The sequence below is a fragment of the Luteibacter jiangsuensis genome (assembly GCF_011742555.1).
Lineage (GTDB): Bacteria > Pseudomonadota > Gammaproteobacteria > Xanthomonadales > Rhodanobacteraceae > Luteibacter > Luteibacter jiangsuensis.
In genome coordinates this window covers 342,447-398,920 of record NZ_JAAQQR010000004.1, presented here as the reverse complement: position 1 = coordinate 398,920, position 56,474 = coordinate 342,447, and the positions used below count along the sequence as shown (strand labels likewise).

Below are 56,474 nucleotides of genomic sequence, written 5' to 3'. Positions count from 1 at the left end.
AACGACGGCGTCATTCCGCCCGGTTACGACATGTACGTGCGCCAGCGGCGCTACAACATCGGGGGCACGTTCGAAACTTCGAACAACGCCTATTACGTCGAGGACAACTGGAACATCACGCCGGACTTCCTGCTGAATGTCGGTCTGCGCAGCGACTCCTTCGACAACAAGACGGCCGAGGGCAAGAGCTACATCAAGGTGGACAACATGATCGCGCCGCGGCTCGGGTTCTCCTGGGACCTGAACGGCGACGGCAGGACGAAGATCTTCGGCAACCTGGGCCGCTACTACCTGCCGGTCGCCAACGTGATCAACATCAAGCAGGCTGGCGGCCTGCTGGACGAGCGCACCTTCTATACCTTCGAGGGCTACCAGTACCTGGAGCGCAACGGGTCGCAATACGCGGTGCCCATCCTGGGCCAGCAGATCGGGGCGGTGGACACCTCGCAGGGCAACGGCACCGTGGGCGATCTGCGGGCCGAAGTGGACAAGCACATGGATCCCGTCTACCAGGACGAGGCCATCCTCGGCTTCCAGCAGATGATCGACGACAAGTGGTCGTGGGGCGTCAGCGGCACCTACCGCAAGCTGCACGATGCCATCGACGACATGGAGATCAGCGCCACGCCGCAGTGCGGCGGCGACGGCTACATCGGTTACGTCATGGGCAACCCCGGCCGCAACGTCACGGTGTACGGCGACACCAACTGCGACGGGACACCCGACGGTTACATCACCATCGACACCGCCAAACAAGGCTGGGCGCTCTACGACGCCTCGGGCAACTACCTCGGCCAGCGCGGCTGGAAGAAGCCGCGCCGCACCTTCGGGTCGCTGGAATTCCAGGTGGACCGCGCGTGGGACGAGAAGTGGATGTTCAACGCCTCGTACGTGCTCTCGTGGAGCCGCGGCAACGCGGAAGGCCCGGTCAACTCGGATACGAACTTCGACGATACCGGCCGCACGGAGAACTTCGACGATCCGTGGGTGAACCTGTCGGGCGGTTACCTGCCCAACGATCACCGCCACCAGTTCAAACTGCGCGGCACCTATGCGATCAACAGCCAGTGGCAGGTGGGTGCGGACGTGACCGCGCTCTCGGGCAGCCCCATCACCGCCTATGGCGTGGGCAACCCGTTCGACAAGACCTCGTACCACAGCTATTTCATCTGCGTGGAGAACTGCGCCGATCCGGTGTCCGAGAACCGCGTATACGTCGAATCGTCGCGCGGCGCGAAGCGCACGCCGTGGACCTTCAACCTCAATGCCAGCATCACCTACCTGCTGCCCCTGGACGAGAAGAACAATCTGCGCGTGAAGTTCGCTATTTACAACCTGCTTAACCAGCAGCGCACCACCGGCGTGGACCAGGACCTGCAGACATCCATCGGCAGCTACAGCAACACCTACCTGCAACCGATCCGCTTCCAGCCGCCGCGTTTCGGGCAGTTGACCGTGTCCATCGATTTCTGATGAGGAAGCACGCGTTGGCCGCGGTCCTGCTCTTCTGCGCCACGGCGCAGGGGCAGGACCATCTCCTCACCCTCGACACGCATGTGGATATCCCGCTGTCGTACATGCAGGATCCGAAGTTCGATGCGGGCAAGGACGGGCCACTCAAGGTCGACCTTCCCAAGATGCGCCGCGGCGGGCTCGATGCGGCCTTCTTCGTGATCTACGTGGAACAGGCGGCGCTGACGCCCGCGGGATATGCGAAGGCAGTGGCGCAGGCGGCGCGGAAGTACGACGCCATCGACCTGATGCTGAAGCGTTACCCGGACCAGATCCGGTTGGCCCTCACGCCAGACGACGTGACGGCGAACAAGGCGGCGGGCCGCCTTTCCGCGATGATCGGCATCGAGAACAGCTATTCCCTCGGGCACGACCTCAAGCGTCTGGATGCCGCTTATGCGCGAGGTGCCCGCTACGTGGGTCTGGCGCACGTTGGCAACAACGATCTCTGCGGTAGCTCGCTACCCAGTAAGGATCTGGGCGACAAGCCGGACAGCAACCTCGGCCTGAGCGAGTTCGGCCGGCAGGTGGTCCGCCGGGCGAACGCACTGGGCATGATGGTGGATGTATCGCACGCGTCGGACGCGTGCGTGCGCGACGTGCTGGCGCTGTCCACGGCCCCGATCATCGCCTCTCACTCGTCGGCGCGGGCCGTCACCGACCACCCGCGCAATCTGCCGGACGACCTGTTGCGGGCTATCGCGGCGAAGGGCGGCGTGATCCAGGCCGTGGCGTACAAGGAGTTCCTGAAGAAGGACCAGGCACGCGAAGCCGCTGAGAAAGCATTGCAGGTGCGCGTCGCGCGAGACGCGGGCGACAAGGCGTACGACAGCGAGAAACACGATTATCTTCCGGCCTACGTCGAGGGCATGAAGGCCATCCAGCGCGAGCATCCCCTCGCAACGCTGGACGACTTCCTCGACCATATACAGCACATGGTGAAAGTGGCCGGCGTCGATCACGTCGGCATCGCTTCCGACTTCGACGGTGGCGGCGAGATCACCGGATGGATGGACGCGTCCGAGACGCGCAACGTCACGGCCGGTCTGAAAGGCCGCGGGTTCTCCGACGCCGACATTGCCAAGATCTGGGGCGGCAACCTGCTGCGCGTATGGGCCGCCGACGAGGCTGCGGCCACAGCGTCGCTCGACTCGCTGGTGGACGAGGCCATCGCGCGTTACGACATCCCCGGTATCGCGGTGGGTGTGATCGCGGACGGAAAGGTGGCGTATACGCGAACGGCCGGCGAGCTGGCGGCAGGGTCGGGGCGCAAGGTCGACAGCCGCACGCTGTTCAAGATCGCCTCGAACAGCAAGGCCATGACGACGGCGCTGCTCGCGCGCCTCGTCGCCGAGGGAAAGTTGCACTGGGACGATCCGGTCACGCGCTACCTGCCGGACTTCCGCATGAACGATCCGTGGGTCACGCGGGAGATGCAGGTGCGCGATCTCCTGATACACAACAGTGGCTTGCGCGAAGGTGCGGGCGATCTGATGCTCTGGCCCGAACCGAACCGCTTCACGCGCAAGGACATCCTGGCGGGGCTCGCTTACCTGAAACCGGCGCACAGCTTCCGCTCGCGCTATGCGTACGACAACCTCCTGTACGTGGTGGCGGGCGAGGTGGCTGCCGCGGCCGGCGGAGCGCCCTACGAAACACTGCTCCGCCGCGAGGTCTTCGTGCCACTGGGCCTCGGCCGTTGCCAGATCGGCACATGGTCGCGCGACGGCGTGGGCAACGTGGCCCAGCCGCATCGTCATGGCGATCGGGGCAATGTCGTGACAAATGCCGACCCCGCGACGATTCCGGATATCACATCCGCGGCGGCCGGTGGCGTACGCTGCGACCTCGACGACATGTTGCGCTGGGTGTCCAACTGGCTCGCGCCGGATGCGTCCCAAGTCGCGTGGCTGGATGCGAAGCAGCGCGAGCCGTTGTGGTCGATCCAGAACCCGATGCCGGTCGGGCAGCGCCGCAAGGCGTGGAACGATACGCACCTTTACGGATACGGCTATGGCTGGCGCCTCGCGGACGTGGACGGCCACTGGAGCGTGACGCATACCGGGACCTTGTCGGGCATGTATTCCACGGTGAGCCTCCTTCCGGAGGCACGGAGCGGCTTCGTCATCATGATGAACGGTGGCGGCGAGGACGCGCGCGACACGCTCGCCGAAGCGATCCTGAAGCGGTTCACGACGCCCGGAGAGAAGCACACCGTGGGCGAATATGCCGATCGCATCGCGGCGGAAGCGGCGGCCCCCGGCGCCTCTCGGGCACCGGATACCTCCTCGCGCACCACCGCATCGGCGACCGAGGCGAAAGGCTTCCTCGGCGTATGGCGCGATCCATGGTTCGGCGAGGTGAGCATCTGTCCCGCAAAGGGCGGTGTCGCTTTCAAGGCGGCGCGTTCTCCGGCGATGAGCGGTAAGCTGGAACGCGTGGGGGGCCGTTACCTTGTCCAATGGAACGACGAGCGCATGGACGCCGAGCCCTGGCTCGACATGGACGCCCCGGACCGTCTCCGTCTGAGCAAGGTCGATCCCGATGCCGATTTCAGCAACGACTATGAAGATCTGGATTTCGCTCGCGTTCGTGCTTGTCCTTGATGCCGCCGCGGCCGATGCACCGCCGCGTATTTCGCCGGCCCGCACGCCCGCACAGGCGGGTCTGACCGACATCCGCACACTCGTGCCTGATATCGCCGAATCCATCCACTATGCCGGGAGCGACAATTTCACCGGCGCGCCGGTGGACGGCTATCGGGCCCCGAAGTGCTTCCTGCGCACGGCGGCCGCCGAAGCCCTGGCCCGGGTGGAGCATGGCCTGCGCAGCGAGGGTTACAGGCTGAAGATCTGGGATTGTTACCGGCCGGCGCGGGCCGTCGCGAACTTCGTGCGCTGGGCCGGCGATCTCGCGGACACGCGAACGAAGGCCGCGCACTATCCGAACCTGGGGAAAGATAAACTGCTGGGTGAATACATCGCGCCCGTGTCCGGTCACAGCCGCGGGGCGACCGTCGATCTGACGCTCATGCGTTGCGACGACAAGGGCTGTACGGCGCTCGACATGGGTACGGCGTTCGATTTCTTCGATCCTCGCGCCCACACCGACTTTCCGGGGATCGACGCGACCCAACGTGCGAATCGCCAGCGCCTGCTGCGTGCCATGGCAAAGGAAGGGTTCGTGAATTACCCGCAGGAATGGTGGCACTACTCGCTGCCTTCCGCGGCTGCCGATACCCTTTTCGACGTGCCCGTGGAATGAGCATGCGCCGGCATAGCCGGCTCCCACAGCGAGCTTCGCCCCACGTTGCTTTATCATGGACGTTCCCCGCGACCGCACGGATCCCCCATGTCCACGTTCCGCTTCGCCCTGGCCCAGTTCGACTTCCCCGTGGGTGCCGCCGCCGCCAATGCCCGGCGGGTGCAGGCGCTGGCCGAGGAAGCGCGCGACCGCCTCGGCGCCTCGCTTATTGCCTTTCCCGAACTCACGCTGTCGGGCTATCCGCCCGAAGACCTGTTGCAGCGGCCCAGTTTCCTGGAGGCATGCGCAAAGGAGCTCGCGGCCCTGGCACCGCGCATCGAGGGCATCTCGGCGGTGGTGGGACATCCGGATACCCGCGGCGAAGTGTTCAATGCCGCGACGCTCATTCGCGAGGGCAGGGTGGAGTGGACGTATCACAAGCAGGCCCTGCCCAATTACACCGTGTTCGACGAGAAGCGCTACTTCCAGCATGGCGAGTCGACGCGTGTCTTCGTCATCGAGGGTGTTCGCGTGGGCATGCTCATCTGCGAAGACATCTGGGAAGCCGAGCCGGCTGCCCGTGCCGCGGAAGCGGGGGCCGAACTGATCCTCGTGATCAACGCCTCGCCGTACGACCGGCGACAGGCCGCCACACGCGAGGAACTGCTGCGCCGCCGCGCCACCGAGAACGGTGTGCCCATCGCGTACGTGAACCTTGTCGGGGGACAGGACGACTTGCTCTTCGACGGCCATTCCCTGCTGGTGCAAGCCAACGGCGAGATCGCCGCGCGCGCGCCGTCGTTCGAAGAGATGCTTCTCGCGGTGGAATACGACACGGCCACGCGTCGCCTCTCCGCCATCGACTGGCCCGAAGCGGATACGCGCTCGCCTGAAGCGATCATGTATGCGGGCCTGGTTCGCGGCGTACGTGACTACATCGGCAAGAACGGGTTCTCAGGCGTATTGCTGGGTCTGTCGGGCGGTATCGATTCGGCGCTGACCCTGGCCATCGCTGTCGACGCCCTGGGCAAGGACAAGGTCACGGCGGTGATGATGCCCACCGAATACACCTCCGACCTGTCCCTTCGCGAAGCGAAGGCGCAGGCCGAGCAACTCGGTGTCGAGTATCACGTGTTGCCCATCGAGGGGATCTACGGGGCGTTCACCGATGCGCTGTCGCCCGTGTTCGCGGGCACTCAGCCCGACATCACCGAGGAAAACCTGCAGTCGCGCACGCGCGGCGTGTTGCTGATGGCCATGTCGAACAAGACCGGCAAGCTGTTGCTCTCCACCGGTAACAAGAGCGAAATGGCCGTGGGCTACGCCACGCTTTACGGCGACATGTGTGGCGCCTATGCGCCGCTGAAGGACGTTTACAAGACGACCGTCTATGCGCTGTCGCGCTGGCGGGCGGCCATCGATGGCGCGATTCCCATGGCGGTGATCGATCGCCCGCCGTCCGCCGAACTGCGGCACGAACAGACCGATCAGGATTCCCTGCCGCCCTACGACGACCTCGACGCCATCCTCGAACTGTTCATCGAGGGTGAGGCCTCGGCGGAAGACATCATCGCGGCCGGTCACGACGACGCCACGGTGCGGCGTGTGATCCGCATGGTGTACGTGAACGAGTTCAAGCGCCGCCAGGCGGCCCCCGGCCCGCGGGTGACCACGAAGGCCTTCGGCCGCGAGCGGCGCTATCCCATCACCTCCGGCTGGAGGTGATGGGAGTGAACAGTGAACAGTGAACAGTGAACAGTGAACAGTGAACAGTGAACAGTGAACAGTGAACAGTGAACAGTGAACCGGAGCGGCTCTTCTTACTGTTCACAGGCCGCGCAGCGGCCGACTCACAGCCCGCAAGGCGGGCGACTCACACCCGCAAGGCGGGCGACTCACACCCGCAAGGCGGGCGACTCACAGCCCCGCAAAGCGGGGCGACTCACGCACTCAATGATGCCCCGAGAACGGAATGGCCTTGCGCCAGATCGAGGGGTGATGCGGCCACTCCGGGTCCGTGAGATACGGATGGTCCGGGTAGTTCAGGGCCAGCACCTGACGGGTCTGGTCGGCCAGCGGCTTGCGGTCGAGCGCAAGGTAGCTGCGGGTGAGGATGGCCAGCGCATCGGCCGTCTGCGGCGACTGCTGGTAATGTTCGATGACGTACTGCGCGCGATCGGCCGAGGCGATGTACGACTTCGTGCGCAGGTAATACTCCGCCACGTTGATCTCGAACTGCGCCAGCTGGTTGCGCAGGAAGATCATGCGCTGGCGGGCGTCCGTAGCGTAGGCGCTGTTCGGATAACGGCGCGTCAGCTGGCTGAAGTCGTCGAACGCCGTGAGGTTGAAGCCCTGGTCGCGGCGCGTGGAGGCGCTGTCGCTACGGGACAGGTAGCGCTCGATGAAGCCGGCCGTGCGGTCGAAATTGATCAGACCGCGCAGGTAATAGGCATAATCGGCATGCTTATGGGTCGGAAACGTCTTGATGAAGCGGTTGATCGTCGAGTACGCGTCGTCCGGCTTGTTGTCTTTGTACTGCGCGTAAGCCAGTTCGATCTGGGATTGTTCGTTGATTTCGCCCGACGGGAAACGCGCGATAAGGCGCTCGTAGGCCTTCTCGGCCGCCGCATAGTCGGAGTGCTCCAGCGACTCGTGGGCATTGGCATAGAGCCGGTCGATCGGCATCGTGTCGATCGTCTCCTTCTTGCTGCGGAACATCGAGCAGGCGCTCATCGACAAGGCGAGGACGAGCAGAATGGTGATCTTGGTTGCACGCATTGAGAGAGTTCGGATGCTTGAGCGAAAGGGCATGATAGCCGAAACCGGCCTTGGGCCGGGCGGGGCGGTATGACGACGGTCAGACACGAGGCCACCGTGCCGGTGGCGGCGGCGGGTCGGCGGTTCGACCAGTCCCTGGCGGAGATGTTCCCCGAATACTCCCGATCCCGCTTAACGGGCTGGATCAAGGAGGGCAAGGTGCTGCTGGACGGCGCCCGGGTGGCGCCGCGGCACCTCGTCCGCGGCGGGGAGCAGGTGGCCCTCGAGGCCGAGCTGGAGACGGAGGTGGATGCCCAGCCCGAAGACATCGCGCTGGACATCCGCTACGAAGACGACGACCTCATGGTGATCGACAAGCCCGTCGGGCTGGTCGTGCACCCCGGGGCGGGCAATCCGGCGGGCACGCTGCTGAACGCCCTGTTGCACCACAGCCCGGCACTGGCCGAATTGCCCCGCGGCGGCATCGTCCACCGCCTGGACAAGGACACCGCGGGCCTGATGGTCGTGGCCAAGAGCATGGCGGCCCACACGGCGCTGGTGGCCATGCTGGCCCGCCACGACGTGCACAGGCAGTACGAGGCGGTGGTCCTGGGCACGATGGTGGCCGGGGGCACCGTGGACCAGCCGATCGGCCGCCACCAGCACGACCGCCTGAAGCAGGGCGTGCGCGACGTGGAGGATGGCGGCAAGGAGGCGGTCACCCATTACCGGGTGCGCGAACGCTTCCGCGCCCACAGCGTCATCCAGTGCAACCTGGAAACCGGCCGCACTCACCAGATCCGCGTGCACATGGCCCATCTGGGGCATCCCCTGGTCGGCGACCAGCTCTACGGCAACGGCCTGCGCCTTCCGCGCGGCGCCAGCCAGGAGCTGATCGACGCCCTCCGCGGTTTCCGCCGCCAGGCGCTGCATGCGGAGAAACTGGCTTTTGAGCACCCGATCACCGGGGAGTACCTCGAATTCGACTCCCCGCGTCCGGCCGACCAGGAAGCGCTGATCGAGGCGCTGCGGGCGGACACGGCGTTGCACCCGATCGAGGACTGAGCATGGACCAGGCATGGATCGTTCCGGACTGGGAGGCTCCGGCCACCGTGGGCGCCGCGGTGTCGACGCGCCATGGTCCGGGCGTGTCGCTTCCGCCTTACGACCGCCTGAACCTGGGACTGCGCTCGGGCGATGATCCGGCGCGGGTGACGGAGAACCGCGCGGCGCTGGCGACAGGCCTGCGCCTCCCCGCCGCGCCGCTCTGGTTGCGGCAGGTGCACGGCACCGACGTCGCGGACGCGGCCTCGGTGCCAGGCTCCGACGATGAGCCGGTGGCGGATGCCGCGATCGCGCGTGGCCCTGGCCGGGTGCTGGCGATCCTCACCGCCGACTGCCTTCCGGTGCTGTTCGCCAGCGACGACGGCCAGACGATCGGTGCGGCGCACGCCGGATGGCGCGGCCTCGCGGCCGGCGTGCTGGAGAACACGGTGGCCCGGATGGGGGTGCCGCCCGATTCGCTGTTCGCCTGGTTGGGGCCGGCGATCGGCGGTCCGTCGTACGAGGTGGGCGCCGAAGTGCGCGCGGCTTTCGTCGAACGCGACCCGGCGGCGGAGGCCGCCTTCACCCCCACCCGCCCGGGCCATTGGACCTGCGACCTCTATACCCTGGCACGACGCAGGCTGGCAGCCGCGGGCGTCGAGCGGATATCGGGCGGCGGGTTCGATACCTTCCGCGACCCGCGTTTCTATTCGTACCGCCGCGAGGGCGCCGCCAGCGGGCGCTTCGCCTCGCTGATCTGGACCCGGGCAGACTAAGAGCTGAGAGTCACCGGCGACGGCACGTAGATCTCGGGTTTGACCTTGGGCGGTTCGGTGAGCGCATGCAGGAATGCGTTGCGCCAGGTGGTGATGTCGTTGCGTTCCAGGACGTCCATCATCGACTGCCAGCGCATCCGGCGTTCCTTCAGCGGCATCTCGAGCGCTCGCTTGAGCGCCTCCGACACTTCGTCGAGGTCGGACGGATTCACCAGCAGCGCCGCGTCCAGTTCCTGCGCCGCGCCTGCGAAGCGCGACAGCACCAGCACACCCGGATCCTGTGGGTCCTGGCAGGCCACGTATTCCTTGGCGACGAGGTTCATGCCGTCCCGGAGCGGCGTGACCAGACCCACTTTTGCCACGCGGAAATAGCCGGCCAGCACCTTGTGCGCGAACGACTTGTTCACGTAGCGGATGGGCACCCAGTCCGGTTCCGCGTACTGGCCATTGATATGGCCCGCGCTGCGTTCCAGCTCGCGGCGCAGCGAGCGGTATTCCGGCACGTCGGAGCGCGACGGCGGTGCGATCTGCAGGAGCGACACGCGGCCGCGCATCTCCTTGTGGTCTCGCAGCAGTCGTGCGAAGCCCTCGAAGCGCTCCGGCAGGCCCTTGGAGTAGTCCAGGCGGTCGACGCCGATGATCAGGGCGCGGTCGTCAATGGACGCCTTCAGTTTCGCGACCGCGCCGCTGTCTTCCGCGCGGTGTGCGAGTTCCACCGCCTCTGCGGTGTCGATGCTGATGGGGAATACACCGGCACGGAAGATGCGACCGTTCGCGGCGCGAATGCGGCCGCCGGTGCGCATGGCGGCGCCCAGTTCGTGCAGGAAATAATCTTCGAGGGCGCGCAGGTCTCGCTGGGTGTGCACGCCGACGAGGTCGTACGAAGCCAGCGGCTCCAGTATCTCCCGGTGGCGGGGCAGCGTGATCAGCAGGCCCGCCGCGGGCAGCGGCGTGTGCAGGAAGAAGCCGATGCGGTTTTCCACGCCCAGCTCGCGCAGCATCGCGGCGAGCGGGATCAGGTGGTAATCGTGCACCCAGACGATATCGTCCTTGCGGAGGAGTTTCGCCACGCGCTTCGCGAACGCGCGATTGACCCGCAGGTAGCCCTCCAGGTGGTCGCGGCGGTAGTCCACGAGGTCGCCGCGATAGTGGAACAGCGGCCACAGGGCGCGATTGGCGAAGCCGCTGTAGTAGTCGTCATGGTCCGCCTTGGACATGTCGATCGTGGCGTAGCTGATGTTTCCTTCCTGGACCTCGTGCAGTTCCTTGCCGGTCTCGGCGGCGATGTTGCCGCTCCATCCGAACCACAGGCCGCCCATTTCCTGCAGCGCCGCGTTCATCGCGGACGCCAGTCCACCGGTCTGCGTCTGCTTGGGCAGCGCAACGCGGTTCGATATGACGACTAGTCGACTCATTGTCTCCCTGCGGCTCCTTGCGTCAATGCGGCTTTCACGGAATCCAGCCAAGCATGGACATCGCCTGGGCTAGACAATGTGAACACGGCCGATGACGGTGTTCTTGCACCCACGCGTACCGATGCCCCGCCGCGATCGTTCACCAGCGAGAAGGCGTGTTCGTCGGTGAGGTCGTCGCCCAGGTACACCGGACTCCGTCCCCGAAAGGGCGGGGTGTCGAGGAAGGCTGCCACCGCCACGCCCTTGTCCATGCCGCGGGGCTTGAACTCGTAGACGTAGCTGCCCGGCTGAAGTTCGAAGCCGGGGAAGCGGGCGGCGATGGCGGGAGCCAGGTGCTCCAGCTCGCCGAGGTATTCGGGGTGTTCGCGGCAGTGCAGGGCGACGGACCAGCTCTTGTCTTCGACACGGACCCCCGGCATGGCCAACGCGGCGCTGTGCACTTCGTCGCGCAGGCGGGCAAGTTCCGCGGCGTCGACCGGCACCGTGACGGTTCGTCCGTCCGTCTCGCGGCGTTCGAGCCCATGCTGCCCCGCGGCGGCCCAGCGGGGGCGGCCGAAAATGTCGTCCAGGCTTGCGATGGCTCGCCCACTGACCAGGGCGAGGGCGCCATCCAGCGTTTCGTGGAGGGCATCCAGGGTGTCGAGCATGCCTTCGGGCACCACCACGCCTTCGGGGTCGTCGGCGAAGGCAAGCAGGGTGCCGTCGGCATCCAGGAACAAGGCGGTGCCAGGTGTCACGAGATGAGCGGGCGGACGCGGCAAATGGTCGCTGGTGACTGTCACGGTGGCTCCAGGTTCGGCGATCCCCTCAGGATGCAACGCGGGCCGTGAAAAATCCGCTGCATGCGAGCACAGTTGCCGTTGAAGCCTCGCGGGGGAACCCGCATTTGTGTGGCCAGAGGCGGTCGCGGGGAGGGCCCGGGGCGCGCCATACCTTCGGAGACAATACGATGCGAATGGACAGACTCACGTCGCGATTCCAGCAGGCCTTGGCAGACGCTCAGTCGCTGGCCGTCGGCCGCGACCACAATATCCTCGAGCCGACGCACCTCCTGGTCGCGCTCCTCGACCAGCAGGGCGGCTCCACCGCGCCGCTGCTCACGCAGGCACAGGTGAACGTGCCTGCACTGCGCCAGCGCCTGGGGGAGATCCTCGAGCGCATGCCGCGGGTGAGCGGGCAGGAAGGAAACATCAGCGTCGGCAACGATCTGAACCGCCTGCTCAATCTCACCGACAAGCTGGCCCAGCAACGCGGCGACCAGTTCATCGCCAGCGAGCTGTTCGTGCTGGCAGCGCTGGAAGATCGCGGGGAGGCCGGCGGCGCGCTGAAGGCCGCCGGTGCCACCAAGGCGAACCTCGAAGCCGCCATCGAGAAGCTGCGCGGCGGCGAGAAGGTGCAATCGGAAAACGCGGAAGACCAGCGTCAGGCGCTCGAGAAGTACACCATCGACCTCACCGAGCGGGCCGAGAGCGGCAAGCTGGACCCGGTGATCGGCCGCGACGAGGAAATCCGGCGCACGATTCAGGTCCTGCAGCGCAGAACGAAGAACAACCCCGTGCTGATCGGCGAACCCGGCGTGGGCAAGACGGCCATCGTGGAGGGTCTGGCGCAGCGCATCGTCAACGGCGAGGTGCCCGAGGGCCTGCGGGACAAGCGCGTGCTGTCGCTCGACATGGGCGCGCTGATCGCCGGCGCCAAGTTCCGCGGTGAATTCGAAGAGCGCCTGAAGGGCGTGTTGAACGACCTGTCGAAGCAGGAAGGACAGGTGATCCTGTTCATCGACGAGCTGCATACGATGGTCGGCGCGGGCAAGGCCGATGGCGCCATGGACGCCGGCAACATGTTGAAGCCCGCGCTGGCGCGCGGCGAACTCCATTGCATTGGCGCGACCACGCTCGACGAATACCGCAAGTACGTGGAGAAAGACGCCGCCCTGGAGCGCCGCTTCCAGAAGGTGTACGTGGGCGAGCCGAGCGTGGAAGACACCATTGCGATCCTGCGCGGTTTGAAGGAGCGCTACGCGGTGCACCACGGCGTGGAAATCACCGACCCCGCCATCGTCGCGGCCGCGACGCTGTCGGCACGCTACATTCCGGATCGGCAGCTTCCCGACAAGGCCATCGATCTGATGGACGAAGCGGCCTCGCGCATCCGTATGGAAATCGATTCCAAGCCGGAGGAACTGGATCGTCTGGAGCGCCGGCTCATCCAGCTCAAGATCCAGCGCGAGATGCTGAAGAAGGAGCAGGACGACGAGTCGAAGCAGCGCCTCGCCAACCTGGAGGCCGATATCGAGAAACTCGACCGGGAATTCTCCGACCTCAACGAGGTGTGGAAGTCGGAGAAGGCCACGCTGCAGGGCGCCACCAAGATCAAGGAGCAGATCGAGCAGGCTCGCCTCGAACTGGAGGCTGCGCAGCGCCGGCAGGACTATGGCGCGATGAGCGAGATCCAGTACGGCCGCCTCCCGGCGCTGGAGGCGCAGCTTGCCGCGGCGCAGAAGGCCGAGAAGCAGGACTTCACGCTGTTGCAGGATCGCGTCACGGCCGAGGAAATCGCCGAGGTGGTGGCCCGCTGGACGGGCATTCCCGTAGCGAAGATGCTCGAGGGCGAGCGTGAGAAGCTGCTGCACATGGAAGAGGCGCTGCATGCGCGCGTGGTGGGGCAGGAGGAAGCGGTGCGCGCGGTGTCGGATGCGATCCGGCGCGCGCGGGCGGGGCTGTCCGATCCCAATCGTCCCTATGGCTCGTTCCTGTTCCTCGGGCCGACCGGCGTCGGCAAGACGGAGCTGTGCAAGGCTCTGGCCGACTTCCTGTTCGACACGCAGGACGCCATGGTGCGCATCGACATGAGCGAGTTCATGGAGAAGCACTCCGTGAGCCGGCTGGTCGGCGCGCCCCCTGGCTACGTGGGTTACGAAGAGGGCGGTTATCTCACGGAAGCGGTGCGCCGCCGCCCGTACAGCGTGATCCTGCTCGACGAGGTGGAGAAGGCGCATCCGGATGTCTTCAACATCCTGCTCCAGGTGCTCGACGACGGCCGCCTCACCGACGGCCAGGGCCGTACGGTCGACTTCCGCAACACCGTCATCGTCATGACGTCGAACCTCGGCTCGAATCTCATCCAGGAACAGGCCGGCGACAGCGAGGCCGACTACCTGCAGATGAAAGCCTCGGTGCTGGGCGTGGTGCAGGCGCACTTCCGTCCGGAGTTCATCAACCGTCTCGACGACCTCGTGGTGTTCCGTCCGCTGGACAAGAAGCAGATTCGTGCCATCGCGCGCATCCAGCTCGATTATCTGGCCCGGCGGCTCGCCGACCGTCAGCTGTCGCTGGACATTTCGGATGCCGCGCTCGACCTGCTGGGCAGCGTGGGTTTCGACCCCGTGTACGGTGCGCGACCGCTGAAGCGTGCGATCCAGCAGCAGCTGGAAAACCCGCTGGCCCAGCGCATCCTGCAAGGGGCGTTCTCGCCCGGGCAGACGGTGCGCGTGGACTCCGACGGGAGCCGCCTCGCCTTTACGGCGGCGTGAGTCGGCGGCTTGCGCCGCCTGTAAGTCGGCCGCTGCGCGGCCTGGGAACCGTCAGCTCACTCTTCGGTTGACGGTTCCCAGCGTGCGCGGCACGCGACTCACAGGCCGCGTAGCGGCCGACTTACGCGATAATGCGACAGATAGGACCTTGAGGTACCCCAATGCCCATCTACGAATTCCAGTGCCAGGCCTGCGGCCACCGTTTCGACCGCCTGCAGAAGATGTCCGACCCCGATCCGACCACCTGCCCGAGCTGTGGCGAACCCCGCGTGGGCCGGATGCTGAGCGCGCCCCAGTTCCGCCTCGCCGGCAGTGGCTGGTACGAGACGGACTTCAAGAAGGAAGGCGACAAGAAGCGGAATCTGGCCGAGGGTTCGTCCGGCGCACCGGCTCCCGCGCCGGCACCTGCGGCGACGCCGGCGCCCGCGACGTCAACGCCTTCCTCGTCCTCCGGGTCGCCGTCTACCTAAGGCGGCGATCTCGCTCGGGCCTACAAGGGTCTGCGGCGTACGCCGACGCGACGTACGGCGGCTGTCCCGGTACCTTTTGACGTCATCCTCGGAGGTCGTCATGAAGGGAATCGCTGGTTTCGCATTCGTCGTCACTGTCGGCGGGGCGTTGTCGTTCACGTCACCGCAGGCACAGGCCGGTTGGGGCCCGTCGACAGTCAATTGTTACAGCGACGGCGGCCGCCGTTCGTATTGTCCGGTTCCGTGGCGCGAAGCACGACTTGCCCGGCAGGACTCCCGCGCACCGTGCGTCCGTGGCCAGTCATGGGGCCTCGATCGTGGCGGTATCTGGGTGGACGATGGCTGCCGCGGCCTCTTCGAGGATGCCGCCGGCTATGACGACCGCTCATATCGCGTCGATCATTACCATCACGGCGGCCACGACGAAAGCTGGCGTCGCTACGACGACCGGCCGCGCTGGACGTCGGACTATCCGCCGCATCCCATCCGTCCACAGCCGTCCATCCGTCCTGCTCGTCCGGCCGCGGCCGCTCGGGGTGGCGACGGCCGGATCGTGTCCTGCGACAGCAATGACAACAAGCGCGTGTTTTGCCGCTGGCCGATCGGGCAGGGGGCGAGGCTGGTAGAGCAGACCTCCCGCAGTGATTGTGTCGAGGGGCACAGCTACGGTTTCGCGGCCGATGGCATCTGGGCCGCGAAGGGGTGCCGGGGGAAGTTCAACATCGGTTACTGAAGCCGCTGACAACTTCCTGCGATCCGTTCAAACATTGTTGCGTTTTCCTCGGATAACTTTCGACCACACACATCGGAGGGACGGGGACATGAAAACGATCCTGGGACTGGCGGCAACGGTGGCACTCGGTGCGGCGGCTTTCGCGGCACCGCACGTGGCGCACGCCCAGCGCGGCGGCGACACGGTCAATTGCTACAGCGACAACGGACGCCGCTCGTATTGCCGGGTCCCTTGGCGCGATGCCCGCCTGGTCCGCCAGGATTCGAAGACGGACTGCATCCGCGGCCGCACCTGGGACATCGATCGCGGCGGCCTCTGGGTCGACGACGGATGCCGCGGCATCTTCCAGGAGGCGCGGGGCTGGGGCGGTGGCGGCCGGCCGGGCTGGGACGATCATGACGGCCGCCCGGGTTGGGGCGGCGGCCCCGGCGGCGGTGGGCGCATCGTGTCCTGCGACAGCAACGACAACAAGCGCGTGTTCTGCCGCTGGCCGATCGGGCGCGGCGCCCGGTTGGTCGAGCAGACCTCGCGGAACAACTGCGAGGAAGGCTACAGCTACGGCTTTACCCGGGACGGCATCTGGGCCGATCGCGGCTGCCGCGGCAAGTTCGATATCGGCCGCTGAGCGGCCGTTCCGGCTCTGGAAGGCACCCCGGCTCGTGGTACGATCCGGGGTCTTTTCCCCAGAGTTTCCAGCGCATGCGCACCCATCTTTGCGGACTCATCGACGAGTCGCTGATCGGCCAGGACGTCACCCTCTGCGGGTGGGTCAATACCCTTCGCCTCCAGAGCCATGTGGCCTTCGTCGACCTTCGCGACCACGAAGGCGTGGCCCAGGTGGTGATCGAGCGTGAAAACGCGCCGGCTTTCGCCGTTGCCGGCGAGCTCGGTTATGAATTCGTGGTGCGCGTCACCGGGCAGATCCGCAAGCGTCTCTCGGCGAACGACAAGCTGAAGACCGGCACGGTCGAGCTGCTGGCGGAGAAGGTGGAGATCCTCAACGCGGCACGCGATCTTCCGTTCGCGCTGCACGAATCGCCGAACGAGGACCTGCGGATGACCTACCGCTACCTCGACCTGCGCCGCCCGGAGATGCAGAAGATGATGCGCACGCGCACCGCGCTGGTGCGCGAGCTGCGCCGCTACCTGGACGCCGCGGGGTTCCAGGACATCGAAACCCCGATCCTCACAAAGGCCACGCCCGAGGGTGCCCGCGACTACCTCGTGCCGAGCCGCGTGCATCCGGGCCAGTTCTATGCCTTGCCGCAGTCGCCGCAGCTGTTCAAGCAGATCCTGATGATGGCCGGTTTCGACCGCTACTATCAGATCGCCCGCTGCTTCCGCGACGAAGACCTGCGCGCCGACCGCCAGCCGGAATTCACCCAGCTCGACCTCGAGTTTGCCTTCGTCGAGGAGCGCGACGTCCAGGACTTCGTGGAAAACCTCATCCGCCACGTGTTCCGCGAAGTGCGCCAGGTGGAACTGGATGCCGTGTTCCCGCGCATGACCTACGAGGAAGCCATGCGCCGCTTCGGCTCCGACAAGCCCGACCTGCGCATCCCGCTGGAACTGGTGGACATCGCCGAGGCGGTCAAGCACGTGGAGTTCAAGGTGTTCTCCGGTCCTGCGAACGATCCGGCCGGGCGCGTGGCCGCCTTGCGCGTGCCGGGCGCCGCCGACCTCTCCCGCAAGGACATCGACGGCCTTACGGAATACGCCGCCAAGTACGGTGCCAAGGGTCTCGCCTGGCTGAAGGTGGACGACCTGGCCAAGGGCCGCGACGGCATCAACTCGCCGGTGGCGAAGTTCCTCGACGACGCCGCGCTGGATCAGGTGTTGAAGCTCACCGGCGCCGCCAGCGGCGACATCGTGTTCTTTGGCGCGGGCGGCTGGAAAACGGTCACCGATTTCATGGGCGCGCTGCGCATCAAGCTGGGCCGCGACCGGGGCATGGTCGAGAACAGCTGGAAGCCGCTGTGGGTCACCGACTTCCCGATGTTCGAATATGACGAGGAAGAAAAGCGCTTCGTCGCGCTGCATCATCCGTTCACGGCGCCGAAGGTCGACGACATTGCCGACCTGCGCGCGAATGCTGCAGTGGCCGTCAGCCGCGGTTACGACATGGTGCTCAACGGTAACGAGATCGGCGGCGGATCCATCCGTATCCATCGTCCCGAGATGCAGAGCGCGGTCTTCGACCTGCTCGGCATCGGCGAGGAAGAGGCCGAGGCGAAGTTCGGCTTCCTGTTGAAGGCGCTGCGTCTCGGGGCGCCTCCGCACGGCGGCCTGGCCTTTGGCATCGACCGCATCGCCGCGCTGATGGCCGGCACCGAATCCATTCGCGACGTCATCGCCTTCCCGAAGACCACCAGCGCGCAGGACCTCATGACCGACGCGCCGTCGCAGGTTTCCGAGCCGCAGCTGAAAGAGCTGCACGTTCGCGTGGCGGCCGCGGAGCCGGCGAAGGCTTGATCCGGATGCCGCGATGAACGCCTCCCAGGCCCACGTCCTGCTGCTGCACGGGCTGTGGATGCGCGGGTTCGCCATGGCCATGCTGCATCGACGCCTTCGCGAGGAGGGGTTCGAGGTGCACCAGTTCGAGTACATGAGCGTGGCCGCGCCGCCGGAACAGGCGATCGCGCGGCTGCGCAAGCGTATCCGCGCGCTGGGGCCGGGCCCGGTTCACGTGGTGGGACACAGCCTGGGCGGCATCCTGGCCCTGCTGGCCTGCCGCGACGACGACCTGCCGGACGGGCGCATCGTCTGTCTCGGCTCGCCGCTCAACGGCAGCGGCGCGGCCCGCGGCCTTACCCATCGCTGGGGCGGAGACATGCTGCTGGGGCGTTCGAAGGAACTGCTCGAACATGGCCTGGACCGCTGGGACGGCCGCCGCGAGGTGGGCGTGATTGCCGGACGGCAGCCCGTGGGCCTCGGATCGCTGGTCGGCGACGTGGGCAGCGAGCATGACGGCTCGGTCGGCGTGGAGGAAACGCGCCTCCCGGGTCTCACGGCGCATTGCGTCCTGGAAACGAGTCACACCGGCATGCTGGTCTCGGCCGATGTGGCCCGCCAGGTGGCGTTTTTCCTGCGCGAAGGCCGCTTTGATACCTCTCCTTAGCGCCCTGTGGGAGCCGGCTACGCCGGCGATTCCGCGGTAGCGGGCAATCTTGCCGCAAGGGTCCATCGCCGCTGAAGCGGCTCCCACAGCGGCATGATGCCGCGTGGTCGCAGCATGTCTCGCCGCCATGGCGGCTCCCTACAGTAGCCCCGCTTCCGCTAGAATCGCGCCCCTGTCCGTCCGGTAGATCCAGGAATCGAACATGGGTAGAGGCCCGTCCATCGAAGGTCGCAAGAACGCCGAAGACGCCAAGCGCGCCAAGGTGTTCACGAAGCTGATCCGCGAAATCACCATCGCCACCCGTGGCGGCGTGCCCGACCCCAACGGCAACCCGCGCCTGCGCGCCGCCGTCGACAAGGCCCTGGCCGCCAATATGACGAAGGACACCATCGAGCGCGCCATCAAGCGCGGTTCGGGTGCCGACGGCGGCGCGGACATGCACGAAATCCGCTATGAAGGCTACGGCCCGGCGGGCACCGCGCTGATCATCGACTGCGTCACCGACAACCAGACCCGCACGGTGGCCGACGTGCGCGCCGCGCTCAACAAGCTCGGCGGAAACATGGGCACCACCAACTCGGTGGCCTTCCAGTTCACCCGCGTGGGCCAGGTGGTGGTCCACACCGGTGGCGACGCCGATGTGGAGGCGAAGCTCGAGGAAGCCGCCATCGAGAACAACGCGGAAGACATCGTGATCGAGAACGGCGTCGGCACCGTGTTGCTCGCCCCCGATCCGATCGCGGTGGAAGCCATGCGCAAGGCGCTGGCCGCCGCCGGCTTCGACGTCGACGGCTCCGACGTGGTCATGCGCCCGAACGGGCCGCTGGTCACGCCCACCGGCGAGGCGCTCGAGCAGTTCGAAAAACTGCTGGACCGCCTGAATTCGCTCGACGACGTGGACGAGGTCTACCACAACGCCGTCCTGCCGGCCCACGACGAGGGCTGACGCCCCGTCGCACCATGATCCGCATCCTCGGTATCGATCCGGGCAGCCAGCGTACCGGCGTCGGTGTGATCGACGTGGCGGACAACGGCGCGGTGAGCCACGTGTGGCACGGCGCACTGCTCGTTTCGGGCGAGGCCAGCTTTCCGCTGCGCCTGAAACGCATCTTTGACGAACTGTGCGGGATCATCGGCGAGCACGGTCCGGCGGAAGCCGCGATCGAGCGCGTGTTCATGGCACGCAACGCGGACTCGGCCCTGAAACTGGGGCAGGCGCGCGGGGCGGCCGTGTGTGCCGTGGTCAGTCAGGGAATCGTCGTGCACGAATACGCCGCGACCGAGGTGAAACAGGCAGTGGTCGGTACCGGCCGTGCCGACAAGACCCAGGTCCAGCACATGATCGGGATGATCCTCGGTATCAAGGGTCCGCTGCAGGCGGATGCCGCCGACGCGCTGGCGATCGCGATCGCCCATGCGCACACCCGTTCCAGCATCGAACGCGTGGGTATCCCGCGCACCGCATGGAGACGCCGCCGATGATCGGCCGCCTGCGTGGCACCCTCATAAGCAAGCAGCCCCCGTCGCTCCTCATCGAGGTGGGCGGCGTGGGATACGACGTCGACGCACCCATGTCGACCATCTACGACCTTCCCGCCACGGGCAAGGAAGTGATCCTCCTCACCCATTACGCGGTGAAGGAAGACGGCGTGGCCCTCTATGGCTTCCTGCGCGAGGCGGAGCGGGCGATGTTCCGCAATCTGCTCAAGGTGAGCGGCATCGGCGCGAAGATCGCGCTGGCCGTGTTGTCCGGCGTCGCCACCGACGAACTGTCGCGGCTGGTGCACGCGGGCGACGTGGTGGCGCTCACCAAGATCCCGGGCATCGGCAAGAAGACTGCGGAGCGCATGGTGGTGGAATTGCGCGATCGTGTGGATGCCGTGGGCGTACGCCTGCCCGTCGGCACGATGGGCGAGGCGGCACCGGTGGATCCGGTGAGCGAAGCCACCGTGGCCCTGCAACAACTCGGTTACAAGCCCGTGGAAGCTTCGCGGCTGGTACAGAAGGCCGCGGCGGAAGGGGATTCCGCCGAAGCCATCATCCGCAAGGCGCTGCGCGCAGCGCTCGGAGGTTGAAAGTGAAAATGGAAAACTCCGCCGAAGACTTACAGCACGCGCACGGTCGTCGCCTGGGCGCGCTCGCGCTAGGCGCCATCGGCGTCGTCTTCGGCGATATCGGCACGAGCCCGCTATACACCATGAAGGAAACGCTGGGCACGCACGGCATGACGCCGCATCCGGCGGCGGTGCTGGGCGTGCTGTCGCTGATCTTCTGGTCACTGATCATGGTGGTGTCGTTGAAATACGTCACCTTCGTGATGCGCGCGGACAACAAGGGTGAAGGCGGCATCATGGCGCTCATGGCGCTCGCGCAGCGCAGCGTCAGCGGCTCGCCGCGGGCGCGCTGGGTGCTGGCGGCGATCGGCATCTTCGGCGCCTCGCTGTTCTATGGCGACGGCGTGATCACGCCGGCCATCTCGGTCCTCTCCGCGGTGGAAGGTCTGGAAGTTGCCGCGCCGCAACTCGACACCTACGTGCTGCCGATCTGTCTGGTCATCATTTTCGTGTTGTTCGCCGTGCAACGGCATGGCACGAACATCGTCGGCAAGGCGTTCGCGCCGGTGATGGTCCTGTGGTTCCTCGTGCTGGCCTTCCTCGGCCTGCGCCAGCTCGTGGCGCATCCTCAGGTGCTGGCTGCCTTGAACCCCTGGTATGCGGTGAGCTTCTTTCGCGAGCACGGCAAGCTGTCGTTCATCGCACTGGGCGGTGTGGTGCTGGCGCTCACCGGTGCCGAGGCGCTGTACGCGGACATGGGCCATTTCGGAAAGCGTCCGATCCGGCTGGCCTGGTTCGGATTCGTGCTGCCGGCCCTGCTGATCAACTACTTCGGCCAGGGCGCACTGCTTCTGCACGACCGCAGCGCCATCGAGAATCCGTTCTATCACATGGTGCCGGAAGAGTGGCTCTACCCGATGGTGGCGCTGGCGACGATGGCGGCGATCATCGCTTCGCAGGCCGTCATCTCAGGGGCGTTCTCGATGACCCGCGAGGCCATGTCCCTGGGCTATTCGCCCCGCATGGCGGTGGTGCACACCTCGCACGAAATGTCAGGGCAGATCTTCGTCCCGTGGGTGAACAGGCTGCTGCTGGTGCTGGTGTTCCTCGCCGTGCTGGGCTTCCGTTCCTCGAACAATCTCGGCGCGGCCTACGGCATCGCCGTGACCGGCACCATGACGATGACGACGCTGCTGGCCCTGGTGGTCGCTCGCCTGCGCTGGCACTGGCACTGGTCCGCGGTGATCACCGTGGGCGTGATTTTCCTCATCACCGATCTGGCGTTCTTCGGCGCCAATGCACTGAAGATCGCCCATGGCGGCTGGTTCCCGCTGGTCCTGGGCGTGATCATCTTCACGGTGATGACCACCTGGCGCCGGGGCAGGGACCTCGTGGTGCGCGAGATCAAGCAGTCGGGCCTGGCGCTGGAACCGTTCGTCGCGAACATCGCGGACCATCCGCCGCTCATCGTTCCGGGCACGGCGGTGTTCCTCACCGCGAACCAGAACGCCGTGCCGCACGCAATGTTGCACAACCTGAAGCACAACAAGGTGCTGCACGAGCGCAATGTGCTGCTGACGGTGGAAATGCTGGAGACGCCGGTCGCGGAGAGCGACGAGCGCATGGAAGTGATCGATTACGGCAGCGGCTTCTACGGCCTGCAGCTGCGATACGGCTTCGCCGAGGATCCAAACATCCCGAACTCGCTCTCGCGTGCGGGTGCACTGGGCCTGGACTTCGACATGATGGACACGACCTTCTTCCTGTCGCGCGAAACCATCGTCGCCGACGTCCGCCGCCCGGGCATGGCCCTGTGGCGCGACAAGCTGTTCGCCTTCCTTGCGCGTAATGCGATGCCGGCGACGGCGTTCTTCCAGATCCCGGGCAACCGGCTGATCGAACTGGGCGCCCAGGTCGAGATTTGAGGTGGGGTGCGTGAGTCGGCCACTTCGTGGCCTGTAAGTCGCGGGCTTCGCCCGGCTGTGAACCGTAAGCTTACGCCTCGACTCACGGTTCACAGGCCGCGCAGCGGCCGACTCGCAGGTCGCGCAAGCGACCGACTTACGAACCGCACAGGTCGCGCAGCGACCGACTCACAGCGCATAATGCGGCCCATGTCCGAACACCGCATCATTTCCTCCGCTGCCGCCATGGACGACGAGGCGCTGGAGGCCAGCATCCGGCCGAAGCGGCTGGCCGAGTATCTCGGCCAGCAGGCGGTTCGCGAGCAGATGGCCATCTATATCGAAGCGGCGCGTCGTCGGGGCGGGGCGCTGGACCATACGCTCATCTTCGGGCCGCCCGGCCTGGGCAAGACCACGCTTTCGCATGTGATTGCGAACGAACTGGGGGTGAGCGTGCGGTCCACGTCCGGACCGGTGCTGGAGCGGGCGGGCGACCTCGCGGCGCTGCTCACCAATCTCGAGGCCAACGACGTCCTTTTCGTGGACGAGATCCATCGCCTGTCCCCGGTGGTCGAGGAAGTGCTCTATCCGGCGATGGAGGACTTCCAGATCGACATCATGATCGGCGAAGGCCCCGCGGCGCGCTCCATCAAGCTCGATCTTCCGCCTTTCACGCTGATCGGGGCGACGACACGCGCGGGCCTGCTCACCGGGCCGCTGCGCGACCGCTTCGGCATCATCCAGCGCCTGGAGTTCTACAGCATCGAGGAACTCACGGCGATCGTCCGTCGCGCGGCGCGCATCTTCGGCATCGAATGCGAATTCGAGGGCGCGGTGGAAATCGCCCGCCGTTCCCGCGGCACGCCGCGCATCGCCAATCGCCTGCTGCGCCGGGTTCGCGATTTCGCGGAGGTGCGCGGCGACGGCCGCATCACGCACGAGTTGGCCCGTGCGGCCACCGACATGCTGAAAGTGGACGCCGAAGGCTTCGACGACCTCGACCGCCGCCTGCTCGGCATCATCATCGAGAACTTCGACGGGGGGCCGGTGGGCGTGGAATCGCTGGCCGCAGCGCTCAGCGAAGATCGCGGCACCCTGGAAGACGTGGTGGAGCCGTACCTGATTCAGCAGGGCTACCTGATCCGAACGGCGCGAGGCCGCATGGCTTCGGCCAAGGCCTGGCGGCACCTGGGGCTGACCCCGCCGCCACGCCAGGCAGCCACGCCCGACCTCTTTTCGGACGGGGCATGAGCGTTTTCAGCTGGCCTGTCCGTATCTACTGGGAAGACACCGACGCCGGTGGCGTCGTCTACCACGCGAATTACATCCGTTTCATGGAACGGGCGCGGACGGAATGGCTGCGCGCCCAGGGCATCGACCAGCTTTCGCTGCGTGAGTCGACCTCGCTGGGCTTCGTCGTCCGCGACATGCACCTCGACTTCCACCGCCCGGCCCGTCTGGATGATGAACTTAAAGTCACGGTGAGCGTCAAAGAACGCCGTTCAGCCAGTATGCTGTTCGGTCAGGAGATTGTGCGGGGGGATGCGGCACTGGTACGCGCGCAGGTGCGCGTGGCGTGCGTCAACCTCGACACGATGCGCCCGGCGCAGATCCCGGCGGGTCTGTTTGCCAACGAATTCCCCATTACCTGATAGCCAGATACCCGGCGGAGAGCCCTCAAGCGATGAACGGTGGACTGAACATTTTCAAGCTGGTGTCGGAAGCGAGCCTGCCCGTACAACTGGTGATGCTCCTCTTGCTGGTGTTCTCGTTCCTCTCCTGGGTGATCATCATCCGTAAATACAGCCAGCTGAAGACGGCGCACGATAACGCCGAAGCCTTCGAAGACCGCTTCTGGTCCGGCGCCGACCTTGCCGCCCTGTTCCGCGAGGTGGGCAATCGCGAGGGGCAGCACGGCATCGAGAACGTCTTCGAGGCGGGCTTCCGCGAGTTTGCCCGCCAGCGCCAGCGCCGCGTCACCGACGCCAACCGGGTCATCGAGGGCTCGGAGCGCGCCATGCGCGTGGCCGGCACGCGCGAGATCGGCAAGCTGGAGCAGAACCTGGAGTTCCTGGCCAATGTCGGTTCGATCAGCCCCTACGTGGGTCTCTTCGGCACCGTCTGGGGCATCATGGGCGCCTTCCAGGGCCTGGGCGAAATGAAGGACGTCACCATCTCGGTCGTCGCGCCGCACATTTCCGAGGCGCTGATCGCCACCGCCATGGGCCTGTTCGCCGCCATTCCGGCTGTCTGGGCATACAACCGCTACGCCAACAAGGTCGAGCGCATCGCGTCGCGCTACGAGGTGTTCCAGGAAGAGTTCTCCTCCGTACTGCAGCGCCAGATCCATACCGACGACGCGGCCTGAGCGGGAGCGTACGCCATGCGCACTACCTACCGCAGGCACAAGCGGAAGCTGAAATCCGAGATCAACGTCGTGCCGTACATCGACGTGATGCTCGTGCTGCTGATCATCTTCATGGTCACTACGCCGATGATGAACCTCGGCGTGGACATCCAGCTGCCGCAGACCAACGCCAAGTCGCTGCAGGACAAAAAGGACCCGATCGTGGTGTCCGTCGACGAGGCAGGCCAGATCTACCTCACGGCGAACGGCGCGAAGCGCGAGCCGGTCAGCGAGGACGAATTCCGCAAGAAGATCACCGCTTTCCATGACGCCAACCCGGAACTCCAGGTCCTGGTCGCGGGCGACCAGCGCGTGGGCTACGGCAAGGTCTATTCGATCCTCCCGATCCTGCAGGAGGCCGGTGTCTCCAAGATCGGCCTGATGAGCCAGCCCCAGTCGGCGCAGAATGGAAAACCGTAACGGCACGCCCCGCGCGGTCGTCCTCGCCGCGCTCCTGCACATCGGCATCGTGGCCTTCCTGGGCCTCGCGGTCATTCCGTGCTCGGATTACGAGAAATGGGCCGAGGCGATCGGCCTGCCGGCCGAGTGGAATCCGTTGAAGTGCCCGGCGCCCCTCGAACTGCCCGGCCAGATCATCGAGGCGACCCTGGTCGGCCCCACCGGCAGCCCGCCGCCGAAGGCGACGAAGGCCAAGCCGGTGCCCGATACCACGCCGCCGCCCCCGGTGGTGCCGACGCCGACGCCGCCGCAGGAGAAGCCCAAGGTAGAAACCCTCCCGCCGCCGCCGAAGCAGCCCGACCTGAAGGACCAGGAGAAGGTGGTGGATGACGCCGTGCAGAAGGCTGAGGACGCCAAGCGCCTGCAGGAAGAGAAGCAGCGCCAGCGCCAGGCCGAGCTCGACGCCGAGCAGGAGCAGAAGAAGAAAGAGAAACAGAAGGAAATCGACGACATCTTCAAGCAGCTTGACGCGGCGAAGGCCCAGACGAAGAAGGCCGACACCACCAAGAAGCAGGCCGAGCAGCAACTTAAGGACCTGCAGAACGCCAAGGACGATGGCCTGCCGGACCTGCCGCCGGCCGATCAGCGGCAGTCGGGCACGAATGGCCGTGACACGGGCAAGCTGGGCCAGTACCTGGCCGCCATCCAGAACGCGGTCACGCAGAACTGGCTCCGTCCGGACAGCATGCCGCCCACTTCCTGCGTGGTGCACATCGTGCAGGTGCCGGGTGGGCAGGTGCTCAGTGCCAAGGTGGACTCCAGCTGCCCGTACGACGCCGCCGGACGCGCCTCGGTGGAGAACGCCGTGCTGCGCGCCCAGCCGCTGCCTTACCAGGGCTTCGAGGACGTCTTCCAGCGCAACCTAACGTTCACGTTCAGGCCGCAATGATGTAGCGCCCTTGTCCCGCCCCGGCCAGGTGCCAGGGCGGGGCAGGGCGGTTCAGATTCGGGTCACTCAGCACGTGGCCGTCGCGTTAACATTTCGCCGCTGTCCCACTATCCAGGTCGCAATGAATCCGCCCATGCGCAGAACGCTTTCACGTCTCGTCCTCCTCCTGGCCGCGCTGGCCGCCCTCGTGGCCGGTCCGGCCGCCGCCCAGTCGCTCAACGTGGAAATCGTCGGCGGGCTGAAAACGGCCATTCCCATCGCCGTCGTGCCTTTCGCCCAGGCCGGGGGCGCGCCGCTGCCGACCGATGTCGCCGACGTCATCCGCGCGGATTTCAACCGTTCGGGCAAGTTCCGCTCGCTGGACAAGAACGACATCGTCGAAACCCCGTCCCAGGGCTCGGACGTCAAGTTCGCCACGTGGCGCCTGCTCAAGCAGGACTACCTGACCATCGGCCGCATCAGCGACGCCGGTGGCGGCATGCTCAAGGTCGAGTACGAACTGTGGGACGTGAACCGCCAGCAGAGCCTGCTCGCGCAGTCGTTCACCGCCCCCGCGGGCGACCTCCGCGGCGTGGCGCACCAGATCGCCGACCAGATCTACGAAAAAATCACCGGTGTGCGCGGCGCCTTCTGGACCCGTATCGCCTACATCACCGCGGTCGGCGTGGGCAACAACACCACCTATTCCCTGATCGTGGCCGACTCGGACGGTTACAACCCGCAGGTCGTGGCGCGGTCGCGCGAGTCGCTGCTCGGCCCCGCCTGGTCGCCGGACGGTAGCAAGATCGCGTATGTCTCCTTCGAGAGCGGCAACTCGCAGGTCTACGTGCAGAACATCTCCACGGGCTCGCGCAGCCTGATCGCATCGCACCCGCGTGGCATCAACAGCGCCCCCGCGTGGTCGCCGGACGGCAGCAAGCTGGCCGTCAGCCTCTCGTACGTGGGCAATCCCGAGATCTTCGTCATCGACGTGGCCAGCCGGACGGAAACCCGACTGACCAACAACTTCGCCATCGACACCGAGCCTACCTTCACCCCGGACGGCCAGAGCATCATCTTCACCTCCGACCGCTCCGGCAAACCGCAGCTCTACCAGATGTCGGCCTCGGGCGGCGCAGCCCAGCGGCTCACCTTCCAGGGCGGCTTCAACGCAAGCGCCTCGGTGAGCTACGACGGCAAGCAGATTGCGATGGTGCAGGGCAACGGGAACGTGTATCGTATCGCCATCATGGACCGTAGTCTGGGTGGCCAGGTGCGTTTCGTTTCCCCGGGTAATGTGGACGATTCGCCCAGCTTCGCGCCCAATGCCAGCATGCTGCTCTATGCGGCATCGCAGGGTACGCGCGGCGTCCTGTATGCGGTTTCAGCCGATGGCCTCGTGCGTCAGCGTCTCGTCCTGTCCGACGGCGACGTGCGTGAGCCGTCTTGGGGACCCTATCGACAGCGCTGATGGCGCGCCCTGCCGGGCGGCGACATCGGCAACGTCCAGGGAAGGGCGCGGCGTGGCCGCGCCTTTTCCGCGGTCCAAAGGTTTTCCGGCGGGCGCCCAAGGGCAACCGTCGGAGCGAAGACGCCGGGTGCGGGACAGCGCCCCGTCGGCGTAGATGTAAGTAGAAAAACAGCCGGACAACCGGCGGTGCCTGTCCCGAAACCGAAAACCGACTGTCGGAACTCAACTGTTGAAGGAACGTCCCATGAATAAGACCGTTACCGTCACCCTGGCTGCCCTGCTCTGCGTTGGCGCCGCCGCGTGCTCGAAGAAGAACACCAAGCCGGCTCCCCTGCCGGAACAGCAGCCGGTCGCTCAGACCCAGGCCCCGACCAGCGACGGCAAGTACCAGCCGTCCGATCTCGACACCGACGCTTGCCTGCGTCAGCGCGTCGTGTACTTCGACTTCGACAAGAACGACGTCAAGCCGGAGTTCCAGCAGATCATCGCTTGCCACGCCAAGTACCTGCAGGACCGTCCGCAGTCGGCCATGACCCTCGAGGGTAACACCGACGAGCGCGGCACCCGCGAGTACAACCTGGGCCTCGGCGAGCGCCGTGGCAACGCCGTCTCCAGCGCCCTTCAGGCCGCTGGCGGTTCGGCTGGCCAGATCAACGTGACCAGCTACGGCAAGGAGAAGCCGACCTGCCGTGAGCACAACGAAGACTGCTGGGCCAAGAACCGTCGCGTCGAGATCGTGTACACCGCGAAGTAAGTAATGAAGAAGACTCTGGCTACCAGCATCACGGCCAGGCTTGGCGTGGCGGGCGCGATTGCGTCCGCCACGCTTTTTGCGTTGCCTGCCGCCGCCCAGGACACCCGCCTCAGCCTCGCCGACCGTGTGTCGCGGCTGGAGCAGCAGTCGCAGCAGCAGGCCGGCACCACCTCGCTGGTGAACCAGGTCAACGATCTGCAGCAGCAGCTGGCACAGCTGCAGGGTCAGATCGAGGAACTTCAGCACCAGAACCAGCAACTTCAGGATTCCCAGAAGGCACAGTACGCGGACCTCGATTCGCGGCTGGGCCGTATCGAGAAGGGTGGGGCGTCGCAGGGCCAGTCGCCTGCGGCCCCGGCCACCGCACCGGGCCCCTCCGCTTCTTCGGCCGCTCCCGCGGCCGTGCAACCCGCATCCGCAGGCGCGGCGGCCCCGGCCCAGGCGGCTGCCGGCGCAGCGCCGGCCCATGCCGATGCCGACCAGCAGGCTGCCTACGACGCCGCGTTCAAATCGCTGCGTGCCGGCGACTACGTCAGTGCTTCGCGCGGCTTCCGCGACTTCCTCGTCAAGTACCCCGACAGCCCGCTGGCGCCGAACGCCTATTACTGGCTGGGCGAGTCGTACTACGTCACCATGAACTACCCGGTGGCCATCGAGGCCTTCCAGCGTCTCGTGAAGCAGTATCCGCAGAGCGACAAGGTGTCCGACGGTCTGCTCAAGGTCGGCTACTGCCAGATCGAGCTGAAGCAGCAGGACGCCGCCGTCGCCACGCTCAAGCAGGTGGCCGCCAAGTATCCGGGCACGAAGGCCGCTGGCCTCGCACAGGAACGCCTGCGCCGCCTGCAGCGCCAGACGGCCAACTGATCCCATGAACGGCAGCACCGCAACGCCGGCGGACGTCTCGCCGGCCCCGCCCGTCCGGGAGCGGCTGCGCATCACCGAGATCTTCCACTCCGTGCAGGGCGAGGCCGATGCCATTGGCTGGCCCACGGTTTTCGTTCGCCTGACCGGTTGCCCCCTGCGTTGCGTGTGGTGCGACACGGAGTATTCCTTCCATGGCGGCCAATGGCACGACATCGACGCGATCCTCGCGGAAGTCGCCAGCCACGGTGCACGCCATGTATGCGTCACCGGCGGCGAGCCCCTGGCCCAGAAGCGCTGTCTCATCCTTCTGCGGAGGCTTTGCGACGCGGGTTACGAGGTGTCGCTTGAAACCTCCGGCGCACTGGATGTTTCCCAGGTCGATCCTCGCGTGCGCAAGGTCATGGACCTGAAGGCGCCGGATTCCGGTGAAAGCGGCCGCAACCTGTGGAGCAATCTCGACCATCTGCTGCCGCACGACCAGGTGAAGTTCGTGATCGCCAGCCGCGCAGACTTCGAGTGGTCGCGCGACGTCGTGCGCGAGCATGCGCTCGACGGCAAGGCGATGGTGCTGTTTTCCCCCGTGTGGTCCAGGGTCGAGCCGCGCGAACTGGCCGAATGGATCCTCGCCGAGCGCCTTCCCGTGCGCTTCCAGCTCCAACTGCACAAGCTGCTGTGGAACGACGCGGCCGGCCATTGATTCCAAGGTAATACGCATGAACGTACCGAACGCTTCCCGCAAGGCCGTCATCCTCGTGTCGGGTGGCATGGATTCCGCCGTCACCATAGCCATGGCGCGCGAACAAGGCTTCGAGGTCTACGCGCTCAGCGTCGCCTACGGGCAGCGGCATAGTTCCGAGCTGGAAGCCTCCGAGCGCGTGGCGACCATGCTCGGCGCCGTGGTGCACAAGACCGTGCACGTCGACCTGCGCAGCATCGGCGGCTCGGCCCTCACGGCCGACATCGATGTGCCGGAAGACGGCGGCGAAGGCATTCCCGTCACGTACGTGCCGGCGCGCAACACCATCATGTTGTCGATCGCGCTTGGTTGGGCGGAAGTGCTCGGCTCCAACGACATCTTCTGCGGCGTCAACGCCGTGGACTACTCGGGCTACCCGGACTGCCGTCCCGCCTTCATCGAGGCCTTCCAGTCGCTCGCCAATGTCGCTACCAAGGCCGGCGTGGAAGGCGCGGGCATCCGTATCCATGCGCCCCTGATGCAGATGGGCAAGGGCGACATCGTGCGCGAAGGCATGCGCCTCGGTGTGGATTTCGCGGCGACGGTCAGCTGCTACCAGGCCGACGCCGAAGGCCGCGCGTGCGGTCATTGCGATGCCTGTCGCCTGCGTGCCGAGGGTTTTGCGAAGGCAGGCGTGACGGATCCGACACGTTACGCTTGATCGTGGGATCGGCTCCGGTCACGACGTCGATACCGAGTCGACGTCGAGATTCAAAGCCTTCCTGACCGCAGGGTCCATCAGACCGTAACTGATGCCGACGACGTGAACACCTGCGCGTTTCAGCTTCTGGGTCATCATATCCTGATGGGTAAATTGCATATCGACGATCTGAACGTTGATGCCAACCGATTCCCCAGCGGAAACCTCGAACCTTCGCGCGAGTTCGGCATACCCCGAGCTGGCAGCTCTTGGCGTGCGTAAATCAGGGTCCCAGTTTCGCCCGCTGCGCACACCCTCGTAACCGGTGTATAGCCAGAGATTCCTGATCCTGTTGTTCGGCCGCCGCGGCGAGCTTGCCAAGTTCCGCACCAGGTTCGTAGCGCCTGTCTCGTCCAAGGCTGTGTCGGTTACCCAGATGGACCTCGCACCCGTGTTCGCGGTGAGTGCGTATTTGGTCCACCTTCCGACCCTGTCGGTGATTCGGGGACGTTCCATGTCGCGAAGCACTCCACTGGCGGGCAAGAGTTCGTCCGTCCTGGGCCGCTTCGCGGGAGGAGGCTCGTTTCCCCGTGCCAGAGAAGTGCCCGGACCGGGCGCGAGCTGCCCGAACACCACGTTGCCGGGAACCGCGGGAGCGGCCAGGGAGCCAGAAGGGATGCCGGACGAAACCCTCGCCACGTCCATGGAAGCTGCGGCGGTATGGGCTGTTATGACGGGCGTAGCCGACGTGCCGGTCCGAGTGGTGGTCGCCAGGACGGAATCGGCGACGGCGAGCAGGGGGTCGCGCAATTTACTCCACGGGTTTTCCCACACATGTCCGGACGGATCGATCCGATTGATCGGGTCGCCACCGCAATAGGCGTAGCGATTGACGCCGCCGGCATCGAAGGGACTCAACGCGTCCGGAGCGAGAAATCGCTGCAGAACGGGATCGTAGGGGCGCCTGCCGAACAGGTACCAGCCCTGATCCGTTTCGATGCGCTCGCCGGTATACCTTGAACGGGCGTGGCCAGCTTGCCCATGCGTGCCACCGTACGCGCTGTAGATCGTCTCCATGATCGTCCGCCGCCATCCTTTGCAGAGGCCATCAATATACGTCTCAACCAGGCCACCGCACGAACGATCGATATGCCTCTTCGGCGACAATGCGGGACTGCCGTCGCGCCGACGGAGCGGTCTGCGCACGCACGGCATTCCCGCCAGGGCCGTCGGCGCGGCAATGCCGAATAAGGGCTTTGGATCCTTACAGCGTCCGGCCTATTGCGCCGCGCACGCTGCCGGCAGAAAGTCGCGTCAGGAAGCAGGAAGCAGGAAGCAGGAAGCGGACGAAGGCCATGGATGGATGGCTCCGGAAATTCGGTGCGGTCGTGGCGGCCGTCACCTTCTTGGCGACAAGTGCCGCGCACGAGTCGCAGGATGTCGCTGGGGAGGCAAGCCCGGAGCGCATCGAGCAGATCCTGCGAGCCCGCTACGTGGACACGCGACCGGATTGCGGCGGACCGGCGCTTCCGGCCTTCCTCTGTTCGGGCATCCTTCTTCGCGGCACCAAGGCGTCATCCGCCTATCATTCGTGGGATCCGAGTCCGAGCGCCGTGGAAACCGGCGCGGTTTCGTTTTCCTTCCTGAGAAAGGACGCCGAGTTCAACGCGTTTGCGCTCGGTTATCAAAACGGCTTCATTTTCGCGCCCTATCTATCCTCGCCAGGCAAGGTGCATCCGGCGGTGCTCTGTTCGTTTCCGGTGGATGCGTCCACCTATCGGCGCGACGGGCATGGGTGCGGTGCCTACGACACCTATCCGGTCAAGAGCGCACCCTGTCAGCAGCAGGGAATCACGAAGGCCGAGGGCTGGCGCTCGTCGTTCACCCGGATAGCCGGTGCCAACGGCAAGTTCACCCAGTGCGGTTTCGACCTGACGGCGGAGGACAGCGCGAACGCCTTCCTCGAAAGTCTCAAGGCGATGAAGTATGCCCCTTCGTTTCATGGCGCCAATCCGGAGAACGAATTGCGGATCGAAACGTGGAAGCCCGGCATACCTGCCGACCTGCCTATCGAAGCGTTCTTCTACAGCGGTACCGGGCTGGCGGCCGCGCAGCACGACCAGCGCGACTATTACGCGGAGACGGGCATGCGCTTGCCGATCGTCAGGATCGCGTTGCCTCCGTCGCCGGAGGCCGATGCCGTGTTCGCGTATCGCGCGCAGGACCAGGCGTTGGGCAGCGAAGTGCCGGTTCCCGAGCAGGTGCCGATGGTCCGCGAGGCCTCAGGCGAGGGTGGGAGCAAATTGCTCCTGACCGACTTTTACCGGGCGGACTATGTGACCGTCGAGGTGCCCGTGTACAAGGGCATGGCGGTGGGGCAGACAGTCAGCGTGTCCTGGGCGGGGCCGTCGATCACGTACGTAACGCCACCCGAGACTGTCACGGAAGTTGCCCCGATGTCGCTGCGCATTCCCCGGACAGAGGCGATCGATACCATCGGCAGCAGCGCTCGCGTGGCTTTCTCGATCAGGCAGGGCAATGGTCAGGTACAGGTCTCCCGAACGGCCATCGTGGAGGTGGAAGCGCAGCCGCTCGAGCTTCCGGCCCCGACGCTGAGCGATGACCATACGCAGGTACTGGTGCGCTTTCCGGCCATGAACACCGAATACCACGCGAATGTGCGCCTGCAGGGCGCGACTACGCTCGATCTGCCCCGGCAGGACGTCGTTTCGAAGGATGCCATCGCGTTCCGCATTCCGGATGCGTGGCTGGCAGCGAATCGCGGCCGCGACATCCTTGTGACCTACGCCGTGGCATCGAAGCAGAAAAGGGAGGACCCCTGGCGATTCTCGCGCGTTTTGCGGGTGCGCCTGTGAGGGACGCAATGGTGGGTCGTGACGGATTCGAACCGTCGACCTACGGATTAAAAGTCCGCTGCTCTACCGACTGAGCTAACGACCCAAGCGCGAGAACCGGCAAGTTTACGAGGCCGCGGCGGGCGGCACAACCCGAAAAGGCGTCCGGTTCAGGTGGTGAGGGCAATCGCCTCCACGTCGCCACCCGCCTCGCGCCAGGCGCCGAGGCCGCCGGTGAGAGGGCGGACGTTCGAGAACCCCAACTTGCTCAGGCGTTCCGCCACCTTGGCGGCCGACACCTCGTTCGGGCACGAGCAGTAGATCACCAGGGCGCTGTGCCGGGGCAGCGTGGCCAGTTCCTGGTCCGCGGTGGCGAGGTCGAAAAGCCGGGAGCCGGGAATCACGTACGGGTCGTCGCGGCGGCTGATCGCCGAGCGAACGTCGACGATGAGCGCGCCGGGTTCGTTCGCGAGCAGGCGAGCCAGCTCGTCCACGGAGATCCGGCTCTTGCGCAGCCGCGCGAGCAGCAGCGCGCGTCGTGCATAGCGGAAGGCGATCCACAGCGCGAGTCCGATCGCGGCCACGGCGAACATGCCGATGCCGAACTGTCGCAGCAGGGACAGCACTGCGTCGATCTGCCGGTAGAACAGCATGCCGGCCGACAACCCCACGACGATCCAGAGCGCCGCGCCGAGCAGGTCGTAGAGCGTGAAGCGCGAGAAGCGCGTGTCGCCGGCGCCGGCGATGGGAATGGCCACCAGCGACAACCCAGGGATGAAGCGGGAAACCAGGAGGAGCTTCACCCCGCGCTTTTCGAAGAAGCCGCTCGCTCGCCGCACACAGGTGTCGGGTGACAGGGAGATGCGGCAGAGGCCGTCCAGCACGCGGTATCCGAAGCGGCGGCCGGTGAGGAACCACGCGGCGTCTCCCAGGAAGGCCCCCGCCAGCGCCGCGATGAACGTGCCGATGATGAGGAGTGGATCCCGGGCTGCAACGAGGGTGCTGCCGACCACGATGAGCGTGGGCATGGCGGGAACGGGCAGCCCGATCGCGCCGGCAAACACGCCGGCGAACGCCACGATGGGCGCCGTATCCGACCAATTGATGCTCGCCACGGCCGTCTTCCTCGGGGCAGGTTCCGTCTGCCCGCAACGATACGCCGGTCCAGGCGCGCGTGACAGGGGACCCCGTGGCCGTCTCTACCAGGCGGGATGCCAGTGCAGCTCGGCCGGATGGCTCGCCGCGGGCAGCACCGCCGCGCCATCGAACTCCGCCCAGAACAGGGTTCCGCGTCCCGGGCTGGAGCGCACGCCGATGCGGCCACTCATGGTGTCGACAATGCGACGCGCGACGGCCAGGGCCAGCCCGTAGCCGGGGTGTCCCGGCAAGCGGGTGAAGTCTTCGAACACGCGCGCCTGCGCGCCCGGGTCGAGGCCCATGCCGTTGTCGCGCACTTCCAGCCGGATAGCTCCACCTCGACGTCGGACGGCGACCAGCACGCGACCGTGCGGCGTACTGAGCACCGCGCTGGAAACCAGCTTGTGCAGCAGTTCGCCGAACAATACCGGGTCGACGTGCAACGGCAGGCGTCCGCCGCGCCAGCGCACGTCCACGCCGAGCCGCGCGGCATCCGCTTCGATAGCGGCGCGACCGCGGACGTAGAGATCGGAGGCGATGACGTCGACCGGCGCGGGTTCCACCGCGCCTGCATCGAACCTCGCCATCTCGAGCAGGCCGTCGAGCAGCTCGTTGAGACGGGTGAGGCTGCTGCGCATCTGGCCCAGCACCGCGCGCTGGCGTAGATCGTCGCCGGGCTGCATGCCGGCGACGAAAAGGGCCAGTGCCTGGAGCGGCTGGCGGAAATGGTCGCCCACCTGTTCGATGAACCGCGTGTGCCTGGCGATGTCCTGCAGGCGCTGGCGCAGCGCATCGGCCATGGCCGCATCGTGCCGGGTGCGCAGGTCCACCAGCTCGTCGATCAAGGCGTCGATCGCAGACAGTACGTCGTCGTCCGCCGGTACCTGCGCGCCGCGCGGATGGAGGAAGCGGTCGATCCGTGCCCGCACGTTCTCCATGGGTGCCACGATGTCCTGTTCCAGTCCCCGTCGCGCGATGGCGAAAAGCCACACGATGCCGCCGCAGAGGAGGAGGGTCATGACGAAGCCCGCGAGCTGCCGTTCGCGTAGCGCGGACGCATCGCTCACCGTTTCCAGTTCGCCGTCGTCCGTGCTCGTCCATGTATGTATCTGGCTGTCCGGTGCAAGACGCCGCCCGCTGTCCACCGCGATGTCGCCGGCGAGGTCGCGGTGCAGGATCGCCTGTTGCGTCGGCGCGGTGCGGAGAAGCGCCCGGCTGAGCGCATCGCTAACGGCGTCGTCGTTCGTTGCGTCGGCCATCGCGGCGGCAATGCGCGCGGCTTGTATGCGCGCCTTGGCGTGAACCTCCGCATCCGCGGCGCGTATGTGCAGCACGCCGAGGGTGCCGGCCATGGCGAGCGCGGCGACCGTCGTGGGCAGCAGACCCTTGAGGATCAACTGCCGGCGAAGGGATACAGGCCTTCCTGGCGATCGCGGCGACACGGTCATGAGGGGCTTTGTGGCACTGGGTCTCGTTACAGAATTTATGCAACGCGGCAGGAGCGCGCGATAGACAAGGGGAGCTAACCCCGGCGGCCTATATCGTTCGGCCTATCACTTTCCGCGCAGCAGTGCGATCAGGTTGTCGTGGTCGCCGCGGATCTTGCGGAAGCGCGCGTCGCGGGCCGCCTCGCTCACCCACTGCGCACTGGTGGCACGGCGCTGTTCGAGGGCGTATTCGATGTCGGCAAAGGGAATCAGGTCGGCATTGTCGGCCGGGGCGAACCCGCTGATATCGTGGATACGCTTGAGGTTTGCCTCCTCCCGCGCACCGTCCTTGCCCTTGCCGTAGCCGGTCACGAAGGCGGCGACCTGCGCACGCAGGGCCTGCGGCAGATCGTTGCGGATGACGATCACCGCGTGCGGGATGAGGGACGAGGTCCACAGGATGCGCAGGCGGGCATACTGCTCGGGAAAGTGCTGCTGGAAGCGTTCGAGGTCGGCGGTGTTGTTGGTGGCCACGTCCACCTCGCCATTGCTGACGGCCAGCGCGTTGTTCTGATGGTTGTCCACGTGCACGCTGGCGAAGAACGTATCCGAATCCACCCCCCGCGCAGCGAAGAGTTGCGTCTCCGGCACCAGATAACCCGACACGGAAAGCGCCTCGCCGCGTGCGTAGCGCCATTTGCCGGCACGCGCGAAAAGCTGATCGAGGCTGCGCAGGCGCGAATCCGTCGCCACCACCAGCACGGCGCGATAGCCGCGCGAACCGTCGCCGCGGGTGAGGCGCCCGATCACCTGCATGTTCTGTTGCGTGACAGCGTCCAGCGCAAGCCGCCCGGAAAGGAAGGCGATGTCGACTCGCTGTTCGCTGATCGCCTGGGCGATACCTTCATAGGTGGTGACAGACACGGCGCGCACCGGCCGGCCGATCGCCTTGTGCAGGTCGTCGAGCATCGGGCGCCACGCTTCCAGCGATTCCGCGGGGCCACCGATGGGGAGGATGCCGAACGTGAGCGGGGCGGCCGGATCGATGTCGCCTTGCGATGTGGCCGCGACGGGCGCGGCGGCAAGCACGCAGACCAGCCATGAGGCCAGCCACGCGCGCATCGTCAGTCGCCGAGGTGTTGCGCGGCGACCAGCGCCTCGAGCCGGTTCCGCACATGCAGGGCGCGGAAGATCGCGGCCAGATGGATCTTGACCGTGCCCTCGCTGATCTGCAGCTCGCGCGCAATGAGCTTGTTCGGGCGCCCCTTCGCCAGCAGCTTCAGGACGTCGATCTGGCGGTCGGTGAGCACCGTGGCCAGACGCTCCTTCGTGGTGAGCCCGTCGTTGCCCTGCGACAGCGCGAAGGTGGGCGCCACGGTGGCGGCGGCCGACTTCATCGCCTCGGGCGGCACATAGATGCCGCCCCCGATCACGAGCCTTACGGCATTGAGGATGACGTCGGGAGGCGAGGATTTCGGGATGTAACCCTGCACGCCCAGATCCAGCACATGGCGGATGGCGGAAGGGTCTTCCGTGCCGGACAGCACGATGACCGGATGGCCGCGCGAATCGCCGTCGTCGGCCGATGCGCCCAGGGCCTTCACCGCGAACTTGATGTGTTCGACGCCATCGGCCCCCGGCATGGCCATGTCGATCAGGGCCACGTCGGGCAGGGGAAATTCCTCCAGCCGCCGGTGGAGATCCTTGATCGTTTCGGCTTCGACGAATTCGACGTCCTTATCCAGCTCGCGAAGCTTCAGCTTCACGCCCTCGATGATCAGCCGATGATCGTCAGCGATCAGTACACGCATGCCCATCCTCCGCCCGCCAAGGCTTGCGAGCTACCCCATGCAACGGACCATAGTCCTCCGGGCTCCCGTCGGCAAGCCGGCCATCCGGCTCAGACGGCTGCCCGATGGACAGTCCAGGCAGAAACCATTACCTCATGCAGGCGTTCCGGCGAAACCGGCTTGAACAGCACCCGGGTATCGCTCTGGTCGACGTGGTGCAGGAATTCGCCGCGCGTTTCGCCTGTTATGAGTACGCGCGCGAACGGCGGCGGGTCGCCGGGGCGACGGCGGTAATAGCGATCCAGTTGCCCGATCACATCCAGGCCCGTGCCTTCGCGAAGGCGCAGGTCGGATATGACGATGTCGGGCGGTTGCATCCACTGGTGCACGGCCTCCATGGCCTGCTGGGCGTCCTCGGCCGTCACGACCTCGCAACCCCAGCTGCCGAGGAGGTAACTGATGCCGGCAAGGATGGTGGGCTCGTCGTCGATCACGAGCACGCGCATGCCCACGATGTCGCGGGGAATGGCCGGATCCGGCGGAGGCGTCGGTGCGATCTCCATCGTGCCCGGCTGCACTTCCGGCAAGACGATCGAAAAAAGCGTGCCCTTTCCCGGCCGGGAGCGCACCGTGGCGCGGGTGCCGAGCAGCCCGGCAAGCTTCTGCACGGTGGAAAGGCCAAGACCGAGGCCGCGGCGCGTGCCTTCCGGGCGACCGGTATCGGGCCCGCCCTCCACGCGGTAGAACTCGTCGAAGATGTGCTGGAGATGTTCCTTGGCGATACCCAGGCCGGTGTCCCAGACGTCGACGCGTACCGTGCCGTCCAGCCGCCGACGTGCGCCCACCAGCACGCCCCCGGTACGCGTGTAGCGCAGCGCGTTGCTCACCAGGTTGTTGAGGATGCGGGCGAGCATGGTGCGGTCCGAGCGGACCCAGAGGCGGGTGGTGCGGACCACGAGCCGCAGGTCGTGTTGCTCCGCCACCATGCGGAAGTTGACGCTGACTTCCTCGAAGACCTCGTCCAACGGTACGTCGCGCACCGCCGCGGGCATGGCACCGGTCTCGAGCCGGGAAAGGTCGAGCAGCTCCCCGAAGAGGTGGTCGAGCGACTCGACGCATTCCTGGATGTGCGCGATGCGGTTCAGTCGTACGGGGTCGTATTCGTCGACCGCGAGTCCGGACGAGAACAGCGTCAGCGCATAAAGCGGCTGGCGCAGGTCGTGCGAGGCGGCCGCGAGGAAACGCGCCTTCGCGACGCTGGCCGCTTCCAGTGCCGCGTTCTTGCGTGCCAGTTCGTCGGTGGCCGACGCGATCTCGCGCTCCATGCCGATCTGCGCGTGGAGCAATTTGGAGGCGGCGCCGTTGAACCCGCGCTGCAGATCGCCGATTTCCGTGTCGTCGGTGACGGGAACGACCACCGTGCGGTCGCCGAGGCCCAGCTGACGTACCGCGATGGCGAGGTTGCGCAACGGCGCGCTCAGCCAGCGCGCCGTGGACCAGCCGATCATCACCGCGATCAGCAGGCTCAGCGCCAGCCACACCAGCGCGTTGTGCACGCTGGCGCGCTGCGCGGCAACGGCGTCCTCGACGCTCACGTCCACGATCACCGAACCGACCGCGCGACGCGTGAGCGGGTCGAGGATTTCGCGGGCGACCGTGAGGCTGTCGTCGTCGCTTCCGCTGGCGATGGAGCCGTTCACGCGGTCGGCGACGATCTCGCCGTCGCGGTCGCTGATGCGCACGCGCGACACCTGCGGCAACTGCACGATGGATTGGGCGATCCGGCCCAGCTCGCGCCGCTCGCCGGTCCGGAGCGCATCGCCGGAAACGGTGGCGGCCTGCTGCGCGATGGCGTCCGCCGTGGAACGGCCCATCTCGTGCAGGGTGTCCATCTGGTGCCGCGTGAGCAGCGTGACCAGGAGCACGGCGCTGATGGCGGTCGGAACGAGGGCGACACAGGTCAGGCGCTGCACGAGCGATGTGCGTCGCCAGACCTTTTCCAGCCATGGAGTTGATACGTCTCGCATTGCGGGTTCCCCTGGCGCGGCCCCTCCAGGCGGCGCGAGGGGATTAGCCTAGCGCAGATCGACGGGGGCGGGTGTCAGGTGCGACGGCGCAGGCGCGCCGCCAGGGTTCGAACCGCCAGCGGCAGCACCGTCAGGACGGCGAAGGCGGCCAGTGGCAGCAGGATGCGCTGGTCGAGCAATCCGGCCGCGCTGACCGGCTTGCCCGCCGCGAAGGTCTCGCCCACGCCTGCCCCCACGGAACTCTCCACGAACAGCGAGACGGTGCCGCCGAGCCAGGTGGCGCCGATGAACAGCCACAGCGGGCAGCGTAGCCACGCCAGCGCGACGGTCATGGCGCCCAGGGGCACCACGGGCACGAAGCGAAGCGCAAGGGCGTAGGTGACCGGGTGGGCGGCGAATCGCGCACGAAGCCGTTGCGCCAGCGCCGGCGGCGCCCGGCGGCCGGCAGCGAACGCGTAGCGGCTGGCGAGATAGAGCGCCAGCGACCCGAGCACCAGCGACACCGACGAAAGTGCCGTGCCTTGCACCGCGCCGAACAGCAGGCCCCCGGCCAGCACGATCACGATGGTGCCCGGCACGCCGGTGGCGATGGCCACGGCCAGGAGGGCCGAATACAGGAAGCGCGCCATGAACGGATGCGCCGCGATGGTGGAGCGCAGGTGTCCTTCGTCGGCCAGCAGCCGATGCGGTTCGAAGCGGTCGAAGGCGCCGCTGGCGAAGAAGGCCATGCCACCCAGAAGCAGCAGGCCCAGCGGCAGCAGTGCCCGCCAGCGGCGACTCACCGGGCCTGGTCCGGGCTCAATACGCCGCGCCCGATTCGCCGTAGCGGCGCAGCACCTCGCGCGCCCTGTCGCGGTGGATATCTCGACGCACGGCGATGCCGCGGCGCTCCAGTTCACCCACCCAATCTTCCGGCAGGGGGCCTTCGTCGAAGGGGGTGAGTTCTTCCACGTCCTCGGCACGTGCGCCGATCAGCAATTCGTCGATGCCCGCCCAGACGGTGGCACCGAAGCACTGGCAGCAGGGTTGCGAGCTGGTCGCGAGGATGAAGCGGTTGCCGTCTTCGTTGAGGCGGAACCGCTGCAGACGTTGCTGGGCCGTCATGTACGCCATCATCTCGGCATGTGCGGCCGAGCAGTTGTGCGGCACCACGCGGTTGACGCCCACGGCGACGATACGGTCGTTGCCGTCGAACACCACGGCGCCGAACGGACCACCCGTGCCGAGGTCGACATTGAGCCCCGACAACTCGACGGCCAGGCCGACCTTGGCGTCGTCCCCGGCGTAATCCACCGACGTGTTCACCGCCTCGTGCACCCAGGCGGGAAGGGTGAGATGTACCTGCGCGTACAGCATCAGGCCTGCTTCGCCCAGGAATCGCGCAGCGTCACCACGCGGTTGAAGACGGGCGCAGCGTGCGTGTGGTCGTGCATGTCGGCCACGAAGTAACCCAGGCGCTCGAACTGCATGCGGTCTTCATGCATCGCAGCGGCGGCAGCGGGTTCCACATAGCCGTGCACGATGCGGCGCGAGTGCGGGTTGATGTGGTCCTTGTACGTCTTGCCGTCGCTGTCGTCGTCCGGATCGGTGACGTCGAACAGCCGGTCGTACAGACGGACGATCGCGGGTACCGCGTCGCGCGCGCTCACCCAATGGATGGTGCCCTTCACCTTGCGGTCCGCACCCGGCATGCCCGTGCGGGTTTCCGGGTCGAGCGTGCAGCGCAGTTCCAGCACCTGACCATCGGCGTCCTTCACCACCTCGTCGCAGCGCACGATGCCGACACCGCGCAGGCGCACCTCGCCTTCCGGCTTCAGGCGATGGAATCCCTTCGGCGGCACTTCGGCGAAGTCTTCGCGCTCGATCCACAGCTCGCGCGAGAACGGCACGCTGCGGGTGCCGAAGGATTCGTCCTTCGGATGGTTCGGGAATGTCAGCGACTCGGCATGACCTTCGTCGAGGTTCGTGATCACCAGCTTCAGCGGATCGATCACGGCCAGGCGGCGCGGCGCCGTGCCGTCGAGGTCTTCGCGCACGGCGCCTTCGAGCACGCTCATGTCGATGGTGCTGTTCTGCTTGCTGACGCCGATGCGCTCCCAGAAGAGGCGAATGCCCGCGGGCGTGAAGCCGCGGCGGCGCACTCCCGCGATGGTGGGCATGCGCGGATCGTCCCAGCCGTCCACGAGGTTCTCGGCCACCAGCGTGATGAGCTTGCGCTTGCTCATCACCGTGTAGTTGAGGTTGCCGCGGGAGAATTCGATCTGGCGAGGCTTGCTCGGCGAGGTCGGCAGGCCGGCCTTCACCAGCGGCTCCCACAGTTCGGGATCGTTCGCGAGATCCACCTTGTCCACGCACCAGTCGTACAGCGGGCGATGGTCTTCGAACTCCAGCGTGCACAGCGAATGGGTGATGCCTTCCAGCGCGTCGGACAGCGAATGCGCGAAGTCGTACATCGGGTAGATGGGCCACGCGTCGCCGGTGTTCTGGTGGTGCACCTTGCGAATGCGATACAGCGCCGGGTCGCGCAGGTTGATGTTGCCCGACGCCATGTCGATCTTCGCGCGCAGCGTCTTGCTGCCGTCGGCGAACTCGCCTGCGCGCATGCGCTGGAAGAGGTCGAGGTTCTCTTCCACGCTGCGTTCGCGATACGGCGAATTGCGGCCGGGTTCGGTCAGCGTGCCGCGGTACTCGCGCACTTCGTCCGCGCTGAGGTCGTCCACATAGGCCACGCCGAGGCGGATCAGCTTCAGCGCCGAACGATAGAACACCTCGAAGTAATCCGATGCGTGGCGGAGTTCCGCCCAGTCGAAGCCCAGCCACTTCACGTCGCGCTGAATGGCCTCGACGAACTCGATGTCTTCCTTGGAAGGATTGGTGTCGTCGAAGCGCAGGTTGCACAGGCCGCCGAATTCGGCGGCAAGGCCGTAGTTGAGGCAGATCGACTTGGCGTGGCCCAGGTGCAGGTAGCCGTTCGGTTCGGGCGGGAACCGGGTGCGGATCCGCGCATGCTTTCCGGAGGCCAGGTCGTCCCGGACGATCTGGCGGATGAAGTGCTGCTGCAGGACGGGCGTTTCAGTCGACATCGCGGGGCTCGGAGGTGGGGCGCGGCAAAACGCTGAGTTTACCCTAGGGAGCTTGCCGAGCGCCCTGCCCGCGGGGTAGCGTGCTGCCATGCGTATCGCCTACCACGCCGAATCCCTCATCGACGCCCATCTGGTGAAGGATGCGCTCGAGCGTGCGGAGATCCCCGCGTTCATCGCGGGCGAGTTCCTCACCGGCGCGGTGGGGCAGTTGCCGGCCCGCGACTTCCTCGCCGTGATGGTTCCGGAAGCCGCGGCCGAAGCGGCGGAAGGCATCGTGCGCCAGGTCGATGCCCGGCTGGCCGAGGCTCGCGCGGCCGCGGCCTCCGACGACGGCTTCGGTTCGCTCACCTTGCCGGCCTGAGCGCCCGCGCCACCTTGCCAGGAACCCCATGCAGGCTCTTCTCGACCTTGTCCGCGACGTACCGGACTTTCCGCGTCCCGGCATCATGTTCAAGGACATCACGCCCCTGCTCGCCGACGCGGCCGCGTTCGCGGCGTGCATCGACGCGCTGTGCGAGCCGTGGCGTGGCCGGGACATCGGGGCCGTCTGCGGTATCGAGTCGCGCGGCTTCATCTTCGGTGCCGCCATGGCCCGGGCGCTCGGCGCCGGATTCGTGCCGTTGCGCAAGGCGGGCAAGCTTCCGCCGCCGGTGGTCGGCGTCGACTACGGCCTGGAGTACGGCCTGGACCGCCTGGAGATCGGCACGCATGCCGTTGCCCCGGGCGAAAAGGCGGTGATCGTGGACGACGTGCTCGCCACGGGCGGCACCCTGGAAGCCGCGCGCCGTCTGGTGGAGCGCCTGGGTGCGGAAGTCGTCGGCGCCAGCGTCGCTATCGAACTGGCCGGTCTGAATGGTCGCGCGCGTTGGCCGGGCCACGTGCCGCTGCACGTGTTGATCCAGTCCTAGGGACCCCTCCCTGGGGCAGGGCTCTCACTGGGCCGCGACGGCCTCGTCCCGCAGGCTTTCGACCAACACGATCTCGCACCCGCCGGCACCGGTGTCCTCGCGCGTCAGCGAGGTATTCCAGTGCCAGCCGTCGTCACGTTTCACGTCGACGAGGAAGCCCTCGACGTGGACGACTTCGCCGGTACGCACGTCGCGCAGCGCGCGGGCTGCCTCGTCGTTGGCCGGGATCATGTGCATGTTCGCGCTCGAATCCTCGATCTCGTGGCGGGGAATCGGGAACTGATCCGTGTACCAGTAATAGAAGCGGTTCGATTGCGAAATGCGGATATGGTCCAGCACCGCGCTGTCCGACATGCGTCCCCAGCCCAGCGCGAGGTCGGTCGGGGCGATCGGCGCGAGGTCGTCCAGTTGGTAGTCCTCGCGCGACAGCACCCGGGCCGTCATCGCGAACGTGGCGCGAGGGCTCAACGTGAAATGCCCCCGGCTCAGCGTGGTGCCGCCGCCGACGGGTTCCTGTTCCGGTACTTCGGCGGCGAGGACGCCGGGTTGGTTGTGCAGGGGCCGGTGCTTCCACCAGGAATAACCGCCCCAGGTACAGACCAGGAGCAGGAGGACGAGCCAGACGCGCATCGGTGGGCGGGACCGTTCAGGAGGTGGGAAAGGCAACGGCTGTGCCGGCGCCCGGTTGACCCGTGCCACAACTGCGCGTGTCCAGGAGACCGGCGGGAAGGTCGCGGATCACTGCCGCCAGTGCCTCGAAGAACGGCGTCATCGCGGAACTCTTGCGCCAGAGCATGGCGATGCGACGGCTGGGCGCGGGCGCCTCGAACTCCACGAGCTGCACGTCAGGCGACTGCGCGACCGGCGGTTTCACCGCAAGGGCGGGCAGGAGGGTGATGCCGACGTTGGCCGACACCATCTGCCGCAGCGTCTCCAGGCTGGTGGCGCGGAACCCGGACTTCTCGCCGGCACCGGCGAGGTGGCATACCTCGAGGGCCTGGTCGCGCAGGCAGTGCCCGTCCTCCAGCAGCAGGAGGTCCTGGTCCGAGAGGTCTTCCATGCGGAGCCTGTCGCGGGACGCCAAGGGGTGCCCGCCAGGCACCGCCAGCACGAAAGGCTCCTCGAAAAGGAACTCGGTGTGCAGGGAGTCGTCATGCACGGGCAGGGCCAGGATACCCGCATCGAGCGTGCCCTCGCGCAGCATGTGCAGTACCTGTTCGGTCTTTTCCTCCCGCAGCAGGAGTTCCAGCCGCGGAAACTGCTGGCGCAGGCGCGGGACCACGTGCGGCAGCAGGTACGGACCCAGCGTGGGGAAGATGCCGAGGCGGATGGTGCCCGATTCCGGATCGCGCGTGCGCTGGGCGATGGACTTGATCTCGTCGATCTGCGACAGCACGCCGCGCGCCCTCCGGGCGATTTCACGTCCCGTTTCCGTCAGGAGGACTTTCCGCGGTGTACGTTCCACCAGCGCCACGCCCAGCTCGTCCTCGAGCTTGCGGATCTGGGTAGAGAGGGTGGGCTGGCTGACGAAGCTCGCTTCGGCCGCGCGGCCGAAGTGGCGATACTCCGCCAGCGCGACGAGGTAGGACAGGTCGCGGAGGTTCATGGTGGCTGCCTCGAAGGAGCTCGTGATAGGTGCAGCCTATCACATTCATGCCTACAATCGATTTGGAATATGTGTACCAGGCCAGTAAGCTTGGTCGTAGAAGTTCAACCAACCCCCCTTAACGGAGAGTCTAAATGCTGAGCATTGGCGACAAGTTCCCCCAGTTCAACCTGAAGGCCGTGGCCGGTGGCCCGCTCGCCAACAAGATCGAGGACGCTTTCGTCGACGTGACGGACAAGTCCTATGAGGGCAAGTGGAAGCTCGTCTTCTTCTACCCGAAGGACTTCACCTTCGTGTGCCCGACCGAGATCAAGGGCTTCAGCGACCTGAACGAGAAGTTCGCCGACCGCGACTGCCAGGTGCTGGCCGTGTCGACCGACTCCGAGTTCGTCCATCGCGCCTGGCGCATGGATCACGCCGATCTGAAGGACCTCAAGTTCCCGATGCTGGCGGACATCAAGAAGGAGCTCACCACGGCTCTCGGCATCCTGACCGACGAGGGCGTCGCCCAGCGCGCCACCTTCCTGGTCGATCCGAACGGCGACATCCAGTTCGCCTACGTCACGGCCGGTTCGGTCGGTCGTAACCCGGACGAAGTGCTGCGCGTCCTCGACGCCCTGCAGACCGACGAGCTGTGCGCCTGCAACTGGAAGGCCGGCGACGAGACCCTGAAGGTCGCCTAAGGCAAGTCAAAGTCCCACGCCGCGTCCCCCCTCCCTCACGCGCGGCGTGGGCACCCTGGCGGTGAAGTCCGCTTCACCGCCCCCTTATTCCCCGATACACGCCCTTCGCGTACCCACGTGAACCGGTGCCGCCGGCGCCGAGACATTCCGTGCCCCTATCCTGAAGATCAGAAGACAAAGGTGCATTCATGAGCGTCGCCGACCTGCGCAGCCAGCTTCCCGAATATGCGAAAGATCTCAAGCTCAACCTCGACACGGTGCTGACCGAAACGGGCGCACCGGGGCTGAACATGGCCCAGATCGCCATGGTCGCGCTTGGCTCGGCCTATGCGGCCCGCTTCAAGCCGCTGACCGAGGCCATTGCGGCTTTCGCAGCCGAACACGCCTCGCCCGAGCAGCTGACGGCCGCGAAGGGTTCGGCCGCCATCATGGGCATGAACAACATCTACTACCGCTTCCAGCACCTGGTGAGCCACCCGGAATACGAGACCCTGCCAGCGAAGCTGCGCATGAACGTGATCGGCGGCTACAAGGGCGATGCGAAGAACGACTTCGAACTGGTGTCGCTTGCCGTGTCGGCCGTGAACGGCTGCGGCATGTGCATCGACTCGCACGACCGCGTGCTGCGCGAAGGCGGCATCGGTGTGCAGGCGATCCAGAGCGCGGTGCGCATCGCTTCGGTGATCCATGCGGTGGCCGTGGTGCTCGAACAGGCCGACGCCGCAGGCTGAGCAGTCCGTAGGTTTTCTGGGAAAGGCCGCGTTTAACGCGGCCTTTCTTCTTTGTGCGAGACGCTCCGCGCACATCCATGCGAGGAGGGTTGGTCATGAGTTATGTCGACGGCTTCGTAGCTCCGGTTCCTGTCGCCCGGCTGGGCGAATACAAGAAGATGGCCCGTCTCGCAGGCAAGATATGGATGGAATTTGGCGCTCTCGCGTATTCCGAGTGTGTGGCGGACGACGTGAAGCCCGGCAAGGTCACGTCCTTCCCCCAATCCGTGAAGCTCAAGCCGGACGAGGTCGTGGTGTTCTCCTGGATCGTCTACAAGAACCGCCGGGATCGCGACCGCATCATGAAGAAAGTGATGGAGGATCCGAGGCTTGCAGCTTTCGCCGATCCGAAGAACCTTCCTTTTGACGGCAAGCGCATGTTCTTCGGCGGGTTCAAGCCCATCGTGGAATTCTAGTAAGTCCTGACGCACTGCAGCGAAAGCGGGGGTGCCTTCTGGCACGTGTCGAAAGTCACCCCTGTTCCCACGATGGAGGGATTACCCACAGGGAGTCCCACCTGCCATGCGTCGTTTCGTCCGTCCCCTCGTTCTCACCGCGCTCGCCGCCTGCTGTGGCGCCGCGCTTGCCGCCGGCACGGACGCCGCGCCCCTCGGCCACCTGCCCACCTGGGCCCAGCCCGAGTCCTACAAGCTGTCTTTCAAGGTGGACCCGAAGCAGGAGGACTATTCCGGCTCCACGACGATCCGCATCAAGCTCGCGCAGGCCTCGGACTTCATCTGGCTGCACGGCAAGGATCTGAAGGTATCGAAGGTCACCGTCACCGATGCCGCCGGCAAGAAGCACCAGGGTAAGTACACCGTGGCCGCCGAGAAGGAAGGCGTCGCCAAGGTCGACCTGGGTGCGAAGCTCGAAGGTGAGATCACCGTCGCCATCGACTTCACTGCGCCGCTGAACAAGCAGCTGCAGGGCCTTTACAAGGTCTCGCATGAAGGCATCCCCTATGCGATGACGCAGATGGAACCGGTGTCGGCGCGCTACGCCTTCCCGGGCTTCGACGAGCCCTCGTTCAAGGTGCCGTTCGACATCAGCCTGACCATTCCTTCCGACGACCAGGGCGTGGCCAACACCGCCCAGATCAAGGAAGAGAAGGCAGGCGCGGGCTGGAAGACGCTGACCTTCTCCACCACGAAGCCGCTGCCGACCTATCTGGTCGCGTTTGCCGTGGGTCCGTGGGACGTGGTGAAGGGGCCGGACATCACGCCGACCCAGTACCGCTCCACGGCCACCCCGCTGCGCGGCATCGCCGCGAAGGGCGAGGGCCATCGCATGCAGCACGTGCTCGGCGAGACGAACTCCATCATCCACACGCTCGAGGACTACTACGGCTTCGGGTATCCGTACGACAAGCTCGACCTGCTTGCCGCGCCCGACTTCAGCGCGGGCGCCATGGAGAACGCCGGTCTCGTTACCTTCCGCGACTGGCTGCTGCTGATCGATCCGGATTCCGCCGCGCAGTACGTGCGCGGCTCGTTCAACGTCAACGCGCACGAGCTGGCCCACCAGTGGACCGGCGACACCGTCACCATGGCGTGGTGGGACGACCTCTGGCTCAACGAGGCGTTCGCCACCTGGATGCAGCAGAAGGTCACGATCAAGGTGCACCCGGAATATCGCGCCGACCTCGATCGCGTGCGTGGTGCGCAGGGCGCCATGAACAACGACAGCCTGGTGAGCGCGCGCAAGATCCGCCAGCCGATCACGGGTAACGGCGATATCGAAACCGCCTTCGATGGCATCACCTATCAGAAGGGTGCGGCCGTTCTCGGCATGTTCGAGGGTTACGTCACCGATCCGGTGTTCCAGAAGGGCATGCGTGCCTATATCCAGAAGCACAAGTTCGCCAACGCAACGGCGGACGACCTGATCGACGCCATTGCCGAGGCCGCGGGTCAGGGCGACGCGTTCAAGAAGGCCTTCCGCAGCTTCCTCGACCAGTCCGGTGTGCCCTACGTAGCCACTGAGGTGAAGACCGAGGGTGGCAAGACGGTGCTGCATCTGGCCCAGAGCCGCTACCTGCCGCTGGGCAGCGCCGGCGACGCCAACCGCGTGTGGGGCGTGCCGATGTGCGTGCGCTACGGCACGGAAGGTGGCGGCAACAAGGTGAAGTGCGAACTGTTCGACAAGGCGACCGGCACCATGGTGCTCGACGGTGCAGCGAAGAACAGCTGGGTACTGCCGAACGCCGACGGCCGCGGTTACTACCGTTTCGCGCAGAGCAAGGCCGATCTCGCCGCGCTTTCGAAAGTGGTGGGCAGCCTGAGCGATGCCGAACAGCTGGCCTATGCCGACGCGGTTCGCGCCGGATTCCAGCATGGCGAACTCGACGCCGGCGACGTGCTTGCCGCGTACAAGCCGCTCACCGCAGCGAAGACCCGCGAGGTGTTCACGGCACCGATCGGCACCTTCCACTGGATCCTCGCGAACGAAGCGCAGACCGATGCCCAGCGCGAGCACCTGCGCAAGTGGGCCACCGACGCCTACCTGCCGAAGCTGAAGGAACTCGGCTTCCGCAAGAAGGCAGGCGAGCCCGACAACGACACGATCACGCGTACCACGCTGGCCGGCTTCCTGGCCGACAAGGACATCGGCGTGCCCGAAGTGCGCGCTGAACTCCTGAAGCAGGGCGACGCCGCGCTGAAGACGAAGGACGGTCACCTCGACCTCGAGGCCGCCGATGCCGACCTGCTCGGCGACGCCCTGGGCGTGGCGGTGCAGGAGCGTGGCGCACCGGCCGTCGATGCGCTGATCGCGGAGATCCCGAAGACCTCGGACCCGGCAAAGCGCAATGCCATGCTCTCGGCCCTCGCCGACATCAAGGACCCGACGCTGGCGAACAAGGCTCGCGACTTTGCGCTCAGCAAGGACGTGAAGGTGGGCGAAATGGCCATGGTGCTGCGCGGCGGCCGCGACACGGAAGCATCGCGCGCGCAGATGTGGAAGTGGTTCCTCGCGAACTACGACAAGATCGTGGAGCGCACGGGCAGCTTCGCCGGCGGTCGCCTGCCGGCGCTGGCCGGCGGCGGCGGTTGCTCCAAGGCCGAAGCCGATCGCCTGAACGCGTTCTTCAAGCCGCGCCTTAACCAGGTGAGCGGTGCGGAACGCGGCCTTGCCCAGACCAGCGAGGAAATCCTCCTGTGCTCGGCACAGAAGGCCAAGCAGGACCCGAAGGCCATCCTGCGCTGATCCTTCGTCATTGCGTGTAGCGAAAAGCCGGGCGAGCGATCGCCCGGCTTTTTTTGTGCCAGAACCCAATGTGGGAGCCGGCTTTGCCGGCGATCCCGCGGCAGCGGGAAAGCTTGCCGCGAGCACCCTTCGCCGCTGAAGCGGCTCCCACACGGCCAGATGCGGCGTTATCGCCAGGTTTCCTCGCCGCTATAGCGGCTCCTGCAGATCCGGTGCAGCGTGGCTTGTCTCGGTTGTACGAGACGTCGCCGATTGTCGGCGCACAAACGTCGCGACGTCCTGCATCACCGTCGCCTTGCGATGAAGCGGACCAAGGGCGAAGACAAGCGATTCGTGTCCCAGCCCCGGATACAGCTTCAAGGCCACAGGCTCACCCATCTGGCGGTAAAGCCCTTCCATGGATATGGCCTCGGAAGGAAACACTTCGGTGTCTTCCTCGCCCTGCAGCAGAAGCGCAGGGGGTTCGTCGCCATCGACGAAGTTGATGGGTTGCGACTTGGCCTGCTCCGCGGGTGTGTCGCCGAACATGGCGACATACCTGGGCTCGTCCAGGGGCAGGAAATCGTAGGCGCCCGCCACGCCGATGAAACCGGCGAGGTCGCGGGGCTTCATGCCTACAGTGCCCAACCACTGCTTGTCCGTGGCGAGCATCGCGGCGATGTGTCCGCCGGCCGAGTGGCCCATGACGAAGAGGCGCGACGGATCGCCGCCGAATTCCGCCGCATGATCGCGCGCCCATCGAACGGCGTCCGCGCCGTCGTGCAGGAAGCCGTCCATGCGCACGGCGGGGGCGTGGCGGTAATCCGGAATCATCGCCACCATGCCTTGCGCCGCCAGTGCTTCGCCCATCCACCGATACCACTGCCGTTTTCCGGTGGTCCAGTCGCCGCCATAGAAGTAGACGACGACGGGCGCGTGGTCGGCGTGGGCCGGCGTATAGACGTCCAGCGAAAGCTTCTCCGTTGCATCGAACACATTGTCGCGGTGGGCAACGACATGCGCGCCCGGCTCCAACGCGTTCACCGCGCCGAAGAAAGTGGCGTGGCAACCGGCGAGCAGCAGGATGGCGGGAAGGATGGCAAGGGCGCGCATCGCGGCATTGTAGGGGCCCGGCCCGTTAGAATCGCTGCATGACCGATATCCGCACGATCTTGCGCGAGGCTTCCGCTGCGCTGGGCGACCGCCTCGAAGCCGAACTGTTGCTGGCGCATGCGCTCGGCGTGGATCGCGCATGGTTCTTCGCGCACGCCGAAGACCGCATCGACGAGGCCCGCGCCGCCAACTTCCAGGCGCTGCTCACCCGTCGCGCCAAAGGCGAACCCGTCGCGTACATCCTCGGTCGCAGGGATTTCTGGTCGTTGCCCCTGGAGGTGACGCCCGCCACGCTGATCCCCCGTCCCGAGACAGAGCTGCTGGTGGAGCAGGCCTTGGTGCGCTTGCCCGAGGGCGGTCGCGTACTCGATCTGGGCACGGGCAGCGGCGCCATCGCGCTCGCGATCGCCAGCGAGCGTCCCGATGCCGACGTGACGGCCGTCGATGCAAGCGTGGCGGCCCTCGTCGTCGCGCGTCGCAATGCACAACGACTCGGGCTGGGGCGTGTGCTCATGACGGAAAGCGACTGGTACGCCGCGCTGGGCGATCAGCGATTCGACGTGATCGTCAGCAATCCGCCGTACGTGGAAGCCGGCGACCCGCACCTGGATCAAGGCGACCTGCGTTTCGAGCCATCGTCAGCCCTGGCTTCCGGTCCGGATGGCCTCGACGATATCCGCCGTATCGCGCACGGCGCCCGTGAGCACCTCACGGACGGCGGATGGCTGCTGGTGGAGCACGGCTGGAACCAGGCTGCCTCGGTCCGCGACATCTTCAGCGGCGAGGGGCTGACCGACGCGTTTACCGTGCAGGATCTGGAAGCCCGCGACCGGGTTACCGGCGCGCGGGCGGGCTGATCGCGCTCAGCTTGCGCTGGCCACCGGCGTGGCGCAGAACTGCGGAAAACGCTTCCGGACGGCGTGGCGCACCTGCGGCAGGTCGAGCCCTGCCATGGTGAGCACTTCCTCGCGGCTGCCATGTTCGAGATACACGTCGGGCAGGCCGAGATGCAGGATTGGCAGGGTGATGCCGTGTGCCGCGAGGCACTCGGCCACGCCCGCGCCGGCGCCGCCGGCGATGGCGTTGTCCTCGATGGTGACGAACGCCTTGTGCGTGCGTGCCAGTTCGAGGATCAGCTCCTCGTCCAGCGGCTTCACGAAACGCATATTTACAAGGGTGGCGTCCACTTCGGCCGCGATGACCGCGGCAGGCGCAAGCATCGTTCCGAAGGACAGGATGGCGAGGCCATGGTGGCCACGGCGGCGGACTTCGGCCTTGCCGATGGGGTAGGTGTCCAGCGTGGCAGACAACGGCGTGCCGGGACCGGTGCCGCGCGGATAGCGGACAGCGGCCGGACCGTCGTAGTGGAAGCCGGTGCTGAGCATGGTGCGGCATTCGTTCTCGTCGGCCGGCGCCATGATCACCATGTTCGGCAGGCAGCGCATGAAGGACAGATCGAAGCTGCCCGAGTGCGTGGCGCCGTCCGGACCGACGACGCCCGCGCGATCGATGGCGAAGGTGACATCGAGATTCTGCAGCGCCACGTCGTGGATGGCCTGGTCGTACGCGCGCTGGAGGAAGGTGGAATAGATCGCCACCACCGGCTTCGCGCCTTCCACGGCCATGCCAGCGGCGAGCGTCACCGCATGCTGCTCGGCGATCGCCACGTCGAAGTAGCGCTGCGGATATTCCTTCGAGAAGCGGACGAGGCCCGAGCCCTCGCGCATGGCGGGAGTGATGCCGAGCAGACGCTCGTCGGCCGCGGCCATGTCGCAGAGCCAGTCGCTGAAGACGTCGGTATACGTCGGCTTGGCCGGCGCGCCCTTCTTCACGAGACCGGCCACCGGGTCGAACGGGCCGACCGCGTGATATTCGATCTGCGCCTTCTCGGCGGGCTCGTAACCCTTGCCCTTGGTCGTCATGACATGGAGCAATTGCGGGCCGGGAAGGGCCTTCACCGTCTCCAACGCATTCACCAGCTGGGCCATGTTGTGGCCGTCGATAGGCCCGGTGTAGTGGAAGCCGAGTTCCTCGAACAGCGTGGAGGGCACGAACATGCCCTTTGCGTGCTCTTCCCAGCGCTTGAAGAAGCGGCCGAACAGGGATTCACGCGGCATGGCCTTCTTCGCCCGCTCGCGCCAGGCGTTGAGCGTGCGGCTGGACATGGCGCGCGCCATCATCTTCGTCATTGCGCCCACGTTCTCGCTGATCGACATGCCGTTGTCGTTGAGGATCACCAGCATGTTGGGCTCGATGTCGCCGCCGTGGTTCAGGGCTTCGAAGGCCATGCCGGCGGTCATCGCGCCGTCACCGATCACGGCCACCACCTTGCGCGGGTCGCCGCGGCGCTGAAGCGCCACGGCCATGCCGAGCGCGGCGGAGATCGACGTGGAGGAATGGCCCACGCCGAAGGTGTCGTACTCGCTTTCCTCGCGACGCGGGAAGGGCGCGAGGCCGTCCTTCTTCTTGATCGTCGTGATGCGGTCGCGCCGCCCGGTGAGAATCTTGTGCGGATAGCACTGGTGGCCGACATCCCACACCAGGCGGTCGTGCGGGGTCTCGAACACGTGGTGCAGGGCCACGGTGAGCTCCACCACGCCGAGGCCCGCCCCGAAATGGCCGCCGGACGAGGCCACGGCCTCGATCAGGTAACGGCGCAGTTCGTCGGCGATGGCCGGAAGTTCGTCCACCGGAAAGCGCCGGAGGTCCTCTGGCGAATCGATCTGCGCCAGATAGGGATAGCGGGAAAGGTCGTTCATTCCCCTATTGTTCGCCTCCGAAGGAGGCGGGGCAAGGGACAATAGATGAACGGTGTCCGGCAAAGAGCGGCCTGGTGCCGAAACCGCGGGAGCCGCGCGATTCCCTAAGCCGGCCGCCGGTCCCTTGGCAGATGGCTGACCAGAAACTCCATCTGATCCGCCAGGATGTTGCGGTTGGACAGGATCAGGTGCTCCACCCAGCTCGGGCGGTAGGGGACGGCCAGGAGCGGCATGTTGGCCTGCTGCGGCGTTCGGTTGCTCTTGCGCAGGTTGCAGGCCAGGCAGGCGCTGACCACGTTCTCCCACTCGTCGGCGCCCTTCTTGGACAACGGAACCACATGGTCGCGGGTGAGTTCGTGGCGGGTGTACTGGTGGCCGCAGTACAGGCAGATGTGCCGGTCGCGGGCGAAGAGGGCGGTATTCGTGAGCGCCGGTGCCGGGTCGATGGCGTGCTCGCGACAGTGGCCCGTGCTGGCCACGATCGGATGCAGTTCGAGGCTGCTGCGCAGCCCGCTGGCCCGGCTGATGCCGCCGCGCACCGTGACGCAGGGCTCGCCAAGGGTCCAGGCCACCACGCCCCGGACATAAAGGCAGACGGCGTCCTGCCAACTGATCCAATCCAGGATACGGCCCGCCGCATCGAGGGACAGCACCCGCGTGGCGTGCAGCGCGGTGACCCTCGGCAGGTCGTCTTGGAGCACTTCCATCGTCATCGTGTCTCGTCCTTCACATAAGCGAAAGAGCGTTCCAGCAAGCCGAACTCCGTGCGGATCGGAGTTCCGATCCCGGCCCCCTGTGGGGGCTTTGGCCCGAGCATAGCCGATAATCGCGAAGGAAAAGCATTCGGCAGGTACGTTTCTTGCGGGGCTTCTCCTGTCATCGGCCACTGCTATAGTGGGGGTTCGCATTCGAGCCCGGCGGGTTTGGAAGGGGGGCCGGGGTGGCTTCCCAGGTCCGACGGGTCCATGAGGGTTACACAGTGGCAGAAGTGCTTTTCTACGAGCGTCCGGTTCCGCTGAACCGCACCGCCCACCGCGACCTGCGTCTCAAGGCCGTGAACAACATCCGTTTCGCCGCCGCAGCGCACTCCGTGCCGCTCACCGGCGTCGAGTTCGCGCCCGCCGCGCGCGACTTCCCGATCCTCTTCGCCGGCAACTCCATCGAGGAAGCCGGTCCGATGGCGCTCCTGGGCCTGCGCCAGGGTGAAAACCTGCTCGTCGGCGACAACGGCTTCTGGGAGCAGGGTATCTATATCCCGGCTTTCGTGCGCCGCTATCCGTTCGTGCTGGCCGAGAAGCCGGCGGGCACCGAAGGCGACGACTTCACCGTGTTCCTCGACGAGGCCTATGAAGGCTTCAACAACGAGGAAGGCGAGCGTCTGTTCAACGAGGACGGCACCGATGCGCCGGCCCTCACGAACGCCGTGAACTTCCTGGGCGAATTCCAGGATCACGTGGCCCGCACGCAGTGGTTCATGGGTAAGCTGCGCGAGCACGACCTGCTCGAGCCGCGCACCATCACGCTGCAGAAGGAAGGCAAGGGCATCAACCTCAACGGCCTCTTCGTCATCAACGAGGAAAAGCTGCGCGCCCTGGACGAGAAGACCGCACAGGAGTTCCTGCGCGAAGGCGCTCTGGGCTGGATCTACGCGCATCTCGTGTCGCTGGCCAACATCGACCGCATGGCCGCGCGTCTCGACGCCCGCGAACAGCAGGAAACGGCGACGGCAAAGTCCTGAGTTTCCGCGATTCGCACAAGAAAACCGCCCCTCTCGGGGCGGTTTTTTTTTGGCTTCCCCGCCATGCGGGGCGGCCGGCCTACTTCACGGGTTTGGCCAGCCTCATGAGGTCGGTATCGAAGCCGTGCTTCGCGTACATGTCGCGGGCGCGTTCGTTGCCTGGGAATACGGCCAGCGTGACGAACTGGCAACGGTGTTCCTTGGCCCACGCATACGCATGGTCGAGAAGGAACTTGCCCGCGCCGGTGCCTTCGTATACTTCGGCCACCGCAATGTCCGAGATGTGGCAGTTGTCCCGGTGGGTGAAGAAGTCTTTCGTCTTCTGCAGGTGTACGAATCCCACCGGCTCGCCGTCTTCGTTCTCCGCGACGAAGATGTAGCTGTTGGACGGCTGCTCGTCGAGGTGCTTCACGAGGTCGGCCTCGATGCCCTTGAGGCAATCGGTGCGCGTGCGCCCGTTGGGAAGCGGGAAGTCGACGAAGCGGTGGAGCAGACCCAGGATGAATTCGTCGTCGTCGCTCTCGGCGAGACGGATCAGGAACGGGGAATCACTCATCGTTTCGGGCACCGTCTCGGTCGAAGGTCCGGGCAGAGCCTTTTTTCTACACCTTCGCGCGGGCGGGGGAAAGCCCCGGTCG

At 66.2% G+C, this 56,474-nt stretch carries 53 protein-coding genes and 1 tRNA gene (1 of these 54 only partly in view); 35 read left to right on the top strand and 19 right to left on the bottom strand.

Going from position 1 to position 56,474, the window contains the following annotated elements:
- The 4 genes from HBF26_RS11710 to HBF26_RS11695 form a co-directional block, all read left to right on the top strand.
- Positions 1–1,473, top strand: partial view of a TonB-dependent receptor gene (locus HBF26_RS11710; protein WP_167126304.1) — the end only. Its footprint begins 1,524 nt before the window's first position; 1,473 of the gene's 2,997 nt are visible here — the last part of the coding sequence; the start codon falls outside the window, past its left edge; the stop codon is at positions 1,471–1,473.
- Positions 1,473–4,118, top strand: coding sequence for a membrane dipeptidase (locus tag HBF26_RS19770; RefSeq protein WP_167126301.1), 2,646 nt, complete (start codon positions 1,473–1,475; stop codon positions 4,116–4,118). The genes HBF26_RS11710 and HBF26_RS19770 overlap by 1 nt, the downstream gene beginning before the upstream one ends.
- Positions 4,078–4,776 (top strand): M15 family metallopeptidase, encoded by a 699-nt coding sequence (locus tag HBF26_RS11700; RefSeq protein ID WP_167126298.1) that lies wholly within the window; start codon positions 4,078–4,080, stop codon positions 4,774–4,776. Before HBF26_RS19770 ends, HBF26_RS11700 begins: the two co-directional genes overlap by 41 nt.
- A gap of 87 nt (positions 4,777–4,863) precedes the next feature.
- The gene (locus HBF26_RS11695) at positions 4,864–6,480 is read left to right on the top strand and encodes an NAD+ synthase (protein ID WP_167126295.1); all 1,617 of its coding nucleotides are present in this window, start codon (positions 4,864–4,866) and stop codon (positions 6,478–6,480) included.
- Between the two features lie 225 nt (positions 6,481–6,705).
- On the opposite strand, the gene HBF26_RS11690 is transcribed toward HBF26_RS11695, so the two are convergent.
- Positions 6,706–7,533, bottom strand: a complete 828-nt coding sequence (locus HBF26_RS11690) for an outer membrane protein assembly factor BamD (RefSeq protein ID WP_167126292.1) — start codon at positions 7,531–7,533, stop codon at positions 6,706–6,708.
- Between the two features lie 69 nt (positions 7,534–7,602).
- Between HBF26_RS11690 and rluD the strand changes: the two genes are divergently transcribed.
- Together rluD and pgeF are read left to right on the top strand one after the other, a co-directional pair.
- The gene (rluD, locus tag HBF26_RS11685) at positions 7,603–8,577 is read left to right on the top strand and encodes a 23S rRNA pseudouridine(1911/1915/1917) synthase RluD (RefSeq protein ID WP_167126289.1); all 975 of its coding nucleotides are present in this window, start codon (positions 7,603–7,605) and stop codon (positions 8,575–8,577) included.
- A 2-nt stretch (positions 8,578–8,579) separates the two neighbouring features.
- Positions 8,580–9,332, top strand: coding sequence for a peptidoglycan editing factor PgeF (gene pgeF / locus HBF26_RS11680; protein WP_167126286.1), 753 nt, complete (start codon positions 8,580–8,582; stop codon positions 9,330–9,332).
- Here the strand turns inward: pgeF and otsA are convergent.
- Positions 9,329–10,747 (bottom strand): alpha,alpha-trehalose-phosphate synthase (UDP-forming), encoded by a 1,419-nt coding sequence (otsA, locus tag HBF26_RS11675; RefSeq protein WP_167126283.1) that lies wholly within the window; start codon positions 10,745–10,747, stop codon positions 9,329–9,331. The two genes, pgeF and otsA, sit on opposite strands and share 4 nt — an antisense overlap.
- Positions 10,744–11,529 (bottom strand): trehalose-phosphatase, encoded by a 786-nt coding sequence (otsB, locus tag HBF26_RS11670; protein WP_167126280.1) that lies wholly within the window; start codon positions 11,527–11,529, stop codon positions 10,744–10,746. The genes otsA and otsB overlap by 4 nt, the downstream gene beginning before the upstream one ends.
- Before the next feature lie 167 nt (positions 11,530–11,696).
- On the opposite strand from otsB, the gene clpB reads away from it, so the two are divergent.
- The 20 genes from clpB (at position 11,697) to queC (ending at position 30,778) form a co-directional block, all read left to right on the top strand.
- Entirely contained in the window at positions 11,697–14,279 is a 2,583-nt protein-coding gene (gene clpB / locus HBF26_RS11665; protein ID WP_167126277.1) for an ATP-dependent chaperone ClpB, read from the top strand.
- Between the two features lie 161 nt (positions 14,280–14,440).
- Positions 14,441–14,749 (top strand): FmdB family zinc ribbon protein, encoded by a 309-nt coding sequence (locus HBF26_RS11660; RefSeq protein ID WP_167126274.1) that lies wholly within the window; start codon positions 14,441–14,443, stop codon positions 14,747–14,749.
- 100 nt (positions 14,750–14,849) lie between these two features.
- On the top strand, positions 14,850–15,482 hold the full coding sequence (locus tag HBF26_RS11655) for a DUF3011 domain-containing protein (RefSeq protein ID WP_167126271.1): 633 nt from the start codon (positions 14,850–14,852) through the stop codon (positions 15,480–15,482).
- A gap of 88 nt (positions 15,483–15,570) precedes the next feature.
- Positions 15,571–16,107 carry a DUF3011 domain-containing protein gene (locus HBF26_RS11650; RefSeq protein ID WP_167126268.1) on the top strand — a complete coding sequence of 179 codons (537 nt, stop codon included), beginning with the start codon at positions 15,571–15,573 and terminating at the stop codon, positions 16,105–16,107.
- A gap of 74 nt (positions 16,108–16,181) precedes the next feature.
- Positions 16,182–17,954 (top strand): aspartate--tRNA ligase, encoded by a 1,773-nt coding sequence (aspS, locus tag HBF26_RS11645; RefSeq protein ID WP_167126265.1) that lies wholly within the window; start codon positions 16,182–16,184, stop codon positions 17,952–17,954.
- A gap of 13 nt (positions 17,955–17,967) precedes the next feature.
- Positions 17,968–18,600, top strand: coding sequence for an alpha/beta fold hydrolase (locus HBF26_RS11640; protein WP_167126263.1), 633 nt, complete (start codon positions 17,968–17,970; stop codon positions 18,598–18,600).
- 202 nt (positions 18,601–18,802) lie between these two features.
- Positions 18,803–19,546: a YebC/PmpR family DNA-binding transcriptional regulator gene (locus tag HBF26_RS11635; RefSeq protein WP_167126260.1), complete on the top strand. Its 744-nt coding sequence runs from the start codon at positions 18,803–18,805 to the stop codon at positions 19,544–19,546.
- 14 nt (positions 19,547–19,560) lie between these two features.
- Positions 19,561–20,082 carry a crossover junction endodeoxyribonuclease RuvC gene (gene ruvC, locus HBF26_RS11630; RefSeq protein WP_193569874.1) on the top strand — a complete coding sequence of 174 codons (522 nt, stop codon included), beginning with the start codon at positions 19,561–19,563 and terminating at the stop codon, positions 20,080–20,082.
- Positions 20,079–20,675 (top strand): Holliday junction branch migration protein RuvA, encoded by a 597-nt coding sequence (gene ruvA, locus HBF26_RS11625; protein ID WP_167126257.1) that lies wholly within the window; start codon positions 20,079–20,081, stop codon positions 20,673–20,675. Before ruvC ends, ruvA begins: the two co-directional genes overlap by 4 nt.
- An 8-nt stretch (positions 20,676–20,683) precedes the next feature.
- Positions 20,684–22,579, top strand: coding sequence for a potassium transporter Kup (locus HBF26_RS11620; RefSeq protein ID WP_167126569.1), 1,896 nt, complete (start codon positions 20,684–20,686; stop codon positions 22,577–22,579).
- Positions 22,580–22,768: 189 nt separating this feature from the next.
- Complete coding sequence (gene ruvB, locus HBF26_RS11615; RefSeq protein WP_167126254.1) at positions 22,769–23,809, top strand: Holliday junction branch migration DNA helicase RuvB; 1,041 nt, start codon at positions 22,769–22,771, stop codon at positions 23,807–23,809.
- The gene (gene ybgC / locus HBF26_RS11610; RefSeq protein ID WP_167126251.1) at positions 23,806–24,210 is read left to right on the top strand and encodes a tol-pal system-associated acyl-CoA thioesterase; all 405 of its coding nucleotides are present in this window, start codon (positions 23,806–23,808) and stop codon (positions 24,208–24,210) included. Before ruvB ends, ybgC begins: the two co-directional genes overlap by 4 nt.
- 32 nt (positions 24,211–24,242) lie before the next feature.
- Positions 24,243–24,926 carry a protein TolQ gene (tolQ, locus tag HBF26_RS11605; protein ID WP_167126248.1) on the top strand — a complete coding sequence of 228 codons (684 nt, stop codon included), beginning with the start codon at positions 24,243–24,245 and terminating at the stop codon, positions 24,924–24,926.
- Positions 24,927–24,941: 15 nt separating this feature from the next.
- The gene (tolR, locus tag HBF26_RS11600) at positions 24,942–25,385 is read left to right on the top strand and encodes a protein TolR (protein WP_167021891.1); all 444 of its coding nucleotides are present in this window, start codon (positions 24,942–24,944) and stop codon (positions 25,383–25,385) included.
- Positions 25,372–26,313: a cell envelope integrity TolA family protein gene (locus tag HBF26_RS11595; protein ID WP_167126245.1), complete on the top strand. Its 942-nt coding sequence runs from the start codon at positions 25,372–25,374 to the stop codon at positions 26,311–26,313. Before tolR ends, HBF26_RS11595 begins: the two co-directional genes overlap by 14 nt.
- Positions 26,314–26,446: 133 nt before the next feature.
- On the top strand, positions 26,447–27,763 hold the full coding sequence (gene tolB / locus HBF26_RS11590; RefSeq protein ID WP_167126242.1) for a Tol-Pal system beta propeller repeat protein TolB: 1,317 nt from the start codon (positions 26,447–26,449) through the stop codon (positions 27,761–27,763).
- Between the two features lie 244 nt (positions 27,764–28,007).
- Positions 28,008–28,517 carry a peptidoglycan-associated lipoprotein Pal gene (gene pal / locus HBF26_RS11585; protein WP_167021894.1) on the top strand — a complete coding sequence of 170 codons (510 nt, stop codon included), beginning with the start codon at positions 28,008–28,010 and terminating at the stop codon, positions 28,515–28,517.
- A 3-nt stretch (positions 28,518–28,520) separates the two neighbouring features.
- Complete coding sequence (gene ybgF / locus HBF26_RS11580) at positions 28,521–29,381, top strand: tol-pal system protein YbgF (RefSeq protein ID WP_193569873.1); 861 nt, start codon at positions 28,521–28,523, stop codon at positions 29,379–29,381.
- Positions 29,382–29,385: 4 nt separating this feature from the next.
- On the top strand, positions 29,386–30,078 hold the full coding sequence (gene queE, locus HBF26_RS11575; RefSeq protein ID WP_167126239.1) for a 7-carboxy-7-deazaguanine synthase QueE: 693 nt from the start codon (positions 29,386–29,388) through the stop codon (positions 30,076–30,078).
- Between the two features lie 16 nt (positions 30,079–30,094).
- Positions 30,095–30,778, top strand: coding sequence for a 7-cyano-7-deazaguanine synthase QueC (queC, locus tag HBF26_RS11570; protein WP_167126236.1), 684 nt, complete (start codon positions 30,095–30,097; stop codon positions 30,776–30,778).
- 18 nt (positions 30,779–30,796) lie between these two features.
- On the opposite strand, the gene HBF26_RS11565 is transcribed toward queC, so the two are convergent.
- Entirely contained in the window at positions 30,797–31,834 is a 1,038-nt protein-coding gene (locus HBF26_RS11565; protein ID WP_205287625.1) for an RHS repeat-associated core domain-containing protein, read from the bottom strand.
- A 278-nt stretch (positions 31,835–32,112) separates the two neighbouring features.
- On the opposite strand from HBF26_RS11565, the gene HBF26_RS11560 reads away from it, so the two are divergent.
- A complete protein-coding gene (locus HBF26_RS11560) occupies positions 32,113–33,633 on the top strand; it encodes a hypothetical protein (protein WP_167126231.1) in 1,521 nt (506 codons plus the stop codon).
- Between the two features lie 9 nt (positions 33,634–33,642).
- On the opposite strand, the gene HBF26_RS11555 is transcribed toward HBF26_RS11560, so the two are convergent.
- The 9 genes from HBF26_RS11555 to HBF26_RS11515 form a co-directional block, all read right to left on the bottom strand.
- Positions 33,643–33,718, bottom strand: a tRNA-Lys gene (locus HBF26_RS11555).
- A 64-nt stretch (positions 33,719–33,782) separates the two neighbouring features.
- On the bottom strand, positions 33,783–34,727 hold the full coding sequence (locus HBF26_RS11550) for a VTT domain-containing protein (RefSeq protein WP_167126228.1): 945 nt from the start codon (positions 34,725–34,727) through the stop codon (positions 33,783–33,785).
- Positions 34,728–34,811: 84 nt separating this feature from the next.
- A complete protein-coding gene (locus HBF26_RS11545) occupies positions 34,812–36,197 on the bottom strand; it encodes a sensor histidine kinase (protein WP_167126225.1) in 1,386 nt (461 codons plus the stop codon).
- Positions 36,198–36,302: 105 nt separating this feature from the next.
- Positions 36,303–37,298, bottom strand: coding sequence for a phosphate/phosphite/phosphonate ABC transporter substrate-binding protein (gene phnD, locus HBF26_RS11540; protein ID WP_167126222.1), 996 nt, complete (start codon positions 37,296–37,298; stop codon positions 36,303–36,305).
- A 2-nt stretch (positions 37,299–37,300) separates the two neighbouring features.
- Positions 37,301–37,987 (bottom strand): LuxR C-terminal-related transcriptional regulator, encoded by a 687-nt coding sequence (locus tag HBF26_RS11535; protein ID WP_167126219.1) that lies wholly within the window; start codon positions 37,985–37,987, stop codon positions 37,301–37,303.
- An 89-nt stretch (positions 37,988–38,076) separates the two neighbouring features.
- On the bottom strand, positions 38,077–39,993 hold the full coding sequence (locus tag HBF26_RS11530; RefSeq protein WP_167126216.1) for an ATP-binding response regulator: 1,917 nt from the start codon (positions 39,991–39,993) through the stop codon (positions 38,077–38,079).
- 74 nt (positions 39,994–40,067) lie between these two features.
- A complete protein-coding gene (locus tag HBF26_RS11525) occupies positions 40,068–40,775 on the bottom strand; it encodes a TVP38/TMEM64 family protein (protein WP_338039669.1) in 708 nt (235 codons plus the stop codon).
- A gap of 16 nt (positions 40,776–40,791) precedes the next feature.
- Positions 40,792–41,349: a nucleoside deaminase gene (locus HBF26_RS11520; RefSeq protein ID WP_167126213.1), complete on the bottom strand. Its 558-nt coding sequence runs from the start codon at positions 41,347–41,349 to the stop codon at positions 40,792–40,794.
- Positions 41,349–43,076 (bottom strand): glutamine--tRNA ligase/YqeY domain fusion protein, encoded by a 1,728-nt coding sequence (locus HBF26_RS11515; protein ID WP_167126210.1) that lies wholly within the window; start codon positions 43,074–43,076, stop codon positions 41,349–41,351. Before HBF26_RS11515 ends, HBF26_RS11520 begins: the two co-directional genes overlap by 1 nt.
- 88 nt (positions 43,077–43,164) lie before the next feature.
- On the opposite strand from HBF26_RS11515, the gene HBF26_RS11510 reads away from it, so the two are divergent.
- Positions 43,165–43,437, top strand: a complete 273-nt coding sequence (locus HBF26_RS11510; protein ID WP_167126206.1) for a putative signal transducing protein — start codon at positions 43,165–43,167, stop codon at positions 43,435–43,437.
- Between the two features lie 28 nt (positions 43,438–43,465).
- Complete coding sequence (locus tag HBF26_RS11505; protein WP_167021906.1) at positions 43,466–43,984, top strand: adenine phosphoribosyltransferase; 519 nt, start codon at positions 43,466–43,468, stop codon at positions 43,982–43,984.
- A 24-nt stretch (positions 43,985–44,008) separates the two neighbouring features.
- Here HBF26_RS11505 and HBF26_RS11500 read toward each other — a convergent pair whose 3' ends face one another.
- Together HBF26_RS11500 and oxyR are read right to left on the bottom strand one after the other, a co-directional pair.
- On the bottom strand, positions 44,009–44,614 hold the full coding sequence (locus HBF26_RS11500) for a hypothetical protein (protein WP_167126203.1): 606 nt from the start codon (positions 44,612–44,614) through the stop codon (positions 44,009–44,011).
- A 16-nt stretch (positions 44,615–44,630) separates the two neighbouring features.
- Positions 44,631–45,590 (bottom strand): DNA-binding transcriptional regulator OxyR, encoded by a 960-nt coding sequence (gene oxyR / locus HBF26_RS11495; protein ID WP_167126201.1) that lies wholly within the window; start codon positions 45,588–45,590, stop codon positions 44,631–44,633.
- 134 nt (positions 45,591–45,724) lie between these two features.
- On the opposite strand from oxyR, the gene HBF26_RS11490 reads away from it, so the two are divergent.
- The 4 genes from HBF26_RS11490 (at position 45,725) to HBF26_RS11475 (ending at position 50,247) form a co-directional block, all read left to right on the top strand.
- The gene (locus HBF26_RS11490) at positions 45,725–46,273 is read left to right on the top strand and encodes a peroxiredoxin (protein WP_167126198.1); all 549 of its coding nucleotides are present in this window, start codon (positions 45,725–45,727) and stop codon (positions 46,271–46,273) included.
- A gap of 188 nt (positions 46,274–46,461) precedes the next feature.
- A complete protein-coding gene (locus HBF26_RS11485; RefSeq protein ID WP_167126195.1) occupies positions 46,462–47,004 on the top strand; it encodes a carboxymuconolactone decarboxylase family protein in 543 nt (180 codons plus the stop codon).
- Positions 47,005–47,099: 95 nt separating this feature from the next.
- Positions 47,100–47,459 carry a DUF1428 domain-containing protein gene (locus HBF26_RS11480; RefSeq protein WP_167021911.1) on the top strand — a complete coding sequence of 120 codons (360 nt, stop codon included), beginning with the start codon at positions 47,100–47,102 and terminating at the stop codon, positions 47,457–47,459.
- A 106-nt stretch (positions 47,460–47,565) separates the two neighbouring features.
- On the top strand, positions 47,566–50,247 hold the full coding sequence (locus HBF26_RS11475) for a M1 family metallopeptidase (protein ID WP_167126192.1): 2,682 nt from the start codon (positions 47,566–47,568) through the stop codon (positions 50,245–50,247).
- Positions 50,248–50,436: 189 nt separating this feature from the next.
- On the opposite strand, the gene HBF26_RS11470 is transcribed toward HBF26_RS11475, so the two are convergent.
- Positions 50,437–51,339 (bottom strand): alpha/beta hydrolase, encoded by a 903-nt coding sequence (locus HBF26_RS11470; RefSeq protein ID WP_167126189.1) that lies wholly within the window; start codon positions 51,337–51,339, stop codon positions 50,437–50,439.
- Positions 51,340–51,377: 38 nt separating this feature from the next.
- Between HBF26_RS11470 and prmC the strand changes: the two genes are divergently transcribed.
- The gene (gene prmC, locus HBF26_RS11465) at positions 51,378–52,196 is read left to right on the top strand and encodes a peptide chain release factor N(5)-glutamine methyltransferase (protein WP_167126186.1); all 819 of its coding nucleotides are present in this window, start codon (positions 51,378–51,380) and stop codon (positions 52,194–52,196) included.
- Positions 52,197–52,202: 6 nt separating this feature from the next.
- Here prmC and dxs read toward each other — a convergent pair whose 3' ends face one another.
- Positions 52,203–54,098, bottom strand: a complete 1,896-nt coding sequence (gene dxs / locus HBF26_RS11460) for a 1-deoxy-D-xylulose-5-phosphate synthase (RefSeq protein WP_167126183.1) — start codon at positions 54,096–54,098, stop codon at positions 52,203–52,205.
- Positions 54,099–54,202: 104 nt separating this feature from the next.
- Positions 54,203–54,805 carry an HNH endonuclease gene (locus tag HBF26_RS11455; protein WP_167126181.1) on the bottom strand — a complete coding sequence of 201 codons (603 nt, stop codon included), beginning with the start codon at positions 54,803–54,805 and terminating at the stop codon, positions 54,203–54,205.
- 272 nt (positions 54,806–55,077) lie between these two features.
- On the opposite strand from HBF26_RS11455, the gene HBF26_RS11450 reads away from it, so the two are divergent.
- A complete protein-coding gene (locus tag HBF26_RS11450; protein WP_167126178.1) occupies positions 55,078–55,836 on the top strand; it encodes a SapC family protein in 759 nt (252 codons plus the stop codon).
- A 79-nt stretch (positions 55,837–55,915) separates the two neighbouring features.
- On the opposite strand, the gene HBF26_RS11445 is transcribed toward HBF26_RS11450, so the two are convergent.
- Positions 55,916–56,392 (bottom strand): GNAT family N-acetyltransferase, encoded by a 477-nt coding sequence (locus HBF26_RS11445; protein WP_167126175.1) that lies wholly within the window; start codon positions 56,390–56,392, stop codon positions 55,916–55,918.
- Positions 56,393–56,474: the final 82 nt, after the last annotated feature.

Excerpts from the sequence above, each read along its gene's own strand:
- HBF26_RS19770 (WP_167126301.1), top strand. The coding sequence starts at position 1,473 with ATGAGGAAGCACGCGTTGGCCGCGGTCCTGCTCTTCTGCGCCACGGCG.
- HBF26_RS11700 (WP_167126298.1), top strand. The coding sequence starts at position 4,078 with ATGAAGATCTGGATTTCGCTCGCGTTCGTGCTTGTCCTTGATGCCGCC.
- HBF26_RS11695 (WP_167126295.1), top strand. The coding sequence starts at position 4,864 with ATGTCCACGTTCCGCTTCGCCCTGGCCCAGTTCGACTTCCCCGTGGGT.
- HBF26_RS11690 (WP_167126292.1), bottom strand. The coding sequence starts at position 7,533 with ATGCGTGCAACCAAGATCACCATTCTGCTCGTCCTCGCCTTGTCGATG.
- rluD (WP_167126289.1), top strand. The coding sequence starts at position 7,603 with ATGACGACGGTCAGACACGAGGCCACCGTGCCGGTGGCGGCGGCGGGT.
- pgeF (WP_167126286.1), top strand. The coding sequence starts at position 8,580 with ATGGACCAGGCATGGATCGTTCCGGACTGGGAGGCTCCGGCCACCGTG.
- otsA (WP_167126283.1), bottom strand. The coding sequence starts at position 10,747 with ATGAGTCGACTAGTCGTCATATCGAACCGCGTTGCGCTGCCCAAGCAG.
- clpB (WP_167126277.1), top strand. The coding sequence starts at position 11,697 with ATGCGAATGGACAGACTCACGTCGCGATTCCAGCAGGCCTTGGCAGAC.
- HBF26_RS11660 (WP_167126274.1), top strand. The coding sequence starts at position 14,441 with ATGCCCATCTACGAATTCCAGTGCCAGGCCTGCGGCCACCGTTTCGAC.
- HBF26_RS11655 (WP_167126271.1), top strand. The coding sequence starts at position 14,850 with ATGAAGGGAATCGCTGGTTTCGCATTCGTCGTCACTGTCGGCGGGGCG.
- HBF26_RS11650 (WP_167126268.1), top strand. The coding sequence starts at position 15,571 with ATGAAAACGATCCTGGGACTGGCGGCAACGGTGGCACTCGGTGCGGCG.
- aspS (WP_167126265.1), top strand. The coding sequence starts at position 16,182 with ATGCGCACCCATCTTTGCGGACTCATCGACGAGTCGCTGATCGGCCAG.
- HBF26_RS11640 (WP_167126263.1), top strand. The coding sequence starts at position 17,968 with ATGAACGCCTCCCAGGCCCACGTCCTGCTGCTGCACGGGCTGTGGATG.
- HBF26_RS11635 (WP_167126260.1), top strand. The coding sequence starts at position 18,803 with ATGGGTAGAGGCCCGTCCATCGAAGGTCGCAAGAACGCCGAAGACGCC.
- ruvC (WP_193569874.1), top strand. The coding sequence starts at position 19,561 with ATGATCCGCATCCTCGGTATCGATCCGGGCAGCCAGCGTACCGGCGTC.
- ruvA (WP_167126257.1), top strand. The coding sequence starts at position 20,079 with ATGATCGGCCGCCTGCGTGGCACCCTCATAAGCAAGCAGCCCCCGTCG.
- HBF26_RS11620 (WP_167126569.1), top strand. The coding sequence starts at position 20,684 with ATGGAAAACTCCGCCGAAGACTTACAGCACGCGCACGGTCGTCGCCTG.
- ruvB (WP_167126254.1), top strand. The coding sequence starts at position 22,769 with ATGTCCGAACACCGCATCATTTCCTCCGCTGCCGCCATGGACGACGAG.
- ybgC (WP_167126251.1), top strand. The coding sequence starts at position 23,806 with ATGAGCGTTTTCAGCTGGCCTGTCCGTATCTACTGGGAAGACACCGAC.
- tolQ (WP_167126248.1), top strand. The coding sequence starts at position 24,243 with ATGAACGGTGGACTGAACATTTTCAAGCTGGTGTCGGAAGCGAGCCTG.
- tolR (WP_167021891.1), top strand. The coding sequence starts at position 24,942 with ATGCGCACTACCTACCGCAGGCACAAGCGGAAGCTGAAATCCGAGATC.
- HBF26_RS11595 (WP_167126245.1), top strand. The coding sequence starts at position 25,372 with ATGGAAAACCGTAACGGCACGCCCCGCGCGGTCGTCCTCGCCGCGCTC.
- tolB (WP_167126242.1), top strand. The coding sequence starts at position 26,447 with ATGCGCAGAACGCTTTCACGTCTCGTCCTCCTCCTGGCCGCGCTGGCC.
- pal (WP_167021894.1), top strand. The coding sequence starts at position 28,008 with ATGAATAAGACCGTTACCGTCACCCTGGCTGCCCTGCTCTGCGTTGGC.
- ybgF (WP_193569873.1), top strand. The coding sequence starts at position 28,521 with ATGAAGAAGACTCTGGCTACCAGCATCACGGCCAGGCTTGGCGTGGCG.
- queE (WP_167126239.1), top strand. The coding sequence starts at position 29,386 with ATGAACGGCAGCACCGCAACGCCGGCGGACGTCTCGCCGGCCCCGCCC.
- queC (WP_167126236.1), top strand. The coding sequence starts at position 30,095 with ATGAACGTACCGAACGCTTCCCGCAAGGCCGTCATCCTCGTGTCGGGT.
- HBF26_RS11565 (WP_205287625.1), bottom strand. The coding sequence starts at position 31,834 with ATGGAGACGATCTACAGCGCGTACGGTGGCACGCATGGGCAAGCTGGC.
- HBF26_RS11560 (WP_167126231.1), top strand. The coding sequence starts at position 32,113 with ATGGATGGATGGCTCCGGAAATTCGGTGCGGTCGTGGCGGCCGTCACC.
- HBF26_RS11545 (WP_167126225.1), bottom strand. The coding sequence starts at position 36,197 with ATGACCGTGTCGCCGCGATCGCCAGGAAGGCCTGTATCCCTTCGCCGG.
- phnD (WP_167126222.1), bottom strand. The coding sequence starts at position 37,298 with ATGCGCGCGTGGCTGGCCTCATGGCTGGTCTGCGTGCTTGCCGCCGCG.
- HBF26_RS11535 (WP_167126219.1), bottom strand. The coding sequence starts at position 37,987 with ATGCGTGTACTGATCGCTGACGATCATCGGCTGATCATCGAGGGCGTG.
- HBF26_RS11530 (WP_167126216.1), bottom strand. The coding sequence starts at position 39,993 with ATGCGAGACGTATCAACTCCATGGCTGGAAAAGGTCTGGCGACGCACA.
- HBF26_RS11520 (WP_167126213.1), bottom strand. The coding sequence starts at position 41,349 with ATGCTGTACGCGCAGGTACATCTCACCCTTCCCGCCTGGGTGCACGAG.
- HBF26_RS11515 (WP_167126210.1), bottom strand. The coding sequence starts at position 43,076 with ATGTCGACTGAAACGCCCGTCCTGCAGCAGCACTTCATCCGCCAGATC.
- HBF26_RS11510 (WP_167126206.1), top strand. The coding sequence starts at position 43,165 with ATGCGTATCGCCTACCACGCCGAATCCCTCATCGACGCCCATCTGGTG.
- HBF26_RS11505 (WP_167021906.1), top strand. The coding sequence starts at position 43,466 with ATGCAGGCTCTTCTCGACCTTGTCCGCGACGTACCGGACTTTCCGCGT.
- HBF26_RS11500 (WP_167126203.1), bottom strand. The coding sequence starts at position 44,614 with ATGCGCGTCTGGCTCGTCCTCCTGCTCCTGGTCTGTACCTGGGGCGGT.
- oxyR (WP_167126201.1), bottom strand. The coding sequence starts at position 45,590 with ATGAACCTCCGCGACCTGTCCTACCTCGTCGCGCTGGCGGAGTATCGC.
- HBF26_RS11490 (WP_167126198.1), top strand. The coding sequence starts at position 45,725 with ATGCTGAGCATTGGCGACAAGTTCCCCCAGTTCAACCTGAAGGCCGTG.
- HBF26_RS11485 (WP_167126195.1), top strand. The coding sequence starts at position 46,462 with ATGAGCGTCGCCGACCTGCGCAGCCAGCTTCCCGAATATGCGAAAGAT.
- HBF26_RS11480 (WP_167021911.1), top strand. The coding sequence starts at position 47,100 with ATGAGTTATGTCGACGGCTTCGTAGCTCCGGTTCCTGTCGCCCGGCTG.
- HBF26_RS11475 (WP_167126192.1), top strand. The coding sequence starts at position 47,566 with ATGCGTCGTTTCGTCCGTCCCCTCGTTCTCACCGCGCTCGCCGCCTGC.
- HBF26_RS11470 (WP_167126189.1), bottom strand. The coding sequence starts at position 51,339 with ATGCGCGCCCTTGCCATCCTTCCCGCCATCCTGCTGCTCGCCGGTTGC.
- prmC (WP_167126186.1), top strand. The coding sequence starts at position 51,378 with ATGACCGATATCCGCACGATCTTGCGCGAGGCTTCCGCTGCGCTGGGC.
- dxs (WP_167126183.1), bottom strand. The coding sequence starts at position 54,098 with ATGAACGACCTTTCCCGCTATCCCTATCTGGCGCAGATCGATTCGCCA.
- HBF26_RS11455 (WP_167126181.1), bottom strand. The coding sequence starts at position 54,805 with ATGGAAGTGCTCCAAGACGACCTGCCGAGGGTCACCGCGCTGCACGCC.
- HBF26_RS11445 (WP_167126175.1), bottom strand. The coding sequence starts at position 56,392 with ATGAGTGATTCCCCGTTCCTGATCCGTCTCGCCGAGAGCGACGACGAC.